At 47.6% G+C, this 57,671-nt stretch carries 58 protein-coding genes (1 of these 58 running past the window's edge); 54 read left to right on the top strand and 4 right to left on the bottom strand.

The genetic code is table 11. The annotated features are described in order from the left end of the window. The 13 genes from GRF59_RS13915 to GRF59_RS13855 all read left to right on the top strand — a co-directional run. Positions 1 to 240: the final stretch of a prephenate dehydrogenase gene (locus tag GRF59_RS13915; RefSeq protein ID WP_160498332.1), read on the top strand. The gene continues 855 nt to the left of window position 1, outside the view; only the last 240 of its 1,095 coding nucleotides appear in the window; its start codon lies off the left edge, out of view; it ends in the stop codon at positions 238 to 240. A gap of 493 nt (positions 241 to 733) precedes the next feature. Then, a complete protein-coding gene (locus tag GRF59_RS13910) occupies positions 734 to 1,327 on the top strand; it encodes an RNA polymerase sigma factor (protein WP_160498331.1) in 594 nt (197 codons plus the stop codon). Continuing rightward, entirely contained in the window at positions 1,324 to 1,926 is a 603-nt protein-coding gene (locus tag GRF59_RS13905) for an anti-sigma factor (protein ID WP_160498330.1), read from the top strand. Before GRF59_RS13910 ends, GRF59_RS13905 begins: the two co-directional genes overlap by 4 nt. Positions 1,927 to 1,965: 39 nt before the next feature. Then, positions 1,966 to 2,553, top strand: a complete 588-nt coding sequence (locus GRF59_RS13900; protein WP_160498329.1) for a histidine phosphatase family protein — start codon at positions 1,966 to 1,968, stop codon at positions 2,551 to 2,553. 90 nt (positions 2,554 to 2,643) lie between these two features. Beyond that, positions 2,644 to 3,777, top strand: a complete 1,134-nt coding sequence (locus GRF59_RS13895) for a hypothetical protein (protein WP_160498328.1) — start codon at positions 2,644 to 2,646, stop codon at positions 3,775 to 3,777. Between the two features lie 43 nt (positions 3,778 to 3,820). Next, positions 3,821 to 4,327 (top strand): gamma carbonic anhydrase family protein, encoded by a 507-nt coding sequence (locus tag GRF59_RS13890; protein WP_160498327.1) that lies wholly within the window; start codon positions 3,821 to 3,823, stop codon positions 4,325 to 4,327. A 22-nt stretch (positions 4,328 to 4,349) separates the two neighbouring features. Continuing rightward, positions 4,350 to 4,529 carry an IDEAL domain-containing protein gene (locus tag GRF59_RS13885; RefSeq protein WP_160498326.1) on the top strand — a complete coding sequence of 60 codons (180 nt, stop codon included), beginning with the start codon at positions 4,350 to 4,352 and terminating at the stop codon, positions 4,527 to 4,529. 201 nt (positions 4,530 to 4,730) lie between these two features. Next, positions 4,731 to 5,168 carry a DUF2487 family protein gene (locus GRF59_RS13880; protein ID WP_160498325.1) on the top strand — a complete coding sequence of 146 codons (438 nt, stop codon included), beginning with the start codon at positions 4,731 to 4,733 and terminating at the stop codon, positions 5,166 to 5,168. A 171-nt stretch (positions 5,169 to 5,339) separates the two neighbouring features. Then, complete coding sequence (locus GRF59_RS13875; protein WP_202128687.1) at positions 5,340 to 5,882, top strand: Rieske (2Fe-2S) protein; 543 nt, start codon at positions 5,340 to 5,342, stop codon at positions 5,880 to 5,882. Positions 5,883 to 5,897: 15 nt separating this feature from the next. After that, positions 5,898 to 6,569 carry a menaquinol-cytochrome c reductase cytochrome b subunit gene (gene qcrB, locus GRF59_RS13870; RefSeq protein WP_160498324.1) on the top strand — a complete coding sequence of 224 codons (672 nt, stop codon included), beginning with the start codon at positions 5,898 to 5,900 and terminating at the stop codon, positions 6,567 to 6,569. 19 nt (positions 6,570 to 6,588) lie between these two features. Next, on the top strand, positions 6,589 to 7,467 hold the full coding sequence (locus GRF59_RS13865) for a menaquinol-cytochrome c reductase cytochrome b/c subunit (protein WP_160498323.1): 879 nt from the start codon (positions 6,589 to 6,591) through the stop codon (positions 7,465 to 7,467). A 132-nt stretch (positions 7,468 to 7,599) separates the two neighbouring features. Beyond that, positions 7,600 to 8,232, top strand: a complete 633-nt coding sequence (locus tag GRF59_RS13860) for a DUF1405 domain-containing protein (RefSeq protein WP_160498322.1) — start codon at positions 7,600 to 7,602, stop codon at positions 8,230 to 8,232. A gap of 53 nt (positions 8,233 to 8,285) precedes the next feature. Further along, complete coding sequence (locus GRF59_RS13855) at positions 8,286 to 9,155, top strand: sporulation protein YpjB (protein WP_160498321.1); 870 nt, start codon at positions 8,286 to 8,288, stop codon at positions 9,153 to 9,155. Positions 9,156 to 9,321: 166 nt separating this feature from the next. Here the strand turns inward: GRF59_RS13855 and GRF59_RS13850 are convergent, their stop codons facing one another. Then, complete coding sequence (locus GRF59_RS13850; protein WP_160498320.1) at positions 9,322 to 10,191, bottom strand: YitT family protein; 870 nt, start codon at positions 10,189 to 10,191, stop codon at positions 9,322 to 9,324. Between the two features lie 186 nt (positions 10,192 to 10,377). Between GRF59_RS13850 and GRF59_RS13845 the strand changes: the two genes are divergently transcribed. The 32 genes from GRF59_RS13845 (at position 10,378) to GRF59_RS13690 (ending at position 40,959) form a co-directional block, all read left to right on the top strand. Continuing rightward, on the top strand, positions 10,378 to 10,707 hold the full coding sequence (locus GRF59_RS13845; protein WP_160498319.1) for a nucleotide pyrophosphohydrolase: 330 nt from the start codon (positions 10,378 to 10,380) through the stop codon (positions 10,705 to 10,707). Positions 10,708 to 10,761: 54 nt separating this feature from the next. Further along, a complete protein-coding gene (locus GRF59_RS13840; RefSeq protein WP_160498318.1) occupies positions 10,762 to 11,289 on the top strand; it encodes a tetratricopeptide repeat protein in 528 nt (175 codons plus the stop codon). Between the two features lie 35 nt (positions 11,290 to 11,324). Continuing rightward, the gene (gene dapB / locus GRF59_RS13835) at positions 11,325 to 12,128 is read left to right on the top strand and encodes a 4-hydroxy-tetrahydrodipicolinate reductase (protein ID WP_160498317.1); all 804 of its coding nucleotides are present in this window, start codon (positions 11,325 to 11,327) and stop codon (positions 12,126 to 12,128) included. An 18-nt stretch (positions 12,129 to 12,146) separates the two neighbouring features. After that, complete coding sequence (gene mgsA / locus GRF59_RS13830) at positions 12,147 to 12,569, top strand: methylglyoxal synthase (protein ID WP_341480100.1); 423 nt, start codon at positions 12,147 to 12,149, stop codon at positions 12,567 to 12,569. After that, the gene (bshB1, locus tag GRF59_RS13825; protein ID WP_160498316.1) at positions 12,566 to 13,267 is read left to right on the top strand and encodes a bacillithiol biosynthesis deacetylase BshB1; all 702 of its coding nucleotides are present in this window, start codon (positions 12,566 to 12,568) and stop codon (positions 13,265 to 13,267) included. Before mgsA ends, bshB1 begins: the two co-directional genes overlap by 4 nt. A 120-nt stretch (positions 13,268 to 13,387) precedes the next feature. Next, positions 13,388 to 14,551: an N-acetyl-alpha-D-glucosaminyl L-malate synthase BshA gene (gene bshA / locus GRF59_RS13820; RefSeq protein WP_202128686.1), complete on the top strand. Its 1,164-nt coding sequence runs from the start codon at positions 13,388 to 13,390 to the stop codon at positions 14,549 to 14,551. Positions 14,552 to 14,592: 41 nt separating this feature from the next. Next, positions 14,593 to 15,864 (top strand): CCA tRNA nucleotidyltransferase, encoded by a 1,272-nt coding sequence (locus GRF59_RS13815; RefSeq protein ID WP_237391827.1) that lies wholly within the window; start codon positions 14,593 to 14,595, stop codon positions 15,862 to 15,864. After that, positions 15,857 to 16,834, top strand: a complete 978-nt coding sequence (locus GRF59_RS13810; protein WP_160498314.1) for a biotin--[acetyl-CoA-carboxylase] ligase — start codon at positions 15,857 to 15,859, stop codon at positions 16,832 to 16,834. The genes GRF59_RS13815 and GRF59_RS13810 overlap by 8 nt, the downstream gene beginning before the upstream one ends. A gap of 368 nt (positions 16,835 to 17,202) precedes the next feature. Further along, the gene (gene panB / locus GRF59_RS13805) at positions 17,203 to 18,075 is read left to right on the top strand and encodes a 3-methyl-2-oxobutanoate hydroxymethyltransferase (protein WP_160498313.1); all 873 of its coding nucleotides are present in this window, start codon (positions 17,203 to 17,205) and stop codon (positions 18,073 to 18,075) included. Then, positions 18,072 to 18,953 carry a pantoate--beta-alanine ligase gene (gene panC / locus GRF59_RS13800; RefSeq protein ID WP_160498312.1) on the top strand — a complete coding sequence of 294 codons (882 nt, stop codon included), beginning with the start codon at positions 18,072 to 18,074 and terminating at the stop codon, positions 18,951 to 18,953. Before panB ends, panC begins: the two co-directional genes overlap by 4 nt. Before the next feature lie 4 nt (positions 18,954 to 18,957). Further along, a complete protein-coding gene (panD, locus tag GRF59_RS13795) occupies positions 18,958 to 19,341 on the top strand; it encodes an aspartate 1-decarboxylase (protein WP_160498311.1) in 384 nt (127 codons plus the stop codon). A 132-nt stretch (positions 19,342 to 19,473) separates the two neighbouring features. Continuing rightward, positions 19,474 to 20,103 carry a tetratricopeptide repeat protein gene (locus GRF59_RS13790; RefSeq protein WP_160498310.1) on the top strand — a complete coding sequence of 210 codons (630 nt, stop codon included), beginning with the start codon at positions 19,474 to 19,476 and terminating at the stop codon, positions 20,101 to 20,103. Between the two features lie 134 nt (positions 20,104 to 20,237). Beyond that, the gene (gene dinG / locus GRF59_RS13785) at positions 20,238 to 23,090 is read left to right on the top strand and encodes an ATP-dependent DNA helicase DinG (RefSeq protein WP_160498309.1); all 2,853 of its coding nucleotides are present in this window, start codon (positions 20,238 to 20,240) and stop codon (positions 23,088 to 23,090) included. Positions 23,091 to 23,155: 65 nt separating this feature from the next. Then, a complete protein-coding gene (locus GRF59_RS13780; RefSeq protein ID WP_160498308.1) occupies positions 23,156 to 23,821 on the top strand; it encodes a redox-sensing transcriptional repressor Rex in 666 nt (221 codons plus the stop codon). After that, positions 23,796 to 25,109: an amidohydrolase gene (locus GRF59_RS13775; protein ID WP_160498307.1), complete on the top strand. Its 1,314-nt coding sequence runs from the start codon at positions 23,796 to 23,798 to the stop codon at positions 25,107 to 25,109. Before GRF59_RS13780 ends, GRF59_RS13775 begins: the two co-directional genes overlap by 26 nt. A 26-nt stretch (positions 25,110 to 25,135) precedes the next feature. Continuing rightward, on the top strand, positions 25,136 to 25,651 hold the full coding sequence (locus GRF59_RS13770) for a cell wall elongation regulator TseB-like domain-containing protein (RefSeq protein WP_160498306.1): 516 nt from the start codon (positions 25,136 to 25,138) through the stop codon (positions 25,649 to 25,651). 281 nt (positions 25,652 to 25,932) lie between these two features. Further along, positions 25,933 to 26,457 (top strand): hypothetical protein, encoded by a 525-nt coding sequence (locus GRF59_RS13765; protein ID WP_160498305.1) that lies wholly within the window; start codon positions 25,933 to 25,935, stop codon positions 26,455 to 26,457. Beyond that, entirely contained in the window at positions 26,457 to 27,959 is a 1,503-nt protein-coding gene (locus GRF59_RS13760; protein WP_160498304.1) for an AAA family ATPase, read from the top strand. The genes GRF59_RS13765 and GRF59_RS13760 overlap by 1 nt, the downstream gene beginning before the upstream one ends. Before the next feature lie 145 nt (positions 27,960 to 28,104). Further along, entirely contained in the window at positions 28,105 to 28,977 is an 873-nt protein-coding gene (locus GRF59_RS13755; protein ID WP_160498303.1) for a 3-hydroxyacyl-CoA dehydrogenase family protein, read from the top strand. Next, entirely contained in the window at positions 28,974 to 30,182 is a 1,209-nt protein-coding gene (locus GRF59_RS13750; RefSeq protein ID WP_160498302.1) for an acetate/propionate family kinase, read from the top strand. The genes GRF59_RS13755 and GRF59_RS13750 overlap by 4 nt, the downstream gene beginning before the upstream one ends. Positions 30,183 to 30,233: 51 nt before the next feature. Further along, positions 30,234 to 31,529, top strand: coding sequence for an asparagine--tRNA ligase (gene asnS / locus GRF59_RS13745; RefSeq protein WP_160498301.1), 1,296 nt, complete (start codon positions 30,234 to 30,236; stop codon positions 31,527 to 31,529). Between the two features lie 22 nt (positions 31,530 to 31,551). After that, on the top strand, positions 31,552 to 32,244 hold the full coding sequence (locus GRF59_RS13740) for a DnaD domain-containing protein (RefSeq protein ID WP_160498300.1): 693 nt from the start codon (positions 31,552 to 31,554) through the stop codon (positions 32,242 to 32,244). Between the two features lie 115 nt (positions 32,245 to 32,359). Then, positions 32,360 to 33,244 carry an NAD-dependent epimerase/dehydratase family protein gene (locus GRF59_RS13735; RefSeq protein ID WP_160498299.1) on the top strand — a complete coding sequence of 295 codons (885 nt, stop codon included), beginning with the start codon at positions 32,360 to 32,362 and terminating at the stop codon, positions 33,242 to 33,244. 188 nt (positions 33,245 to 33,432) lie between these two features. Continuing rightward, on the top strand, positions 33,433 to 33,969 hold the full coding sequence (locus tag GRF59_RS13730) for an RNA polymerase sigma factor (protein ID WP_272914990.1): 537 nt from the start codon (positions 33,433 to 33,435) through the stop codon (positions 33,967 to 33,969). After that, positions 33,962 to 34,420, top strand: coding sequence for a hypothetical protein (locus GRF59_RS13725; protein WP_160498298.1), 459 nt, complete (start codon positions 33,962 to 33,964; stop codon positions 34,418 to 34,420). The genes GRF59_RS13730 and GRF59_RS13725 overlap by 8 nt, the downstream gene beginning before the upstream one ends. A gap of 84 nt (positions 34,421 to 34,504) precedes the next feature. Continuing rightward, positions 34,505 to 35,719, top strand: a complete 1,215-nt coding sequence (locus tag GRF59_RS13720; RefSeq protein WP_237391826.1) for a hypothetical protein — start codon at positions 34,505 to 34,507, stop codon at positions 35,717 to 35,719. A gap of 39 nt (positions 35,720 to 35,758) precedes the next feature. Continuing rightward, the gene (locus tag GRF59_RS13715; protein WP_160498296.1) at positions 35,759 to 35,935 is read left to right on the top strand and encodes a hypothetical protein; all 177 of its coding nucleotides are present in this window, start codon (positions 35,759 to 35,761) and stop codon (positions 35,933 to 35,935) included. Positions 35,936 to 36,012: 77 nt separating this feature from the next. Further along, on the top strand, positions 36,013 to 36,342 hold the full coding sequence (csaA, locus tag GRF59_RS13710) for a chaperone CsaA (RefSeq protein ID WP_160498295.1): 330 nt from the start codon (positions 36,013 to 36,015) through the stop codon (positions 36,340 to 36,342). An 85-nt stretch (positions 36,343 to 36,427) separates the two neighbouring features. Then, positions 36,428 to 37,996, top strand: coding sequence for a 23S rRNA (uracil(1939)-C(5))-methyltransferase RlmD (gene rlmD / locus GRF59_RS13705; RefSeq protein ID WP_202128685.1), 1,569 nt, complete (start codon positions 36,428 to 36,430; stop codon positions 37,994 to 37,996). A gap of 156 nt (positions 37,997 to 38,152) precedes the next feature. Then, the gene (locus GRF59_RS13700; RefSeq protein ID WP_160498293.1) at positions 38,153 to 38,920 is read left to right on the top strand and encodes a helix-turn-helix domain-containing protein; all 768 of its coding nucleotides are present in this window, start codon (positions 38,153 to 38,155) and stop codon (positions 38,918 to 38,920) included. A gap of 30 nt (positions 38,921 to 38,950) precedes the next feature. Further along, positions 38,951 to 39,649, top strand: coding sequence for a transglutaminase-like domain-containing protein (locus GRF59_RS13695; RefSeq protein WP_160498292.1), 699 nt, complete (start codon positions 38,951 to 38,953; stop codon positions 39,647 to 39,649). Between the two features lie 407 nt (positions 39,650 to 40,056). Further along, positions 40,057 to 40,959 (top strand): nicotianamine synthase family protein, encoded by a 903-nt coding sequence (locus GRF59_RS13690; protein ID WP_160498291.1) that lies wholly within the window; start codon positions 40,057 to 40,059, stop codon positions 40,957 to 40,959. A gap of 143 nt (positions 40,960 to 41,102) precedes the next feature. On the opposite strand, the gene GRF59_RS13685 is transcribed toward GRF59_RS13690, so the two are convergent. Together GRF59_RS13685 and guaD are read right to left on the bottom strand one after the other, a co-directional pair. Further along, positions 41,103 to 42,458, bottom strand: a complete 1,356-nt coding sequence (locus tag GRF59_RS13685; RefSeq protein ID WP_160498290.1) for a solute carrier family 23 protein — start codon at positions 42,456 to 42,458, stop codon at positions 41,103 to 41,105. 36 nt (positions 42,459 to 42,494) lie between these two features. After that, entirely contained in the window at positions 42,495 to 43,859 is a 1,365-nt protein-coding gene (gene guaD, locus GRF59_RS13680; RefSeq protein WP_160498289.1) for a guanine deaminase, read from the bottom strand. Between the two features lie 223 nt (positions 43,860 to 44,082). On the opposite strand from guaD, the gene GRF59_RS13675 reads away from it, so the two are divergent. Together GRF59_RS13675 and GRF59_RS30140 are read left to right on the top strand one after the other, a co-directional pair. Then, positions 44,083 to 44,472 (top strand): iron chaperone, encoded by a 390-nt coding sequence (locus tag GRF59_RS13675; protein WP_160498288.1) that lies wholly within the window; start codon positions 44,083 to 44,085, stop codon positions 44,470 to 44,472. A gap of 142 nt (positions 44,473 to 44,614) precedes the next feature. Further along, positions 44,615 to 45,304: a 4'-phosphopantetheinyl transferase superfamily protein gene (locus GRF59_RS30140; RefSeq protein ID WP_160498287.1), complete on the top strand. Its 690-nt coding sequence runs from the start codon at positions 44,615 to 44,617 to the stop codon at positions 45,302 to 45,304. A 37-nt stretch (positions 45,305 to 45,341) separates the two neighbouring features. On the opposite strand, the gene GRF59_RS13665 is transcribed toward GRF59_RS30140, so the two are convergent. Beyond that, on the bottom strand, positions 45,342 to 46,475 hold the full coding sequence (locus GRF59_RS13665) for an acyl-CoA dehydrogenase family protein (RefSeq protein WP_160498286.1): 1,134 nt from the start codon (positions 46,473 to 46,475) through the stop codon (positions 45,342 to 45,344). 262 nt (positions 46,476 to 46,737) lie between these two features. Between GRF59_RS13665 and GRF59_RS13660 the strand changes: the two genes are divergently transcribed. From GRF59_RS13660 to GRF59_RS13630, 7 genes are all read left to right on the top strand, one after another. Then, positions 46,738 to 47,598, top strand: coding sequence for a 3-hydroxyacyl-CoA dehydrogenase family protein (locus GRF59_RS13660; RefSeq protein ID WP_160498285.1), 861 nt, complete (start codon positions 46,738 to 46,740; stop codon positions 47,596 to 47,598). A 19-nt stretch (positions 47,599 to 47,617) separates the two neighbouring features. Further along, on the top strand, positions 47,618 to 47,854 hold the full coding sequence (locus GRF59_RS13655; RefSeq protein WP_160498284.1) for a phosphopantetheine-binding protein: 237 nt from the start codon (positions 47,618 to 47,620) through the stop codon (positions 47,852 to 47,854). 32 nt (positions 47,855 to 47,886) lie between these two features. Then, positions 47,887 to 48,963: an HAD-IIIC family phosphatase gene (locus GRF59_RS13650; protein WP_160498283.1), complete on the top strand. Its 1,077-nt coding sequence runs from the start codon at positions 47,887 to 47,889 to the stop codon at positions 48,961 to 48,963. Positions 48,964 to 48,973: 10 nt separating this feature from the next. Next, positions 48,974 to 49,927, top strand: coding sequence for an ACP S-malonyltransferase (gene fabD / locus GRF59_RS13645; RefSeq protein WP_160498282.1), 954 nt, complete (start codon positions 48,974 to 48,976; stop codon positions 49,925 to 49,927). A gap of 24 nt (positions 49,928 to 49,951) precedes the next feature. Next, on the top strand, positions 49,952 to 50,920 hold the full coding sequence (sbnB, locus tag GRF59_RS13640) for a 2,3-diaminopropionate biosynthesis protein SbnB (RefSeq protein WP_160498281.1): 969 nt from the start codon (positions 49,952 to 49,954) through the stop codon (positions 50,918 to 50,920). 16 nt (positions 50,921 to 50,936) lie between these two features. After that, positions 50,937 to 53,393 carry a penicillin acylase family protein gene (locus tag GRF59_RS13635; protein ID WP_160498280.1) on the top strand — a complete coding sequence of 819 codons (2,457 nt, stop codon included), beginning with the start codon at positions 50,937 to 50,939 and terminating at the stop codon, positions 53,391 to 53,393. 10 nt (positions 53,394 to 53,403) lie between these two features. Continuing rightward, positions 53,404 to 57,671, top strand: a 4,268-nt coding sequence (locus GRF59_RS13630) for an AMP-binding protein (protein WP_160498279.1), incomplete at its 3' end; no start/stop codon positions are given.

Raw genomic sequence — 57,671 nt, 5'->3', positions numbered from 1 at the left:
AGCCGTAAGGGCATAATCACATCCTCTTTTGATCTGTACATCGACGTACCGGATCATCCTGGTATCATCGGCAGAATTGCAACAGAGCTAGGGATGAATCATATCAACCTCAGCAATATGCAGATTATTGAGAGCAGGGAAGATGTGCCTGGTATCATGAGGTTGTCTTTCCGCCAGGAAACGGATATGGAGCGGGCTAAAGAGCTTCTGAACAATATGGACTACAGCATTTCGCTGTAGTCCATAAACCGTTTACAAATCAAGTTTGGATATGGGGTTGACAAAATGAAAACGTATACATATAATAAAAGTACAGTATGGTTTCTCTCCACTCCTATCCAAATAAATGGCACTATGTGCAGCCACCCTTTATAGGGTGGTTTTTTTTGTTCTCTTTTCAGACAAATGATCATAAAAAAATGATTATTATAGTAACATTTTAAGTTTTTGTTTCGTCTAATAGAATATTGATTATATCTTTATGATGGAAAAAATCGCTATTCTGACGCAAATTTCGGCAACATGTGCAAGGATTAACTGACTATCAATCGTTAATATGATACAATGAGAAAGGTATTTTAATAGAATCGTTGGGGAATATGCCAATACATAGGTTTGCGTGACGAAAGGCGCCAACGTGAAGATGGACCGCAACTTTTTATAACCTGTTCGGTACTAATATACAACCGAATCGAACGGGGACGCTTTGTACGGGCGAGGAGGTTACATAAAAATGACGGATTCCCAGATGATTAGGGAGATCAAGAAGGGCAATGTCGAGCTCTTCTCTGAATTAATGCGCCGTTATCAACGGAAAATTTTGGCTTTTGTTTATCATATGCTTAAAAGCTCACACATGGAGCTCATGGCCGAAGACTTATGCTCCGAGACATTCTATAAAGCTTTTCGCAGCTTGCACTCATTCCGGGAAGTAGATGCATCATTCTCGACTTGGTTGTATACGATTGCACGCAATACCGTGCTCAGCGAGCTGAGAAAGCAAAGAGGCGCTCATGTTCCCTTGGAGGAAAGCGGGGTTATCCCGGTCGCGCCGGCAGAGATTGCCCCGGAACAAGCCATTCTGCGTAGTGAGAAGGTGGAGCTTGTCCGCGAGGCCATCAACAATTTGCCGGAGAAACAGCGTTCTGCCTTGATTTTAAGGGAATATGACCAGCTGGATTATCAGGAAATAGCTGATATTTTGGGACAGAGTGTTAGTTCGGTCAAATCGTTGCTGTTTAGAGCCCGATCCAGTGTCAAGGTGCAACTGGAACCGTATTTTTATGAGAATAACTATGAACAATACGAAGGGATGAAAAGCAGATGACTTGCGATGAGGCTCAAGAAATATTCGGACTCGTACCGGATATGAAAGAGCATGATCCAAGACGGCGGCTGCTGGAGGAGCATTTGGCTACATGCAGCGACTGCACGGCCGATTTTGAGTTATGGATGGAAAGCCGCAGCTTCATGATGGATTTGCAGGAAGAGCCATCCGAAGAGCTCGCTGAAGAGATTAACCGGAATGTCATGGACCGGATTTATCGCGAATCTCCATGGCTAATCCCGGATCAAGGCAAGCCTTTTGATGTACCGGCAGTGGCCAGAAGACATCTCTCCCTGTGGATCGCAGGTTTTGTTATGGTTTTCCTTTGCAGCATACTCTATTTTATGGTTATGAACAGACCGCAGGTAAAAGAAACCGCCGAGGCGGCAACGGGCATATTGCCAACCGGAATCGCCGGTCATGCGACTTTGGTATCAGATCATTTCAGTTATGATATTCCTGCAGTGAACAGCGGAATAATCGAGCCTTTTGTTGTGGGTATGGGACCTTCCCATCCGCAGTATTGGATGATTCTATCGGTGCTAGGTGTTGCGATGGCTTTGTTTTCTCTGCGAAGATTGAGCCACATGCGAAAATAGAACGTTGTTCCCGGACATCAGACAGAAAGTGGGTCGCATATGAAAATCGGCTTAATCCGTCACGGCTTGACGGACTGGAACATGCTCGGCAAAATTCAGGGTCAAAGTGATATCCCTCTTAATGATGAAGGTCGAAAACAAGCCGAGCTTTTGGCTGAGCGCTTGCAGAATGAAGAATATGTTTGGGATTTTGTGATCAGCAGCAAACTCTCGCGGGCCGAAGAAACAGGGGAAATCATCGCTTCGAAACTCCGTATTCCTATGCTTGAACCGGATTCCAGACTGAATGAACGCTCTTTCGGACAGGTCGAAGGACTTACCCTTGCGGAAAGGGAGAGCAAATGGGGACGTGAGTGGAACCAGCAGGAGCTGGGTCAGGAGAAGGACGCTGAGATTCAGGCACGCGGCCTTGCATTTATGGAAGATATGTGGAATACGCATCCAGGGCAAAATATGCTGGTCATCACGCATGGCGGCTTTTTAGCTCAACTTTACCGTTCATTGTATAAGGATCGTTATACGGAGAGGATAGGTAATTTGTCCTTGACGATTCTGGAAAAGAACGATTTGGAGTGGGTCCCACTCCTTTATAACTGCACACGGCATCTCTTAGAAAACAAGGCATAACCCGAACTAGTTCGGGTTATTTTTTTTGTCTTTACCGAATAAAAATTGTAATAATTCCCATAATGGTATTAAAACGGCGAGGCGATCAGAATGAATTTAGCGGATATGCTGACATACGCGGATATCGGCCAGCTGACAACCATTGCGGAGCATTACGAATGCGAGTGCAAACGGAATTCAAAGCATGAACTGATCCAGAGCATTCTGGTTATGCTAGGCCGCAGGGAGTTCATTGAACAACAGGTCAGCAGTTGCTCGGCAAAGGATTTGCGGTTTTTGAACACCCTTTTGTTCGATACCCGTGATTCTTACAGTCTGGAAGAGCTGCAGGCATTGATTACTCAAACGGCATTTGAGCATGAAGAGAAGGACAAAGGGAAGACGGAAAGCCCGAGGGAAGCCATTGCGCGTTTCAAGCGAAGCGGTTGGCTATTTAACGGAATGACTCAAAACACTAAATTTTTGTTCCAAATGCCTAATGATCTGAAGGATAGGTTTAGACATCAGTTGGGAAAGAATCTTCGTGATCAAATCATACTGACGGGCGAACCCCAAGTTTACAGGGAAGAGCAGAACCTGTGCGCTGATGATTTGTTGTTGTTTCTGCGTTACTTAAAGGATCAGGACATTGAACTTAACCAGGAATCGGTGATGTATCGACGTCACCAGATGCAAATCATGGAGATGCTTCATGTGAGTGAACCATTGGTCTCGAAGGGCGGCTGGCGTTTTGGCTACGGCAGGACCTTCAGCTCTTATCCAAGCCGGTTTGCGTTACTATACGATTTTGCTTATTACCATGGATATATTGCGGAAGACGGGTTAAGACTTCGATTAACCGCTAAAGGATCTGAGATTCTAGATGGCGGAATGCAAGAGAGCATGGTACAAATTTTTCGTTTCTGGTTAAGACTTTATAAGCAAGCCGTGCCCAACCTATCCTCATTGGTTTATTGGACAAGCGAATGCGCAAAAGAGTGGGTAACGGTTTCATCCCTGCATGAGGCTATCGGATGGCTGATTAAGCCATACTACTACGATACGGCCGAGTCCATAATGAACGATCGAATCCTGGGGATGATGCTTCATTTGGGCCTGGTGCGAATCGGGCAAAGCCCGGAGCATGGCATGGTCATGCAGATGACGGCATGGGGCCAAAAGGTGGCAGGGAAAAGCTCAGTTTTGGGCGGGGGTACGCTGCATGCGTCCATTGACAAGACCTGAGCAGTGTTGTTAAAATCACTCCCAAAGTTAGGAGTGATGAACAATGCTAATACGATATGGCCAAAAAATGCCTAAACTTCATCCTTCGGTCTATGTGGGCGAGGGTGCAAAAATTATCGGTGATGTTCAGATGGGAATGGACTCGAGTGTTTGGTTCAACGCCGTACTGAGGGGCGATATGGCACCCATAGTCATCGGTGAACGATGCAATATCCAAGACGGAACCGTTGGGCATGTGAATACGGACGAGCCGCTGATCCTGGCCGATGATGTATCCGTGGGGCATTCGGCAATCATTCACGGATGTACGATAGGTAAGGGTACATTAATCGGCATGGGGGCCATTGTATTGAACGGCGCCGAAATTGGAGAATATGCTTTAATAGGAGCAGGTTCAATCGTTACTGAAAACAAAAAAATACCACCCTATACGCTTTCCTTAGGTTCTCCTGCGAGAGTGGTCCGTGAATTAACGGAAGCAGATTTGCAAAGAATGTATCGCACTACTCAAAATTACGTGGAGAAGGGGAAGGAGTATAGGATCTTCTAAACAAAGCTTGGAGGTGCATCCTATGGATAAAATGAAAGCTACGTATGAAGTCATGTTGGGGCTGGCGGCTGAAATGGTTTGGGACGAAGCGTTGCGCAAACACCGGAGTGAGGAGCTATACCGAGAAATTGATCGGGCGCTTGCCTCCGGAGACGAATCGACTTTCCGCAATCTTACGGATGAACTGAGGTTGCTGAACTGAACAACAGAAAGGGATGCAGGAAACTGCATCTCTTTTTTTATCAGAAAGATAGTATTCAAAGATGCACTTCGTGATCTGCAAAAAAATTTTCTCACTAAAATCCCCATCACCCCTGTGATAATACGGAGATTTTAGTTTTTTTACTTCAGTCTTGGCATAATATGAAATATAATGGAGAAAAATGATGGAAGGATGAAACAAATGAAGTTTAGTGAAGTGGATGAGGCTTCCTGGCAGGAACTGCAGCCCTATTTCGACACCTGTCTCATCCCCTACACCGGTCTAACCGGCATGGAGAATCCGATGCAGGCAACAGCTGCCCTAGAGCGGCTGCGTGATTTCATGGATCTGGTCGAAATTCCGTTTAAGGGAAGAATGATTACATATCCCGCATTCCAATATGGATTGCAGCAAGATCTATCGCTTTTCAATGAAATTTGCCGAAACGTGAAGGGTACCGGATTCAAGCATGTCGTGGTGATGTCGGCTGATTGTATGCTCAGGGAAGAGGAGCTTCCTGAAGCGGACCTGATTCTATCGCGGCTTGCAATGAATGAACAGGAGGGAAAAGAGCTGACGGCTGCCGTGCAGGCGAAAATCCAGAATTTATGGAATCCGGCACACCTTACGCAAATGTGACAGAATATCAACAATTTATTTGGGTAAATCTTCATCTATATAACAAAAAGATCTGGATATTCTTGACGGTCTTATAAGGCTAATATATTATTAGAATGTCCTAGTAAGTCGTGTGATAATAATCATTGAAAGCACTTAAAGAATTGGTTGACAAAGGGGGTTGAAGACATTATGAGCAACCAAAATGACCACCATGATCCATCTGGCAAACCACCCGGGCGTAAAGAAATGTCCCGTCGACAATTTCTGGCTTATACTTTAGGTGGTTCAACTGCATTCTTGGCAATGGGACCTGTCCTGCCAATGTTGCGGTTTGCCGTTGATCCGATTCTGCATAAAAAAGGTGAAGGCGAATTCATTAAGGTCGTAGAAACAAGTAAAATTACGGACGAGCCTCAAGAATTCACTTTTGAACTCCAACAGCAGGATGGATGGTATGCGAGCAAGGCGACATTAACAGCGTGGATTCGTAAGGATGAAAAAGGGAAAATCTATGCCCTGTCTCCGATCTGTAAGCACTTGGGCTGTACAGTCGGCTGGAACAATGATAAAAATTTCCCGGATGAGTATCACTGCCCATGTCACGGCGCACGTTACACCAAACTCGGCAAGAACTTGGCTGTAGCTCCTAAACCACTCGACACGTACAAATTGCAAGAAAAAGACGGTTGGGTATATTTGGGACAACTTGAGCCAAACACTGAAGTGAAATAGGAGGCGTAAATTCGGATGTTTAAGAATGTTTACAACTGGATTGATGAACGTCTTGATGTCACGCCGATTTGGAGAGACGTTGCTGACCATGAAGTGCCTGAGCATGTTAACCCGGCGCATCATTTCTCCGCATTCGTATACTGCTTTGGCGGATTGACGTTTTTTATCACGGTCATTCAAATCCTGTCAGGGATGTTCCTGACCATGTATTATGTACCGGACATCATCAACGCTTACAACAGTGTTGAATATCTGCAAACGCAAGTGGCCTTCGGCCAAATCGTTCGCGGTATGCACCACTGGGGCGCGAGCTTAGTTATCGTCATGATGTTCCTGCACACCATGCGCGTGTTCTTCACAGGTTCGTATAAAGCACCTCGTGAAATGAACTGGGTTGTTGGTATGCTTCTTTTCTTTGTTATGCTGGGTCTTGGCCTTACAGGCTACCTGCTCCCTTGGGATAACAAAGCTTACTTTGCTACAAAGGTTACCCTGGAAATTGCGAATTCCGTGCCTTGGCTAGGACCAATTATCAAGGAATTCCTGCAGGGCGGTACCATTGTAGGTGCTGAAACGCTGACGCGCTTCTTCGCACTGCACGTGTTTTTCCTCCCGGCCGTATTGCTCGTACTGATGGTGGGACACTTTATCATGATCCGCAGACAGGGCATTTCCGGTCCACTATAATAAGAAGGGAGGAATATCGATGGCACACGGAAAAGATTCGAAAGAAAAAGTTGTGTATGTGGGTGATTCCCGCGTTAAAAGAGGCGGCGGATTTATTACTCCTCCGGACTACACGGCGTTTCCTGGCAAATCGGAAGCGTTCATCCCTAACTTTCTGTTGAAAGAATGGATGGTAGGTGTCGTTGTACTCGTAGGTTTCCTGGTACTGACGATCGCTGAGCCTGCTCCATTATGGTTCCCGGCGAATCCAAGTGCGTCCATTATTCCGATGCCGGACTGGTACTTCTTGTTCTTGTATCAATACTTGAAGCTTCCATACGCATCAGGCAGTTATATCGTGCTTGGAACCATCGGTGTAAGTGGCGTGGCATTCGGCTCCTTGCTGCTCGCTCCATTCCTGGACACCGGCAAAGAACGCCGTTTCTATCGCAGACCGATTGCTTCTTCATTAATGCTCCTTTCTTTGGTTGCTGTCGTGTACTTGACCAATAGTGCATGGCATCATTACAAAGTGGAAATGGCTGAATCCGGTCAAGTTCAAGAGAACATTCAACGTGAAGAAAAAGCGGCTGAGAACCGGGCTAAGGGTCTTCCTACCACAAGCGGCAATCAACAAAAGGAAATTGCGATTGTGGATAAAGATAATCCGGCTATGGAATCCTTCAAGAAAGCTGGCTGCATTTCCTGCCACGCTGCTGATATGAAGGGTGCCAGCGGTCCATCGCTTCGCGGTGTCGGCGACAAACATGATAAGGACGCTATTATGAAAATTATCAAAGAAGGTTACGAAGGCAAAATGCCTGCGATGTATGACAGTGCAATCGCTGCTGGCCTGACTGACAAAGACATAGATAATTTGGCAGATTGGCTTTCCAAACAAAAGGCTGAAGCAAAATAAGCCGAATATACTTACCAAAAACCTGATCGTGAAAGCGATCAGGTTTTTTTGGAAATATTAGACGATACACTGTTCAGAATAACGAGGTTATGATCGGGATTCATCTCAAGACCGTCAGGAGGAGGGACGAACATGTCCATTTCTTTTTTCTGGAGCCGTGCATTCTTGACAAACCGGTTCATGTTATGGCTTTTTTTCTGGTGCAACTTGGTCGGAACCATCTACGGTTATATGTGGTATGGAGAACAAATGGAATATACCATTGCCAATTATGCGATTTGGCAGGTTATCTTTGTTCCGGATAGCCCGACGGCAAGTTTATTTTTTACCATTGCGATTCTCTTTCTGTTATACCCTCCTAAATCGCAAGCGCTTAAGGGTTTCAGTCTCTTGATGGAGTCACTCGCCGTAGTTACATCCGTGAAGTATGGGATATGGGCGGTAAGCATCATTTTTGCCGGTGCTGCGCAAGGTGATCATCTCGTGTGGCAAGATTGGATGCTGGTCGCATCGCATCTTACGATGGCTATTGAAGCCTTATTGTTTGTACGTTTCTTCCGTTTCGGGGCTATTATGGTAATTCCGGCTGCGGCATGGACGTTTTTAAATGACATAGTGGATTATACATATGGTGTTTATCCTTGGCTACCGGACGAGCTTCGGGATGATATCCTGAATGTCCAGAATTTCACACTAGGTTTAACGGCGTTTAGCGTATTGCTGGCATGGCTTGTCCTCCGGATGACCAAACGCAAAACCATTTAGCTTGTTCTACATGCATCCCTTCTGCCATACATTTACGGTAGGAGGGATGTCCTATGCGGCGGAGTTATTCGATATTTAAACCTAATCTCTGGCTGTTTCCTTTGTTGGTAGCGATATGCATCACCATTCAGCCTGTTAAGATTCATGCTTATGGTGCGAATCTGGATTCCGGAAAATCAGCAGAAGCAGTGGAGCAAGCCAAAGTACTGAGCTCGACCGTGGAGCAATTATATCAGCATGTGCTTGCAGGGAACACGAATCTCGTCCATCAGGATCTTCAACAGATCGATTCTATTTTCGAGAATTCATCCTTGCAAAAGTTGACCACAGTGGAGGGGATGCACGCGTTATCAGAGAGTATCATTGAAATGAAGGAAGCTTTTGCGCGAGTACGGATCGATCCGCAGCAATGGATTACGGCATCCGCCAAGCTGAGAATAGCTGCCGACAGTCTGAGCAATCCGAAACAATCACTGTGGATGCAGTATTACAAGCTGATTCGTGAGGAACTCAGTCAGATGAAAGCAAACTTGGACAAAGGTGATATCCTGGCTGTAAAAGAGGCGTATGAACGTCTGCAGAATCATTATGAGATCATCCGGCCGGCCGTGATTATTCAACGTAAGCCTGCAGATGTCACGATGGTGGATTCATGGCTTTCCTATGCGGGAGGGCTGGTAAACGCAGTGACTCCCAAACCGGGAGAGATCGAGAAAATGATCGGGCAGGGCGAGGAGATGTTTAATGGCCTGTTCGGCAAGAAAAAGGATTATCCTGCGCTTGCTCCGCTGGATCAGGTGGATGGGTCCTGGCCATGGGTATTATGGGCGGGCGCTTTTATCATCATCATACTGGCATACACGGCTTACCGGAAATATCGGGGAGAACGGGACAGCTTCAAGAAGATATCACCGAAATGGTAGCAGGAACATCGGATGATGTTTATAGAAGCGAGATCTCATGCTGATGCATCTTCATTCATGAGATTCGTAAGCAGCGACGAGGATATGGCAACCAAGATCCGGTTTACAAAATACAAAAGCTCCCTGAACGTTTCGTTCAGCGGAGCTTTTCATGTGCATGGAGACATTAGGTTTCCTTAAAACCTTCGCCCAGTACGTCGTGAACATCATTAATAATGACAAACGCTCGTGGATCTATGGATTTGACAATCTCATTCAATCGTCGTATTTCATGTCTGGCGACTACGCAGTATGCCATGTGTTTGGCCTGTTTGGAGTAGGCACCTATCGCAGGAATTAGGGTTACACCGCGTTCCATCTCCACCGTAATCAGGTCGGCAATTTCAGGTGCGTGATCACTTATAATGGTAAACGCTTTGGCAGCGTACGCTCCCTCCTGAATGAAATCAATGACTTTCGATGATATGAACACGGCAACAAAGGTATAAAGTATCCTTTCTCTAGGGATAAAGAAAAGGGAGGCCCCGATGATAATGATATCAATGCCCAGGATAACCTGTCCCATGCTCCAGCCGAATTTACGGTTGCAGATTCGCGCAATGATATCCGAACCGCCTGTCGTTCCGCCGAAACGAAATACGATGCCGAGCCCTGCCCCCAGCGTTACGCCTGCGTAAAGGGAAGCAAGTATGTAGTCACGTTCCGTTTGGAAAGGGGTAATCCAACCGGCATGGATCATTTTTTCGAATAACCACAGAAAAAGGGTCAATGATGCGATGCCTACACCCGTATATATCATTTGCTTCCCGCCAAGAATTTTCCATCCGATCAGAAAGAGCGGAATGTTAAGCAGTAGTGTCGAAAGAGCTGGCGGTATGGCAAACGCATAGTTCAGAAGCACGGTAATACCGGTAACGCCGCCTTCCATCAATTGATTGGGTATTATGAAATACAGCAGTCCAAAAGCATAAATCGCAGCTCCGAGAATAATCGGCAAAACCATTTTCATTGGCGCAAACCATTTAGTTGAACTCATGAAACCCCTCGCATTGCTAAAAGTAGCAAGAATTTGTTCTTCGCTCCATCCTTAGTATACCTTTTTCCTTATGGATTTAAAAAAGATTTGTTTTCAATTGTGCTTTGCGATAACATATGGAGTAAACTAATACCCGGTTTGACCGGTATATAGATCAAGATTAAAAAGGGGGGATAGGTCATCAAGATGGAAAAGTCTTTGGCTGAAATGCAGAGGGAAGTTGACCAGTATATCTCCCAGTTTAAAGAAGGATATTTCAGTCCTCTGTCCATGCTGGCACGGATGTCAGAAGAGGTTGGCGAACTGGCGAGAGAGGTTAATCATAGCTTTGGAGAAAAGCCGAAAAAAGCATCCGAAGATGAAAACTCAATCGAGCTGGAGCTTGGGGATATTTTGTTCATCACCATCTGCTTTGCCAATTCGCTTGGGATTGATCTGGCCGACGCCCATGATAAGGTCATGCATAAATTCAATACGCGTGACGCGAATCGGTGGACCAAAAAGGACACCGAATAAGTCCGTCATACATATGCTGTACAATAGCCCGTAATAACAAGGGGGTACAGCAGAATGAAATCCGAACAGTTTGTCCGGAATGCTTATCACTGCATTTTGCAAAATGATTTTGAGGGAGCTCTCCAATGGTTCGAAGCGGCAGTTCTGGAAGACCCGGATTCAGCAGAAATTCATTACCGCTGCTCTGTCACCTATGCCAGAAGCAGCAGGCTGGAGAAGGCGCTTGAACATGCGCAGAAAGCCTTCGAGCTGGCCCCTGAAAAATCAGAATATTTGCTATATCTGCAGCATTTGCAGTCCATGCGTTTGGTGCAAGATGCCAAAAAAATCATTGATTCCGGAAAAGTGGCTCCCGCCAGCGAGTTATATCAAACGGTATCCAAGCTGAAGGAAGCGGTGAAGCTTGATCCTCTATACGGAGAGGCGTATATCTGGCTGGCACTTACGTACAGTCAACTGAACGAGCATGCGCTCGCTATCGCCTCGCTCAAGGAGGTTATCGCTCTTCAACCACACGATCATGGACTTCATGAAATGCTCGATCAGCTTAAACACCGATTGAGCAGTTACTTGCATGATTGATGAACATAGAACAGGAAAGCGGGGAGAGGAACCAGATGTCAAATCAGATAAAAGTAGCAATTGCCGGTGCTGCCGGCAGAATGGGGAAAGAGGTAGTCAAGCTGGTGCTTGAAGATTCTGACCTGGAACTGGTGGCAGCAGTGAATCGGTCTCAGGAGGGTACGGACGCGGGAACGCTTGTAGGCCTGCCTGCATGCGGAATCAAGCTGACAAATGATCTTGAGCTTGCCTTAGTCGAGACGAAGCCAGACGTCCTGGTTGATTTTACGACGCCTCAATTCGCATATCCCAACACGGCTTTGGCTGTTTCCCATGGCGTACGGCCGGTTGTAGGAACCACCGGGTTCACTCCCGAACAAATCGAAGAGTTGGACAAGCAGTGCCAAAGCAAGGGGCTGGGCGGTTTGATCGCACCGAATTTTTCCATTGGCGCTATTCTGATGATGAAATTTGCAGCCCAGGCAGCCAAATATTTTCCGCATTTGGAGATCATGGAGTTTCACGGCGACCAAAAGCTGGATGCACCATCCGGAACCGCAATTAAGACCGCTGAGTTGATTGCACAGAACCGTGAAGAGATCCGTCAAGGCAATCCCAAGGAAGAAGAGACTATCGAGGGTGCGCGTGGCGGCTATTACAATGGTTTCCGCATTCACAGCGTTAGGCTTCCGGGCGTATTTGCCCAGCAGGAGGTTATTTTCGGAGGCTTCGGCCAAACCTTGAAAATCCGCCATGACTCATACGAGCGGGCCGGCTATATGCCTGGCGTAAAAATGGCTATCGAAAAGGTTATGAATTACACCGGAATGGTTTATGGATTCGATCACTTTATAGAGTAGCTTCTAAAGGAGTGGGACATAATGAAAATCGCATTTATCGCACATGACCGCAAAAAAGACGAGATGGTCAATTTTGTAACGGCTTATGAAAAAGTTTTTGAAGGACATGAACTGTATTCTACAGGAACCACCGGTAAACGAATCATGGAAAATACGGATTTGAAAATCCATCGATTTATGTCGGGTCCGCTTGGTGGCGATCAACAGATCGGCGCTCTTGTCGCGGAAAACGAAATGGATTTGATCATATTCTTGCGTGATCCGCTTATGGCGCAGCCTCATGAACCGGATATCAATGCGCTGCTCAGACTTTGTGACGTGCAGGGGATTCCGCTAGGAACCAATATAGCAACAGCTGAAATCTTAGTGAAAGCACTTGACCGCGGCGATTTTGCATGGCGTGAGTTGGTGCATAAATATAAGCCTGGTGCTGAAATATGAGTGAAGGTCTGGATATTCTGGTATTCGGGGCACATGCGGATGATGCCGAAATTGGCATGGGTGGAACGATCATCAAGCATGTGGAATCGGGGTATCGCGTAGGAATTTGTGATTTAACGTTTGCCGAAATGTCTTCGAACGGTACGGTTGACCGCCGACGGCAGGAGGCTGAAGCAGCAGCTGGTGTTCTTGGGCTCACGATGCGCAGCAACCTGGGGCTTTCTGACCGGGGACTGTTCATCACTCCTGAACACATTGAGGTCATTACGGCAGAAATTCGCCGACATGCGCCGCGAATTGTATTTGCTCCCTATTGGGAGGATCGTCATCCGGATCATGTGGCCTGCAGCAAGCTTGTTGAAGAAGCGGTATTTAACGCGAAGCTTCGGCGCTATATGCCGGACAAGCCTGCCGTTCTCGTGGATCAGCTGTATTTTTACTTCATTAACGATATGGGCAGGGCTGACCTGATGGTCGATATTACCGCTCAACAGGAACAGAAGGAACAAGCGCTCTTGTGCTATCGTTCGCAGTTCGAAAACACATTAAACGAAGAGGATGCCGTTTCGACGCCGCTGAATCAAGGGTATATTGAGCGTGTGCGGTCTCGGGACAAGCTTACCGGTCAGCGCAGGCTGGTTCCGTATGCGGAAGGTTTTGCATCTAAGTCACCTTTTCTTGTGGATAAATTCATGTAGGATTGCCATTCAAAAAGTCAGGGCTGATCTTTGGATTCATTTGAGATCAGTTCTGGCTATTTAATACTTTGGGAACGATAATATGATGTATAGGGAATTAGGGTAAGGAGGATGGTCACGTTGAGCCAATCATTAAAAATCGGAATAACATGCTACCCGTCGCTCGGCGGTTCTGGCGTTGTGGCTACCGAGCTTGGGAAATTGCTGGCAGAAAAAGGACACCAGGTTCATTTTATTGCCCACAGCATACCATTCCGCTTAGGTGGAACATTCCATAAAAATATTTTCTATCACGAGGTGGAAGTGAGCGATTACTATGTATTCCGCTATCCGCCATATGATATGTCATTAGCAACGAAAATGGCCCAGGTTGCCAAATTGCAGCAGCTGGATGTTTTGCATGTCCATTATGCGGTTCCGCATGCGGTTTGTGCATTTCTAGCCAAGCAAATGGTGGGCGATAATTTAAAAGTCGTCACGACGTTGCACGGGACCGATATTACAGTGTTAGCCCAGGACGAATCGTTAAAAGATCTGATCCGGCTGGCTATCAATGAAAGCGATGCGGTAACAGCCGTATCCCAGGATTTGATCCAGGAGACCCGTGACGTGCTGGACATCAGCCGAGACATTGATCTGACATACAACTTTGTAGATAAGCGTATCTATTATCCGCGCGATACAACCTCGCTGCGAAACGATTTTGCCGAGCCCAATGAGAAAATCTTGATGCATATTTCCAATTTCCGCCCTGTAAAGCGGGTTCAGGATGTTGTTGAGATATTTTCAAGGGTGAATGAGAAGGTCCCTTCCAAGCTGCTGTTCGTCGGAGAAGGTCCGGATCTGCCTAAGGTGCAATGCAAGATCAAGGAGCTGGGGCTTGAAGATAAAGTGTTCTTCCTTGGAAAGCAGGATGAAATAGCACAGGTGATATCCCTTGCAGACGTACTGCTGCTGCCTTCCGAGAAAGAAAGTTTCGGACTTGTTGCGCTTGAAGCCATGGCCTGCGGAGTCCCAACTGTGGGATCCCTGGCTGGAGGCATCCCTGAGCTCGTTCAACATGGGGAAACGGGATTTTTGGCTCCTATAGGGGATACGAAGAGAATGGCAGATTATACGGTTCAGCTTTTGTCGAATGAGGCACTTGCTGCGAATTTTAGGGAAGCATGTTTGAAGAGAGCTTGCCGAGAATTTTCCGATGGACTGATTACACAGCAGTACGAGCAAATATACTACCGCGTTTTAGGCCGCGAGGTTCCTGACCTGAATCCGGTTTGCGGCTAGTTTTTTAAGCGGCAGCAGCTGCGAGCGGGAGGTTATGCGTTTTGGTACATTGGAATCAGGCTGACGCGGAAATGGCATTTCATAGCGAAGAGGTCGTTTCCAGACTTCTGGAGCAAGGCCATGAAGCTTACTGGGTAGGCGGCTGCGTTAGAGATGAACTCATGGGCAGACCGGTACATGATATGGATATTACAACCTCCGCCCTACCGGAAGCCGTTGAATCCGTTTTTGAACGAACTGTGCCCACAGGCATTAAGCATGGCACGGTTACGGTGTTATGCGGCTCTTACGCATACGAGGTGACGACCTACCGGGTGGAGGGAGCCTATGAGAATCACAGAAGACCTTCTGAGGTTGAGTTCGTCAGCGATTTGAAAGAAGATCTCAAACGGAGAGATTTTACGTTTAACGCGATGGCGAGGTCTATCGATGGCACAATCGTGGACCCATATCAGGGCATGGCTGATTTGAAGAACGGAGTCGTCCGCTGCGTAGGCAATGCGAGAACCCGTTTTCAGGAGGATGCCTTGCGGATGGTCCGCTGTATCCGGTTTGCCTCGGTATTTGGGTTCAGCATTGCGTACCGCACTTGGAAAGGGCTTGTAGAAGAGCGGACGAACATCCAGTATGTGGCGATGGAGCGGTTCCGGGTAGAGCTTGAGAAACTCATGGAAGGCAGACGACCGTCCAGAGGACTTTATCTGCTTTACCGGAGCGGTTTGCTGTCAGACGCGAAAATTCCTTTTACATATGAACCGGATATCGATCTGGTTCCGATTCTGGATGAAATCCCTTCAGAGGAGGCAATCATCCGTTGGGCGTTCCTACTACGTGCCTGCGGTTTGAATGCTGAAGAAGCACATCGAGTGCTACGGCATTGGACATTCGCCAATTCAACGCGGAAACAGATCGCGGATATTCTAAGCGTCGGTGAGGAAACGGCAGCTTTTAACACCACGGGCAAGAATTCCTCATGCAAGGAATATTGGATCTCGATCGTGTTAAAATATGGCAGGGAGGCGGCTGAGCGTTGGCTGCTTATGATTGATTTCATAGGTTTGAACGCATCTGCTGCATACCCTGTCGAACTGATTAGCGATTTCAAGGCCTGGACGAAAGAGATGGGGATTTATCGTTTGTCCGAGCTGGCGATCTCAGGAAAAGATTTATTGGAAGTGTCTGGCCTCAAAGGAGGGCCGTGGGTCAGCGAAATCATGAGTAAACTTCTTGTGATGGTTGCTTCCCAAGCTCTGCCTAATAATAGAGAGCAATTAATCGATGAAGTGAAACGGGTGATATCTTCAAATGAGTGAAAAAGAAACCCTTCTGGATCTGCTTATGGCGAATCCACAGGAATTCGTCTCCGGTGAAGAGATCAGCCGTAGGCTGGCTGTCAGCCGGACGGCGGTATGGAAGCAGATTAACAAATTACGGGAGGCCGGTTATGAATTCGAGGCCGTTCCGCATAAAGGCTACCGGATTCTTCGCAAGCCGGAACGCCTTGATACGCTCTCGCTGGTCAAAGCTTTGAAAACAACGGCCATGGGCCAAAAGATAAAAATCCTTGAGACTGTATCTTCTACACAAGAGGAAGCCAGGATGATGGCTGAGACGGGCTCACCTGAAGGCTCTCTCGTGATTGCAGAGGAACAGACCGGCGGGAAAGGAAGAATGGGCCGTAAATGGTACTCGCCAAAAGGTAAAGGGGTATGGATGAGTCTGGTCCTCAGACCTAAGCAGCCGATGCACTATATGCCGCAACTCACGCTCATGACAGGAGTCGCTGTATGCCGGGCGGTTCGCAAGGTGGCGGGTGTAATGGCAGGGCTTAAATGGCCCAACGATTTGCTTGTCAATGGTCGTAAAATTAGCGGGATTCTGCTCGAATCTGCAGCCGAAGATGAGTATGTCCGTTACTGTATCGCCGGGATCGGGATCAGTGTAAACCTGGATGCTGAGGATTATCCGGAAGAACTTGCCGGGATTGCTACCTCACTCAAAATCGAATCGGGCGAATCGATTGACCGTACCGCTCTTATCGCGGCTGTGCTTGAGGAATTCGAGATACTGTATCAATTGTATCAGCAGGAAGGATTCGGACCCATTGCAACGCTTTGGGAGGCTTTGTCTGTCACGCTTGGAAAGCCTGTGACGGTGAATACGGCCCGTGGCACCGTGATGGGAATAGCAGAGAAGCTTGATGACAGCGGCGCCCTGCTGGTTGCTACAGGCGAGGGGACGCATGTGCCGATTTTTTCCGGAGATGTCGAACTCAAACGCTGAAATTCTGCGAAGGTAATTTAGACACAAAATGAACATCGAAGCATCCGGGCCCTTGTCTCGGAACAACCACTTTCGTTAGAAGCGGTCTGGAAGCTTTGGATGTACATCGGTAAATCTTTTTGATATACTGACATGTAGAGGCGGTATCGGCGTTGGACCGAACTGCACTCTGCTTGTGCAATTACAATTCACGTAGCATTCATCACAGCTAATGCCGCATACGTTGGATTCTGCTCTGAGCCGAAGGGACCGAGACAGAAGGGACGATCGCAAGTGACTCTTTTTTGCCCTTTCGGAACTTTTTAGTGAAACACTAAAAGGTTTTTTTGTTTTTCAAAAATAATCCGAAATGGAAGGAGCTGCTAAAAATGGCAGTTAAACATCCGCTAAACATCGTAAAAATGAAAAAAATGAAACAAGAGGGCAACGCGCTCAGCATGGTAACCGCTTATGATTACCCGACCGCACAACTAGCCGAAGAAGCAGGCGTGGATATGATTCTCGTTGGCGATTCACTGGGAAATGTCGTACTTGGATATGATTCGACACTTCCGGTCACAATTGAGGACATGGTGTATCATACGCGCTCCGTAGTTCGCGGGGCAGGTAATACTTTCGTTGTCGCGGACATGCCGTTCATGACATATCACGGAAGCATCGATGAAACGCTTCGCAATGTGCGCAAGCTGATGCAGGAAGGTCATGCCCATGCCGTCAAAATGGAAGGCGGAAGAGAGATTTGTTCAGCCGTTGAGACAATCACCGGAGCTGGCGTTCCGGTACTCGGACATATTGGTTTGACACCGCAATCGGTTAATCAGATCGGGGGCTACCGCATCCAAGGTAAGGACGAGAAGGATGCACAACGTCTGTTAGAGGATGCCAAAGCGCTTGAACAAGCAGGTGCATTCGGCATCGTCCTGGAGCTTGTAACCGAACAGGTCGCAGAGTATATCACTTCCCAACTGTCCATTCCAACGATCGGAATCGGTGCAGGCCGCGGCGTTGATGGCCAAGTGTTGGTGTTCCACGATATTTTTCAATATGCTTCCCCATATCGGAACAAAAAATTTGTGAAGAACTTCGGCGATGCCGGAACGTTGATCCGCGAAGGGTTTGTTCAATACGTCAAAGAAGTGAAGGAACGTTCGTTCCCGGACGAGAGCCATGTATTTACGGCAGAAGATCAGGTAGTTGAGAATCTATACGGCCGGGGCCGGGAAAAGGTGAACAACGCATGAAAGCTGTAAGAACCATCGCAGAACTTAGAGACTCTATTGAGGAATTGAAATCCTCTTCCAATAAAAGAACGGTCGGCTTGGTACCTACCATGGGATATCTCCATCAAGGTCATGCCAGTTTGATTCGCGCAGCGAAAGATCAATCGGATATCGTAGTGGTCAGCATTTTTGTGAATCCTATCCAGTTTGGACCTGGGGAGGATTTTGAGACTTACCCGCGCGATGAAGAACGGGATCTGGACGCGGCAGAAGGAGCCGGAGCTGATCTGGTGTTTCTTCCGTCCGTAGAGACGATGTATCCCAAACCGACGAAAACGAAGATCACGGTCGCCGACGTAACATCCGGTCTTTGCGGTGCTTCGCGTCCGGGGCATTTTGACGGGGTAACGACTGTGGTCAGCAAGCTCTTTAATATCGTTCAACCGGATTATGCTTTTTTCGGAATGAAGGATGCACAGCAGGTGGCTGTTATCGAGCAAATGGTGTCTGACCTGAATTTCAACGTCAAAATCATGCCATGTCCCATAATTCGCGAAGAGGATGGACTTGCGCTCAGCTCCCGTAATGTATATTTGAGCCCGGAAGAACGTACCCAGGCACTTGTGCTGTCCCGTTCATTAAGGGATGCCGAGGAGGCGCTGGAGAAAGATCAGATTCGGACTGCAGCTGAAGCAAGAGACCTGCTGGTGAGCACCATTCAGAAGTCTCAACTGGCGGTCATTGATTATGTCGAAGTGGCAGCTTTTCCTGATCTTTCGCCATTGGACGATGATGCCCTCATTTCGGAGCTGGATGAGCCGGTCCTTCTGGCACTTGCCGTGAAATTTGGAAAAACACGTTTGATTGATAATCGTCTGTTACATCCGAAGGGAGAATAAGATCATGTTTAGAACGATGATGAAGTCCAAAATACACCGTGCTACCGTAACGGAAGCAAATCTGAATTATGTTGGGAGCATTACCATTGACGAAGATTTGATGGAAGCTGCGGATCTCTTGGAGAACGAAAAAGTGCAAATTGTGGACAATAACAACGGTGCCCGCCTTGAAACATATGTTATTCCGGGTCCCCGCGGCAGCGGCGTGATTTGCCTGAATGGGGCAGCGGCACGCATGGTGCAGCCTGGAGATACCGTCATTATCATTTCATATGCCATGATGTCCAACGAAGAAATCAAAAATCACAAGCCTACCGTCGTGTTCGTCAATGAGACCAATCAGCCGATGACGACCATGAACAAGGAAGTACATGCAACCATAATCTAACATTATGGCTCTCGTGCAAGGCTTTAGACAAGGAATGGCAGGCGTTTCGAAGAATGAAAAAGGCTGTATCAACAAAAAATGAATGCAGGTGACCGCACTGATTTCATTTTTGTTTAAGGGTGGGATGCAGCCATGTTCCAGCATGTATTCGCGGAAATGAACCACATGTTAGATGAAATCATGAAACATTACCCGGCAGCGCAGGAGTCCCAAAAGCAACAACTGATACAAAAGTGGAATATGCTTAAAACCATGAGTGACGGAATTATTGACGAATGGTTGTCATTTGAAGAAAAAATGGGGGAATTCCGGCAACATACGGAAGTGCCGTCCACCTTATTTTCCGAACAGACACCCGAGATGGAGATGAATGATTTTGTTCGCGGGCAGGGTTACTTCCGGCTGCTGATGTACCGTCAGGCCGCTCAGCAATTTTCTCAAGTTATCCGTTATTATCCGGACAGCCTTTTGTCCCGGATGTATCTGGCCATGGCACATTTGTATCTGGAAGAGACCCAAGAGGCGAATAAGCATTTCGAGTGGATACTCCCGCTCGCCAAAAGCCAGAAGCTGAAGGCGATGATTTACAATGCGTTAGGATGTATTGCTGTCAAAAACGGGAACCCGGGCAAGGCACAGGAGTTTTTTGCTTTAGCTATTCAGTGTGACCCCACACTTCCTGATCCCCTGATGAATCTGAAGGTTTGCCAGCAAAAGCGCGGTCAGCTTCAATATGGCAGCCAGTTGATTTCGTTGATGTAAAGCAAGCGAAAGGGCGATGCATCATGCGCAAAAAAAGCGCCTTGAGCATCGCCTTTTTGTTGTCACTTAATTTTCAAATGTGAAATCTTCTGTTATGCTGGTAAAGAGACTGGAATGAAAGGATTAGCATAATCATGAAATTTGCCGTACTGGACTTTGAAACGACAGGCAACCAGTCCGCCGATGAAATTATTCAAGTTGGACTTGCCATTATAGAAGAAGATTTGACAATCTCCCGTGTATACGGTTCCTATGTGAAGCCTGGTGTTCCCATTCCGCCTTTTATTTCCCAATTGACAGGCATTACGGAAGCGGATGTAGCGGATGCTCCTTCAGTTGAGGACATGCTGATGGAACTTGTTCCCATGTTGGATGATGTTGTCCTGGTGGGACATAACGTCGCGTTTGACTTTAATTTTCTGCAAAACGCGCTGGATCGGAGCGGTTATTTGCCGTTTTCGGGCCGAATTCTGGACACATTGGATTTCCTTAAAATATGTTTTCCGTCACTGACTTCTTATCAATTGAGCCAGGTGACAGCCCATTTCGATATCAAGCATGACCATCCGCACCAGGCAGACAGCGATGCTTTGGCGACTGCTTATGTATTGTTGCAATGCCTGGAAGAATTAAACGATCTTCCGCTGATCACCCTCCAGCGTCTTAGCGAACTTTTCGCAGAGGAAGACAGTGATCTGGGATGGTTCTTCGATGGACTTTGTCAGCGGAAGGAACAGGAACCGATTCAGGATCTGAACAGCCATACTTTCTATCGTCAGTTGGCCCTTGCGGTTGAAGACTGGACTGAAATGAAGCCTCCCAGAGACGAATCGGACGATAATCCGCTGACTGGAGTGGATTTTAAAGAATACTTGGGCGAAATTCAAAAGCGTCTCAAAGCGATCATGCCTCAATATGAGGAACGTGAGCCACAGTCGATTATGTTCGACGAAGTGATGAATGCCCTGGAACAAGATAAGCATTTGCTCATCGAAGCAGGTACAGGCACAGGTAAGTCTTTGGGCTATCTGATTCCTTCCATATATCAAAGCGTGAAGCAGCAGCAAAAAGTCATGGTCAGCACGCATACGATCAACCTACAGGAACAGCTGCGGGAGCGGGATGTCCCCCTGTTAACCCAGGTCGTTCCGTTTCCCTTCAAGGCAGCCGTCTTTAAGGGCAGACAGCATTATTTGTGTTTGAGAAAATTTGAACATAAAATAAACAGAAGAGACTTTTATAACCCGAAGGAAGATACGATCATTGCAGCGCAGATGATTGTCTGGCTGGCCCAAACGGAAAATGGGGATGATGAAGAGCTGAATCTCGGCGGACGCGGCGGCGATTTCTGGGAAACCGTAAGCAGTGATTCGGACTCTTGTCTTGGACGCGGCTGTCCTTGGTTCCGCAAATGCTATTACCACCGTGCCAAGCATGAAGCAGGCATAGCGGATGTCGTCGTTACCAATCATTCCAAGCTTTTCACGGATGTCAAGGCTGGCCATCAGCTTTTGCCCGCTTATGAGCGTCTGGTGATTGATGAAGCGCATCACTTGGAGGACGTGGCTGGAAAGCATCTTGGACTGCATATGAAGTACTTCAGTGTGGTTCATACGCTAACAAGGCTATATAAGGATGGCCGCAATGGCCAGCTTCCTGTTCTTCGTCAGCAGCTGCAATCTTCGGGCCAAGAACGTGCAGGGGACTGGATTGCATCTATTGACCGAATCAGTGAAGATCTGGTTGACGTGAAGGAAGACTGGGATAAGCTGAGCGATTCGCTCTTTAATCTTCTTCCCGAGCGAAATGATGCTTCACCGGGAGACTCTGGGCAGTATGTGCTTCGCTTGCAGCCGTCTAAGTGGCCGGAGGAGTGGGAGGCACTTAAAGCGATAGAGAACCGAATTCATGTGAAAATCAGTGAATCCGTTCGGCGCGGAGAGAAAATGCTTGCGGAGTACAAGGAAGATGAGGATGATTACAGCGCGGATAGTCTGATCACGGATCTTAGCGGGCTTTTTAAAGATATGGCTTCCGAAAGAGATGATTTGAGGACCTTCATGAATCTGAATGACGAGACGGTCGTGTATTGGATGGAGGCCAGCGGCCATTACCGCAGCAAGTCACTCCAGCTGTACGCCGTCCCCGTCGATGTGAGCAAGCAGTTGAAAGACCTGTTTTTTGATAAGAAAAAGAGCGTTATTTTGACGTCTGCCACATTATCTGTAGATAAATCTTTCCAGTATATGATCGATAATCTCGGATTGCAGGAAGATCAGGAAAGCGGACGGCTGATCACTGTGCAGCTTCCGTCTCCGTTTAATTACCGCGATCAGGCATTGCTTGTGATTCCGCGGGATTTTCCCAGCGTCAAAGGCAGCGTTGGAGACGCGGTATTCGTCAACACATTGGTTCAGTCGCTTGCCGATGCTGCGGTTGCGACGCATGGGCGGATGCTGGTGCTGTTTACTTCTTACCGGATGCTGCGTCAAGTACACGAGCCGCTTAAAAACGCACTTGCCAGCAGCGATATTACCGTGCTCGGACAAGGGGTGGACAGCGGCAGCCGTACCAAGCTGATCCGCAGATTCCAAGACAGCAGCGCTTCCGTTTTACTGGGTACAAGTAGCTTCTGGGAAGGTGTAGACATTCCGGGAGATGCGCTGACATGTTTAGCGATTGTAAGATTGCCGTTCCAACCGCCGAACCATCCGATGGTTGAAGCCAAAAGCGAATTGCTGCAGCGGCAGAAAAAAAATCCGTTTATGAAGCTTTCCGTGCCGCAGGCCGTTATCCGCTTCAAGCAGGGTTTTGGCCGGCTGGTTCGTACGGCAAATGACCGCGGAATCGTTATTGTCTACGATACGCGCGTCATCGAATCCTATTACGGGAAGTACTTTCTGTATTCTCTGCCAGGACCAAAAATGGAGCATATGAACACCGAAAAAATGGTTCCTCGCATATCCGAATGGCTGCATGAGGGCTAATGCCCCGCAGCCGTCCGGATTGTAATTAGTTATATAAATTAAGCTGTTAAATAGGGGGAGCATGCATGAAGTCGGAGAAGATATCCGAAGCAGTTGTCCGCAGATTGCCTGTGTATTTAAGATATTTAAATGATTTGAACAAGAGAGAAGTGTCCACGGTATCTTCGCAGGAGCTTGGACTCAAGCTTGATCTGAATCCTGCGCAGATCCGCAAGGATCTAGCTTATTTCGGAGATTTCGGACGTAAAGGGATCGGTTATGATGTTTCGTACCTCATCGAGAAAATTCGTCATATCCTGAATCTGGACCAACAGATTAATGCCGTGCTCGTCGGAGCCGGTAATCTGGGACAAGCGCTTTCGAACTATAACCTATATCTTCGGGAAAACATTAAAATAGTCGCGGTATTTGATGAAAATCCTACAAAAGTGGGATCGCGCATCAGCACATTGACGGTCCAACCGATGGATGAAATCAGCGATACAATCAAAAGCCGGAATATCCGTATCGGCATTATCACCGTTCCTGATGTGGAAGCGCAAAATGTGGCGGACCGCTTGATTGCGGCAGGCATCGAAGCTATTCTCAACTTCGCGCCGACCATTCTGAAGGCGCCGGCCAACATCCGGATTCATGCGGCCGATTTCACAACAGACCTGCTAAGTCTGGCATATTATTTGGATAATGGAAAGGACGGTTCTGCTGATGACGGAGCACAAGAAGACAAATAAATGGGTGATTAAAAATGGCAGCTTCGCGGTTCCAAATGCGGACAAGCCAGTCATTCAGGGCTACATGGTCATTGAAGATGATCGGATTACCTATATAGGTGAAGAGATCCCTGAGATGGAGAGCGATATTCCAGTCGTGGACGGGACGCATTTGTTCTTTTTGCCTGGTTTGGTTAATACTCACGGCCATGCAGCGATGTCGCTGCTTCGGGGCTACGGGGATGATCTCGCCCTGCAAATTTGGCTGGAAGAAAAGATGTGGCCGATGGAGGCGAAATTCACTTCTTCCGATGTCTACTGGGGAACCTCCCTTTCCGTATTGGAGATGCTAAAAGGCGGAACAACAACATTCCTTGACATGTATGATCATATGGACCAGGTCGGGGCGGTTGTTAAAGAGTCCGGAATTCGTGCTTCGCTCATGCGAGGCGTCATTGGCCTTTGCCCGGAAGATGTTCAGCGTCACAAACTGAACGAAGCGATTCAATTTGCCCGTGAATGGAATGGAGAAGCGGATGGCCGAATCACGACGATGATCTCACCGCATGCTCCTTATACATGTCCTCCGGACTTTATTGAGAAGTTTGTGCAGGCAGCGCATGATCTGGACTTGCCGATGCATACCCATATGTCTGAGACAAAAGCCGAGGTAGAGCAAAATCTTCGTGACTATGGCCTCCGTCCGGTTGCTCATCTGGAGAAACTTGGCATGTTCTCCCGTCCTTCCCTTGTGGCCCATGCGGTTCATTTGACGGATGAGGAAATTGAGATTCTGGCAAAAAATAAAGTTGCGGTTTCCCACAATCCGGGAAGCAACCTGAAACTGGCCAGCGGGGTGGCTCGCGTGACCGATTTGCTCAAATTCGGAGTAACGGTTTCGCTTGGAACGGACGGTGCAGCCAGCAATAATAACTTGGATATGTTCGAAGAGATGCGTCTTGCGGCCTTGATTCATAAAGGAGTTTCCGGTGATCCCACTGCTGTTCCGGCTTCGGAGGCTCTTAAAATGGGTACGATCTATGGAGCACAGTCCCTCTTTCTGGACAATATAGGCACATTGGCTCCAGGAATGAAGGCTGATTTCATCGCCCTGAACACGGATCAGGCACATTTTCTGCCTCATACCGATCTGGTTTCACATGCTGTATATTCAGCTTGTGGTAAGGACGTAGAGCATGTCTGGGTAGACGGCAAACAAGTTGTGAAGCATGGCATTTGCCTGACGCTTGACGAGGAGCGGATCCGCAGAGAAGCACAGGCCGCTTTTGACGGTCTTCTGTCCCGCTAGGGACGGAAGCCTCGGAAAGGGTGCTTATGCTGAAGAATAAAAAATTATGGATTACTTTGGTTATCGTGATTCTCATCTTGCTCGGTTTCGGTTCGTACCGCTACTACATATACGTGACGCAGGATATGCGGGCCGATGAAACGGCAGCTATTCTCAAAGCCAAGCAGGAGACCAGCCTGGTCAAGGTAACCGATACGCAAAAATCAGTCTGGGATACCATCTGCTGGACGATAGAAGGTCTGGATAAAGAAAATCGGCCGGTGATGGTGTGGGTGATCATGGACCAAAACGGAAAGATTAAGTCAGGAGACGGAGCCGTTCACGAGGAAATGCTGGCGAATGGTATTTCTGAAGGAAAGATCAAGGAAAAGATCAAAAAGGAAGTACCGGATTTGGACAAGCTGAGATTACAGCCGGGAATGTACAACGGCGAATATGCATGGCAGTTATATTACCGCTCCAATGATCATTATTATTATCAATTCTATCGTTTCAGCGACGGACAAAGTATCGGAGGACCATTTACACTTCCGAATAGATAGATGAAGTCCCTTTATATGGAAGAACCTCATTGAAAAATGGGGTTCTTTGGCGTGAGCAGGATAAAATTTTAAATATTTTCACACTTTACCTTCGAATAAATATATACGATGTGATATACTTTTATTTGTATTCAAGAGATATATGACTTAGCTGTCTTTATGATAGAAAGAATGCCAGAAAACCGTGACGAGAAGCTTTTGGATGAGCTCCTTTGCCGCGGTTGTCTATTTTTCGTATGATATAAGTAACCTGGTTTTTATTTTGAGAGGAGGACTAACGTTTGAAACTGCGTCCAATACCCATTGTGCTTACTGTTGTCGTATCTGCCACGGTGCTGTTTGGCGGCTGGTTCTTTTACCGACAGACCACCATGCAGGGGCCGCTTCAAAAAATCGTCCAAGATTATAACGGCGTCAATAACGCCCAATTTAATATTAACCGCAATCAGATCAATTTGAAACTTGATTTGAAGCCTGATACCAATTTATCAGGTCTTGTCGACCAAATCACTACCAAAGGGAAATCCGTCGTGGGAAACCGTACCTTGAAATTTGATTTCGTGGATCATTCCTCGGACAAGTTGAACCGTTATTGGGACTCCGCTATGTTTACGGTCGCGGAAGCTATGGATAATAAGAAGTATACTGATATCCCGGCCAAGCTGCAGATACTGGCAAAGGATTCGGGAATTAAGACCCAAACGGAAATGGACAATAAAAACGTGTATATCAGTTTAAGTGACGGGGCGGCTAGCAAGTTTATCGTCTTGCCTCGGGATCCCGGCAAGATGGGAGTGTGGGAATAATGCCAAGATTCCTAAAAGAAATACTCATTGGTTTTGTGCCTGTATTATTTATTTTTCTTGCTTATATTGGTGTTAATATCATTCCTCTTGTGATTGCAGGCCTCATGATCGGTGGATTGCTGTTCGTGGCAAATATGCGCGGTGGGCTGGCCGTTGGAGCCGGCGCTGAGCGCAAGCGCAAGAAGAGCGGCCCGCAAAAACTGACGTTTGAGCAGATTGGCGGGCAGGATAACGCCAAGCAGGAGCTGATGGAAGCCCTCGATTTTCTGATAAAGCATGAAGAAATCCGCAAGCTTGGTATTCGTCCTTTAAAAGGGATTTTGCTGACGGGCCCTCCGGGTACCGGCAAAACACTCATGGCCAAGGCGGCGGCCCATTATACCGATTCGGTGTTCGTTGCTTCGTCAGGCAGTGAGTTCGTAGAGATGTATGTCGGTGTTGGTGCCGGGCGCGTACGTGAGCTGTTTCGTGACGCACGCAACCGCGCAGCGAAGGAAAATAAGCAAAGCGCCATTATTTTTATAGATGAGATCGATGTTATCGGCGGTAAACGCGAAGGTGGACAGCAGCGTGAATATGATCAGACCTTGAATCAGCTGCTGACGGAAATGGATGGTATTTATTCTTCCGACAGTCCGCGAATCCTGCTGATTGCAGCGACCAACCGGAAAGAAATGCTGGACAGCGCTCTGCTGCGTCCGGGACGATTCGACCGGCACATTCAAGTGGATCTGCCCGATAAAAAAGGCCGCAAGCATATCCTTGAGCTTCATGCCAAGAATAAACCGCTAAAAGATGAAGCCAATCTCGAAAAAATCGCCGAGGAATCCTACGGATTCTCAGGAGCACAGCTTGAAAGTGTCATGAATGAAGCAGCCATTTATGCGATGCGTGAAGGGTTAAAAGAAATAGAACAGAGACATCTGTCTATGTCCATTGATAAAGTGATGATGGGTGAACGCACCGATCGCGAATCGACACTCGAAGAGAAAAAACGTGTGGCGATTCACGAACTCGGACATGCGATCATGGCAGAGCTCGTACGTCCTGGCAGCGTGAGCCAGGTTGCACTTAGCCCTCGGGGCAAAGCACTTGGATATGTTCGCCATAATCCGCAGCAGGAACAATATTTATATACCAAAGCGTTCCTGGAAGAGCAGATTATGATTGCCCTCGGCGGTGCCGCTTCGGAAGAGATATTCTACGGCGGAAGAAGCACGGGGTCGAGCAATGACTTTGAGCAAGCGCTGAATATTGTGCAAACCATGATGAAATCCGGATTAACCACTCTTGGCATAGTAGATCTGGACATGGTTACGAAAGAAGAGCTTATGAAAGAGAACCATATCATACTAGAAGACTTAATGAAACGGACACGGACCATGCTCGAAGAGCGCCGAACGATCTATGAGCAATCACTTGATATATTGCTTAAAGAGGAGACGTTGTCGGGCGATCAATTTCGTTGTCTATTTCATGAACATTCCCTGTTACCAGCATAGATTGTGATGCTGGTACTTTTTTTTTACTTTTTTTCTGTGCTAAGTTATTATTATAGCTTGGGTCACTATGTACTCTCTCACAGACAAATAGAATCGGGTACATTATAAATATAGTAATAGTGACCATAGGAAGGTGGACAGAAATATGTACTTTAAAAAAATTGGTGTAATCGGCGGAGGGACGATGGGTCAAGGAATCGCAGAGATGCTGGCTGCGCGTGGCCTGGATGTGCTTTTAGTTGAGATAACGCCAGAGAAACTGGAATATTCCTATTCTATGATCGAATTGAGTCTGGACAAACAGCTCGAAAAATGGGCAATTACCCAGGCTGAAAAAAAATTAATTTTGGGCAGAATTCATAAAGTGGTTCATCTTGCGGAGCTGGGCACTTGCGATATGGTCATTGAGACCATTTCCGAAGATTTGGATGCGAAGAAGCAGGTGTTCTCACAGCTGGATCAAGTTTGTCCTAATCATATTATCCTTGCCAGCAACACCTCTTCACTCAGCTTGACCGAGCTTGCCAGCACTACGATGTATCCCGAACGCGTTATCGGCATGCACTTTATTCATCCGGTAAGCAAAGTGGATCTTGTGGAGATCATTCGTGGACTGAAAACCTCGGATACGACCTTTTCCGAAACCAAACGATTTGTGGAAGAAGTAGTCCATAAAAAAGGCATTATGGTGTTCGAATCTCCCGGCTTCGTTTCGAGCCGTATGATTTGCTTAATGATTAACGAAGCGTTACATATTCTTCAGGAAGGTGTGGCATCTCCCGAGGACATCGATGATGCTATGCGTATTGGCTATCAATTCCAATACGGACCTTTGGAGATGGCTGACCGCTTCGGTCTTGATTCCGTTTTAGCTGCTCTGGACCGTATGTTCCGTGAGTTCGGCGAACTCAAATACCGTCCTTCCATTATATTGAAGAAAATGGTGCGTGCAGGACATTTGGGCGTGAAAACGGGCGAAGGCTTCTTTAAGTATGACAAGGATGGTGACCGGGTATGAAAGTTTTAGTCATAAATGCAGGAAGTTCCTCATTGAAATACCAGCTTTACGATATGAAGGATGAGTCTGTTCTGGCAAAAGGCCTGGTTGAACGGATTGGCATGGATTCTTCGATTGTAACCCATAAACCTGCCGGCTTAGCTGAAGTGAGCGAAGTCAGCGAAATTCTGGAGCACACGACAGCGGTCCGCAAGGTACTGTCTCTTCTGACGGATAAGGAACATGGCGTCATTGGCTCCGTGGATGAAATTGAAGCGGTAGGACATCGTGTGGTTCACGGCGGGGAATACTTTGGAGAATCCGCGCTGGTTGATGGAGACGTGAAAACAAAGATCCGGCAGCTGTTCGATCTTGCGCCGCTTCATAACCCTGCATCCATGATGGGGATCAAGGCAGCGGAGTCTAATATGCCTCATGTCCCTCAGGTTGTGGTATTTGACACGGCCTTCCACCAATCCATGCCTGAGAACGCCTATCTGTATGCTATCCCAAGAGTACTTTACAAGAAGCATAAGGTACGTCGGTACGGCGCACATGGTACTTCTCATGAATTCGTAAGCAAGGCTGCAGCGGAATTCCTGGATCGTCCGATTGAGGAGTTGAAGATCATCTCCTGTCATATCGGCAACGGAGCCAGTCTTACGGCAGTACAAGAAGGCCGTTCGATTGACACCTCCATGGGGATGACCCCGCTAGAAGGATTGATGATGGGTACCCGCAGCGGTGACTTGGATCCGGCGATTGTGCCTTACGTTATGAACAAGGAAGAACTGACGGTGAATGAAGTGAACTCGATGCTGAACAAACACAGCGGACTTCTCGCCATTTCCGGAATCAGCAGCGATATGCGTGAAATTACCGAGGGCATGCAAAAGGGCGATGCCAATTCAAAGCTTGCCTTCGAGATGTACGAATACCGTCTCCGTAAATATATTGGATCTTACGCAGCCGTCATGAATGGCGTTGATGTGATTGTATTCACAGCAGGCGTTGGAGAGAATTCGGTTGTTTTACGGAAAAAAGTATGCGAAAATTTGACTTATCTAGGCGTTGAGCTGGACGAGGAATTGAATGAGATTCGTTCCGGCGAACCGCGCCGCATTTCTACGGCCAATTCCAAGGTGCAGGTTCTCGTGGTTCCGACCAATGAAGAACTTGTCATTGCCCGGGATACGAACCGCATCGTTCAGGGATTGAAGTCGTAGAGACTTTGGTAACTGAAATTAAGCAAGCATAGCAAAGGGAGAGATTTAGGCATGGCCACCAAAAGTATGATTCGTGATGTGAATCAGCATGTAGGAGAAACCGTAACCATCGGCAGCTGGATTAATAACAAGCGTTCAAGCGGGAAAATCCAGTTTCTGCAGCTGCGTGACGGCAGCGGATATATTCAGGGCGTCGTCGTGAAAAGCGAAGTGCCCGAGCAGGTATGGAACGATGCGAAGAGCTTGACCCAGGAGAGCTCCGTGTATGTTACCGGCATCATTCGGGAGGAGCCTCGCAGTCAATCCGGTTACGAGATGACCGTAACAGGTCTTGAGATCATCCATTTGACCGAGAACTACCCGATTACTCCGAAGGAGCATGGCGTAGATTTCCTGATGGACCACCGTCACCTATGGCTGCGTTCGCCGAAGCAGCGTGCCATTCTCGTAATTCGCGGCGAAATTATCCGTGCCGTTCAGGAGTTTTTTGATCAAAACGGATTTACGCTGGTCGATCCACCGATTTTGACTCCGACTTCTGCGGAGGGAACGACGAATTTGTTCCATACGAAGTATTTTGAAGAGGACGCCTATTTGACGCAAAGCGGACAGCTGTACATGGAAGCCGCAGCCATGGCGCTCGGAAAAGTATATTCGTTCGGGCCGACATTCCGCGCGGAAAAATCAAAAACGCGCCGCCACCTGATTGAATTCTGGATGATCGAGCCGGAAATGGCGTTTACTGATCATGAAGAGAGCCTTCAGGTTCAGGAGCAATTTATCAGCTATGTGGTTCAATCCGTCGTGAAGAACTGCAAGACCGAACTGGAAGCGGTAGGACGCGATATTACCAAATTGGAAAATATCAAGGCTCCGTTCCCGCGCATTTCTTATGACGATGCCATCGAATTCCTTCAAGGGGAAGGGTTCGACATTCCTTGGGGCGAGGACTTCGGTGCGCCGCATGAAACGGCTATTGCCGAGAAATACGACAAGCCGGTGTTCATCACGCATTATCCTGCAGGAATTAAGGCATTCTATATGAAACCAGATCCAAACCGTCCGGAAGTCGTGTTGTGTGCCGACATGATCGCACCGGAAGGTTACGGGGAAATCATTGGCGGCTCGCAGCGTATCGACGATCCGGCTCTGCTGGAGCAGCGCTTCAAGGAACATGATCTTTCCATGGAAACGTATCAATGGTATATGGATCTGCGTACCTACGGAACCGTTCCGCATTCCGGCTTCGGCTTGGGACTGGAACGTACGGTAGCGTGGATTTGCGGCCTGGATCACGTTCGCGAGACCATTCCATTCCCTCGTACCTTGTATCGTCTTTACCCATAAGAGATAAGGAGAGGTGAAGCTCATGGACAGCGCAGGATGGAAGACATGGGCTGAGGGGGCTTCATCCGGTTTGGGAGCGGGCATGGCGGTTATTCCGTATGTCCTGCTCCAACATTACCGTAAGCTGAAGCTCAGCGATCAAGAGACGCTTCTGCTGATTCATCTGATTTCTTTCAAACAGGTGGAGCAGAAGGACTTTCCCACACTGGAAGAACTGCAGGAGGTCACGGGCACTTCGACCCAGACGATCGCGCATAATCTTCAGAAATTGTTAAAAGCAGGTTTGATCAGCATCGACGAAGAGCTTGACGAACTGCGGAACATTCAATATGAGCGTTATAATTTGTCTGGTCTATACGAAATGCTGGGACGCTGCTTGGCTGCTCAGGAGAAAAACAAACCTGTCCAGAAGTTACGCCAGGAACCTGATGAAACATCTGATCAGGAAGAAGGACATAATCTGTTTATCGTTTTCGAAAAAGAGTTCGGACGGCCACTGTCGCCGATGGAATGCGAGACGATCTCCGGCTGGATTGACCAGGACCGCTACCCGGAAGAATTAATCCGGATGGCGCTAAAGGAAGCGGTATTCGCCGGTAAGGTGCATTTCAGGTATATTGACCGTATTCTGCTTGAATGGAGCCGAAATCGCGTGAAGACGGTGAATGACGCGAAAGCCTATACGCAAAAATTCCGCAGCAGCGGACGATCATAAATGACACGGGAGCGTGTCTTTCGGAGAACATCCGGAAGACACGTTTTTTGTGGTAAAATACAAAGAGTATGAAATGATGATATATGAACATGACGAGAGACGAGGAGGACCATAGATGAAGAACATATTAATTTTGGGCGGAACGCGTTTTTTCGGCAAAAGGCTTGTCCAGCTTCTTCTGGACGAAGGACATAAGGTTACGATTGCCACGCGCGGCAATACGGAGGACGGCTTCGGTGATCGAGTGGGACGGATTCAGTTGGACCGCGAGAATAAAGAATCGCTGGCAAAAGCGGTGGAGGAAGGCCGGGAGTGGGACACCGTCTACGATAATATCTGCTATTCTCCTCAGGCTGCGCAGGATGCATGTGATGTATTCAAAGGAAAAGTCAAAAGATACATACTAACGTCCACCTTGTCAGTTTACGAGCCTGCTTCCCGTGTGCATGAGGAGAAGGATGTGAACCCATACATTTATCCGATCACCATGGGCGGGAGAAATGATTTCTCGTACGGAGAAGGCAAACGTCTGGCGGAGGCGGTGTTATTCCAAAATGCTGATTTTCCGGTCGCCGCAGTGCGCATTCCAATCGTACTTGGAGAAGACGACTATACGGGACGTTTGGAGTTTCATATCGATCATGTGAAAAAAGAGCAGCCGATCGGAATTCCGAACCTACAGGCGAAAATGTGCTTTATCTCCTCAAGCGAGGCGGCAGCCTTCCTCAGTTGGATGAAAAACCAGCGCGTCGAAGGTCCGATTAACGCACGCTCCCAGGGAGATGTCAAACTGTCCGAGCTGATCGGCTGGATCGAGAAGGAAACCGGCAAGAAAGCGCTGATCTCCAAACAGGCAGGCGATAAGGATCAATCTCCGTTCGGTGTACCTGACTCTTGGGTAATGGATACGAATAAAGCCGAACGCTTGGGATTCCAGTTCCAGCCTTTGCGTTCTTGGCTCCCGGCGTTGATTCGCCAGCTGGCGGTTCAGGAAAGATAATTCAGTAGCATTGTAATAAGAACAACACAGCCCATTTCCCCTGAAGTGTGACTCTCGGCAGGTCGCAGTTCAGCAGGAATATGTGGCTGTTTTCTTTTGAAATATTTTTTTGGAAAAGATGCAGGGGTAACAAAATCCATGTCGTCTATTGATACGGGAAGGGGGAGAGAAAGATTGACGAAGAACGATTGATCGATCAAATCAGGCGCGGAGACCAGGCTGCATTCCGGATGCTCGTGGAGCAGTACGGGCAGCATGTGTTCCAAACCGCCTATTCTGTGCTTAGAGAACAGAAAGACGCGGAAGACGCGGCGCAGGAAGTTTTTTTGCAAGTCTATAAATCTCTCCCGGATTACCGTTCCCAAGGGTTCAAAACATGGATTACCCGCATCGCGGTACATAAAGCCATCGATGCCAAACGCAGGCTGAACAGGCGGCGGGAAGATCAAATGGCTGATGGCGAGCTGATCGAGCATTTGCCGTCAGCGGAAGAAGATGTGCTAGGGCAGCTGGTCCGCCATGAGAAAAAGATGCTTTTAGAGAAAAAAATGGACCAATTGCCTGCCCAGCACCGGGATATTCTGAATCAATTTTATATACAGGAAAAGAGTTATGATCAAATCGCCAGAGAGCAGGATATTGCGGTGAAAACGGTGGAGTCGAGGTTATACCGGGCAAGAAGCTGGATTCGTACCCATTGGAAGGAGGAAGAGTGGAATGAGTGAGAACAAGCAGGCATTACCGCTGCCCGAAGAGTGGGCTGCATACATCCGAGGTGAAGTCTCGCCTAGGCGTGCCGAGTGGATGGAATCGCTTCTTCTTGCGGATGAGCAGGCTTTTACGCTTTATATGCAGGCCATGGACTTGGAGGCGCAGGCGCTTCCCGCGTTGGAAGAGCCGGAGCATTTTGCGAACAAAGTCATGGACCAGCTCGGATCATCCGGAGAGAAAATCAATCCTTTACCTGCGGAACCGAAAGACAGAAACCGCCGCTGGTATGAACACCGAATGTTCCATTACGCGATTGCTGCCTGCCTGACGCTGATCTTCCTCTCGGCAGGATGGTTCGACAAGCTTACGCTGGATCCGCAGCAAGCTGGACATGCGGGCAGGGTTTCTTACAGCGAGGAGCTGGTCAGAGTGACGACGGGCTGGCTTGACCGGATGAAGCCTTAAGCTGAATTAGGTTGGATATTGGATATTTGCAGGATATTAATTAATTTGAAAGGATAGATGAATGTGGAACCGTACCGCAATAAAATGACAGCCTTCATCCTCAATTTCATTCCGGGGCTGGGACACTATTATATGGGGAGAAAGGGAAGAGGATTCATATATCCGCTGCTGTTCTTTGGGGGAATCCTGCTCGGATTCATGCTGTTTGTGGCCAGTAATGGGGAAGGGGCGGTCTTTGCACTTACGGCATTCTGCGCCGCCTTGCTGTGGATCATCTGCATGCTGGATCTGATCGTATACCTGCTGCGGATCCCGCCCATGCAGCAACCATACGGACCGGGGAGCTATGCACCGAACGGATATCCGCATTACGCTGGCCCGGGCAACCCCCACGCAGGCATGGGCGGATATCCGGATCAGGAAACTTTCGAAGGCATGGAGCAGCCTGGCATGAACGGCTTTCAGCCCCCTTACCCTCCGCCTTCAGGCTCGGTACGGAGCTACGAGAGCGAACGCTTTTACACGATATTGCTCTCCTTCGTCCCGGGGCTGGGCCATCTGCACATGGGTCTAATGCAGCGCGGATTGTCGTTCCTGATAGCCTTTTTCGGACTTGGGACAATTATGTTTTTCCTGACGGGCCTGACCAGTCACACGATTTTCCTTCTCTTTCTGGGCGTTCTTCCGATCATATGGCTGTATTGCATGTTTGATGCCGTTCAGCTCATTCACCGCCGGCAGGCAGGAGAAGTCATACAAGACCGAAGCCTGTTCGATGATATGGAAGCGGGACGCGAGGACGGGAAGCGAAGCAAGGTCATTGCTACGCTGCTGTCCGCTTTTCCGGGTGCGGGTCATATGTACCTTGGACTGCAGAAGAGAGGGCTTCAGCTGATGGTCATCTTCCTGGGCAGCGTGTACGTGCTGGATGTGCTGCATTTATCGCTTTTTCTCTTTTTGATTCCGCTGATCTGGTTCTTCTCGTTCTTTGACGGATTACAGCAAACGAGCCGGTATGGCAGGGAGCCGCTGGTTGACCGCCCGATCGTGGAAGGCATTTCGAATCACCAGCGCTGGCTGGGTGTGGGGCTTATGCTGCTTGGAATCTATTATGTGGCAACCAGCATTCTGTTCCCAGCCATTAGCAACTGGTTCCCGAATTTATATATTGACTACAGAGTCGATCATTACTTGAAGCCGGCGATCATCTCAATACTCCTGATTGCGGGTGGCATCAAGTTGATGGTGGGAACAGACAAGAAGCGTGAGGGCAGAGAGGAGAAGTTCCGTGGAAAATGATGTGCCCACCAAGACGCCGGGCTAAGCTCGCTAGGCGTCGTGGACGGCGTACGAGAGTCGCTGAAGGAAGTGGAACACACGATCACACTACCGGAATGGATGGAGAGCGTACCGGAAGACGTTCATCATCTGGTGATCTGGGAAATATATATTTCATTTGGGAAGGAGCAGATGCTGCTCCTTTTTTGTTGGGGGAGGGAACTTATGGATTCGTAAAAGGTTTGTACCCTTGGCGGCAGTTTGTTAAGATGATACGAGACTTAAAATATTCGAATACTGTGAGCGTGATACATATGGCAACGATAGAGGATTTATTGAAATTGGATATTCGCATCGGGACGATTACGAAGGCGGAAGTTTTCACGAAAGCACGGAAGCCTGCGATCAAGCTGGAGATTGATTTTGGCGAGCTCGGGATCAAGAAGTCTTCGGCGCAAATCACCAACAGGTATGCTCCTGATCAGCTTATTGGCAGACAAGTGGCAGCAGTGGTGAACTTTCCGCCGAGAAGGATTGCCGGGTTTGATTCGGAAGTGCTTGTCTTGGGAGGTGTGCCGGAGGAAGGCGATGTGGTGCTACTGAAACCGGATATGGTTGTACCAAATGGAACGCCGATTGCTTAAAAAAGTGGAAGTTCGTTGGGGAAAAATCCCCACTATGATATAGTGAAAGAATGAATTCATGAAGGAAACGGAGCGATTACGGAGGATGGCTGAGAGAACACACAACAAGGCGGAGGGGCGCGAGGCAGGCGGCGGCCAGGACAAGCGGGCTGGTAAGCCCGCAATGGCTCCACCGACCCGGAAAAAGGCTGCCCATCCCAAACAACAGCAGCAGGGGAAACCTCATTCAGCAACAAGAAGTAAGCAGGCGACATATCGCCAGAAGCATCCCATGAATCAGCAGTCTGCTTCAGCGGAGACCGTGAAGACCGGGGATCGGATCATCGTGACCATTAAACGGATCGGGATCAACGGAGAAGGTGTCGGATATTACCGCCGCAAGGCTGTTTTTATCGATGGAGCGCTGCCGGATGAAGTCGTCAAAGCAAAAGTGACCCGGGTCGAATCGGGTTATTTGAACGGAGAAATCATTGAAATTGAGAAGCGCTCAGCCCAGCGGCAAGAGCCGCCGTGCCCCGTATACGGTATCTGCGGCGGCTGCCAGCTTCAGCATATGACCTATGCGTCCCAGCTGCAGGCCAAGGAAGAAATCGTACGGGAATCCTTTCAGCGTTATGCCAAACTGCAGGAGATCCCTCTTCGGCCGATCTTTGGAATGGACAATCCATGGGGGTACCGAAATAAGGCACAGCTTCAAGCAGGACGTGAAGGTGAAGATATCATCGCAGGGCTGTATGCAGCGGGCTCGCACCGTCTGATCGACATCAGCGGCTGTCCGATTCAGCATCCCGTGGTGAACCGCGTCATGGAGCAGGTCAAGGAAGTGATGGAAGAGCTTCAGATTCCGGTCTACAATGAGCGAAACCGCGATGGCGCGGTCCGCACCATCGTGGCTCGCGTAGGTCAGGCTACAGGTAAGGTGCAGCTGACGTTTATTACATCCACAGACCGCTTGCCGGACTCGAAACGGCTGGTTGAGCTGATCCGCGAGCGACTGCCGATGGTGATTACGGTTGCGCAGAATATTCACAAAGGCAAATCACCGCTTGTCTTTGGCAATAAAACAGTCATCCTGTGGGGATCAGAGCAGCTGGAGGAGTCGCTTGGCGACGTTCGTTTTGCCTTGTCCCCGCGCGCATTCTTCCAGCTGAATCCGGAGCAAACGGTCAAGCTGTATAATGCCGTGCAGGAAGCTGCCGATCTTAGCGGCTCGGAGCTTGTGGTCGATGCATACTGCGGTACAGGTACAATCGGCCTGTGGCTGGCACCATTCGCGCAGGAGGTCCGCGGGATTGAGCTGATCCCCGAGGCCGTGCTGGATGCCCGCGATAACGCCAAATCCACGGGCGTAGATAACGCCCATTTCTATGAGGGACGTGCCGAACAACTGCTGCCCGATTGGGTGAGCCGTGGCATTCGCCCCGACGTTGTGGTGGTCGACCCGCCGCGCACCGGCTGTGAACGACCGCTTCTGGACGCGATCGTGAAATCCAAGCCGAAGCGGCTGGTGTACGTATCATGTAATCCGGCTACCTTGGCAAAAGACTGCCAGGTACTCCTCAGCGGGGGTTATAAGATCGAATGGGTACAGCCGGTGGATATGTTTCCGCAGACGAGTCATGTGGAGTGCTGTGCGTTGCTCATAAGGAAGTAGCATTTTAAGAGCCGCATTTACCTGCAAGTTGAGGCCCTACCCTCACACGGTACGGGCTTTTGTTGTATCAATAGACATATGGGGGACATTAGTAAGCTGTCATTTTTGTAGACATCTTTGTGCCGGGCCATATGGAGTAGAGCATGGAGTGATTGGATGATGATGATTTTGTATGGGGCGGAGCATCACTTGCTGGTAATATCCAATACCATTGATGCGGAAAAGCATGGGCATTCTTTTTTACAGGTGACCATTTCTTTGGAGGACGAATTTGAAATTGAAATAGAGGGACAAAGCATGACTTGCTCCGGCGTCGTTATCAATTCCAACGTAGTTCATCGACTAAAAGGAGCGGGACATCCCTTGTTGCTTCTTCTGATGGACAGCACATCTGAGATGGCGGGAAGCTTTAAGCGATATACAGAGAATCGGAAATATCATGCATTTCCGCCGGGGATGATGAAGACCATTCGCGAATTTGTGCAAATAGAGTATCCTGGTGTTAAGGACGCGGACAGTTATCTTTCATTTCTGGGACAACTTATGAAACTATTGGGCGTGGAGCATGTAAATACAACTATTGTTGATCCGAGAATAAGAGAGTTTATACAGCTTATTAAAGATTGCACCAACTCCGAACACTCCGTAAGTCTGTTCGCTAGGCAAATAGGTTTGTCCAACAGCAGATTGTCTCATCTCTTTAAAGAAAATACAGGCATATCGCTTAGCGGCTACATGCTGCTGCACAAACTTCAGAAGGCAACTTATTTTATTTTTAAAGGGCTCAGCATTACGGATGCGGCTATGGCGGCGGGATTTGACAGTCCGTCGCATTTAGCCGTCACCAGCAAGCGGCTGCTGGGAATGACGGCGAAGGATATTCGCAAAGATAGCGTCTTTTTAGAAGTTTCCTGCCTGCATTGACCATACAATTGGTGCAAGGGGGTGTTTCCAATGAAATCATACTTGGAGGAAACTGAATTGCTGAACTATTCTCATCCACTGATCCGGCAAGTCATTCACAGTCGACAGTGGAATCATATGCACAGGAAGGAACAAATTCTTGGCATTTATAACTACGTCCGTGACGAAATCCTGTTCGGCTATAACAGGGCGGATAATATTCCGGCATCCGTAGTCTTGCAGAATGGCTATGGTCAGTGTAATACAAAGGGTGTGCTTTTTATGGCGTTGCTAAGGGCTGTGGGAGTGCCTTGTCGTGTGCATGGATTTGCCATTGATAAAAAACTGCAAAAGGGAGCGATGAAAGGGTGGTATTACCAACTGTCGCCCCGGGAGATCGTTCACAGCTGGGTTGAAGTGCTTTATGAAGGCAAGTGGTTGAATATCGAAGGGTTTATACTGGATATTCCCTACTTGACCAAGCTTCAGCAAAAATTCAGACAGTGTACGGGTTCATTTTGCGGCTACGGTGTTGCTACAGAAAATTTTCAAAATCCGGATATTTATTGGAATGGAAACGATACCTACGTGCAAAAAGAAGGAATCGTTCGGGATTTTGGGATTTACAACAGTCCGGATGTATTTTTCTTCACTCATCAACAAGGGCTCAGCCCGCTCAGGAAAACGATTTATAGCCGGGTTGTTCGGCATCTGATGAATCGGAATGTCAATCGCATAAGGCAAGGATAATGGGGGATTAGCACACCCCTAAAACACTCACCTCTTTCTGACCTTCTGCACTCAGCACGACACATGTGGAGTGCTTGCTGCTCACTTTTTTCTTGCTGCCTAAATTAATGCTCATTCCAAATATCAACAATGGGAATGCCTTATTCAATTCTTATTTTGGCTTCAATAAAATTCATGGAACCGCTAATACTAGTCAGTTCCTCTTTGGATATACCATATAAAGATGCTCCTGCAATGACGAAGAGGAGCAAAGGGAACAGGTCTATTGACTTTGCCTTCAATTATCAGGACAACGGAAATCGCGACTCATAAAGACAGCGTGCAGTTACGTTTCCCGGTTTCCTTCTACATCCTTGACCACATGAATATATTTCGTAGTAACAAATCGAATGTGGTGTGATGGAGGAATGGGGAAAATGAAGGCTTCTTCTACGGGTTCTATAATACATACAGGTAACGAGTCAGGGATGCAAAGGGTCGACAGCTTTATCGCTTTTATTCGTGAAGCCAATGAACTTCTTCAGAAGGAAACAGATATTTCTCCTGCTAACCCATTGGTAACGGACATCATCAGCCATCTGTTACTTCAATTGCGGTCCCGCTATGTACCGGAGGAGGTACAAGTCGTTCTAAACAACGAGTATATTCGAATGAACCAACAAAGGTTGCAGGATAAGTTGTCGGAAGCCGAATTTCTAGTCGAGCTGCGTGATTCTCGTCACTTTTGCAATTTGGAGGGTCCGGCCTTAGATATCGTAACAAGTTTACCTAACTGGAACAGTTACATATCCCTCGTTAGTCAGGAACTGCACATACTTCGTCAATTCATTCGGCAGGATGGTCACGCAAAAAAGTCTCCCATTATCTTCGTAGGTAGCGGGCCGATGCCGATAAGTCCAATTATTTTACATCTAATCGGTGGTGAGGAGGTCGTCTGCTTGGAAATGGATTCGGTGGCCTATGACGCGTCATGCAAACTGCTGGAACACTTGAGCTTAGAGGATAAAGTTACTGTCGTAATGGGAAATGGATCTGAGTTCGACTACAGCTCTTACAGCAGGATCTTTGTGGCTAGTCTCGTTCGAAATAAACAGGCAGTCCTTGAACAAATTAGTCGAACTTCCGGAGACCCTTTAGTAGCTGTCCGTACCGCAGAGGGGATGAAGAGAATCATGTATGAAGCGATTGATGAATCGCAGTTGAATAAGCAGGGATGGCGGATTCTGGGACGAACTTGTCCTGAAGAAAATCTGGTCATCAATTCGACGTTATTTCTCGAACATGTGACTCATCCTACCCTAACGAACTGACATGAAGTCGTATTCATAGATCTTTGAAGAAAATTAGCGTGGATTCAAGCAGACAATCAAACAAGATGAGAAGAGGCTGCCCCCAGATCGGAGACAGCCTCTTTCATTTGCGTTGCGAGGATCAAGAAAACAGGAACATATCTTTACTTCGCTCTCGGCAATAATTTATTCAAAACAATCGCTGCCAGCGAAGCAGCTAGAAGAGGTGACCCGAGCAAATACTGTACGAAGGTTGGCAGGGAATACAGGAAGTCCTTCGGAATGAGCACCAACGCCAGGGTCAGAATCATCGGTATGGCAATAACGTACATTTCTTTTTCGCCGATTTTCTCGTTCTTCATAACCTGAATGCCGTTTATCGCGATAATACCGCAAACGATGGTGAATACGCCGCCAATGACCGCGGTTGGAATGGATGAGATCAGTGCCGCCAGTTTGCCCGAACATCCGAAGAGGACAAACCATCCTCCGACGGCAAGAAAGACGCGACGGCTCGCAATGCCTGTGATGGAAATGATGCCTGCATTGGTGGAGTAGCCCGTAACCGGAGTCGAACCGAGCACAGAAGCGATCAGACAGCTAATCCCTTCCCCAATGACACCCCGGTTAATGTTCTTCTCTGTTAACGGTTTATCGATGACGTTGCTGACGGCAAACCATGTGCCTGTCGTTTCAGCCAATAGTACGAGATAAATAATGATCATGGTGATGATCGCAGAGAAGTTGAACGAAAAGCCGAAATCGGCAAACGGGATCTGAGGCATGCTGAACCATTTAGCCTTGGACACAGCCGAGAAATCCAGAACGCCCATGAAATCGGCCACAATGCATCCGACAACGAGCGCGATCATGACGGACATAATCCGAAAAATTGATCCTTTGCGAGGGATCAGGGAACCGAGAATGACGAAGACGATAAGCACTGCGCCCGAGATCAGGGCTAAGAGTACGTTTTGATTCATCGAAGCGTCAGCAGCGCCGTAAATGTTGTCTCGAATGGCAACCGGCAATAAAGAAAGCCCAACAATGAAAATGATCGTACCACCGACAATCGGCGGTATAAATGATTTAACGATTTTATTGAAAATGCCGGTAAAGCCCAAGATGATGACCAAGACTGCACCTATAAGGCTGGCGCCCAGCACGGAATTCCAACCTAACTGCCCGCCGCCGCTAGCGGCATAAATACTCACAATCGCACCCAGCGGTACATACGAAGGCCCTTGGGCGATCGGCAGTTTCATGCAGAAATAGGTTTGTACGATCGTTGCAAGCCCGGCTGCTATAAACGTCGATTGGATCAACGCGCTGGACTGGTCCGATTGCAGACCGATTAGCATCGCAACCAGGAACGGCACGACATAGACGTCCATGGCTAGTACATGCTGTATGCCGAGAAGAATGGACTTGCTGACCGATACTTTTTCATCGGGTAATACCGTTAAATGCTGAGTTTCGGACTTCACTGGAATTTCCTGCTTGTCTGCTTGCGTAATCACTCGGATGCACACCTCTGATCGTATATTTTTCTAATCTTAACGAGAATGAACTTTTTCGCCCTGAACCCAGACTTCACGGATATGTTCCGGTTGAACGAGATACAGAATTTTTTGGAAAACGTCTTGCAAATCCTCATGCTCATCAAAGATCGGCAATTTGGCGGAAGGAAGCTTCGTGTCAATGATTTGAACATCCCATACGAAATTTTGTTCAATACGTCCGATCGGAAGACTCAAGCTCTCGCCGCCGCCGGCCGTCGCAAGATAGAATGCTTCATGGACGGTGATGCGTGATCCGGGTACGCCTCGTTCTTGAGCGGGGAGGGAGGCATTAACGCCGTCTTCCAGCATTCTGGAAGAGATGACCGCTTGTCTGATGTTATCGAATAGGCTAGGCGAGAAACCTCCGGATACATCCGTGCCTAACCCAATTTCGAGCCCTTTGGCATGGAAATGAGCGATTGGAATAACGCTATTGGCAAAATAAGCATTCGAAATAGGACAATGAGCAATAGCCGTTCCCGTCTCGGCAAATAGATCCGCATCTGGCTCATCCAAAAAGTTACAATGCGCCATGACAGATTTATCACGAAGCAGACCGAAATCATGCAGCGCAAAGGCATCGTTTTTACGGAAACGATCTTGTACATAGCCATGTGCCCAATCACTTTCGCTGCAGTGCGATTGTACATACGTATCATATTTTGCTGCCAGATCTCCCAGGCCTTTCAAAGATTCATCCGTGCAGCTTGGAATGAACCGCGGCGTGACAACCGGGTAAACGCCTTGTTTGGTGGTCTGCGCTAATTCCCGTACAGCTAGAATGAACTCTTCCGTATCCGCGAGTGCTGCGCGAGTGTCCGCGTCGCGGTAGTATTCAGGATTTTGCTCCGGATCATCCATAACCACTTTTCCGACAAGGCCGCGTTGGCCTTTTTGTGCGCATATTTCAGCTAGTAATAAACTCGCTTCTTTATGGACTGTTGCAAAATAAAGTACGGTTGTTGTTCCGTTCGCAAGCAGAGTGCTAACTAGATCGTCATAGACTTTCTTTGCAAAATCCAGATCCGAGAATTTGGATTCGAGCGGGAAGGTATACGTATTTAGCCAATCATGGAGTGGAATGTCTAATGCCGTTCCGGATTGGGCCCATTGCGGCGCATGAACATGCAAATCGACAAAACCAGGCAAGAAATACTGACCCTCAGCTAATTGATGAAAGTTGCTTTGGCCTTGATAGGCATCAAGCAAGGGTTGGTATTCGGAATCGTCCGGTGCAATGATTTTTTCAATCAACCCGTCCGCATTGATACCAAAAAGATGATCTTTTAAGATATGGATTTCTTTTGGGGATTTGCTGGAAAATGCTGTGCCTCGAAATAATTGCATATAATTTTTCATTGTTACCGCCTTAATGTTCGTCTTTTGAGATGTATTTGTTATTATAATTGTTCGAAAATGATATGTCCATAACAAAAGGCGAATAAATGCGGTCATCGCAGATGTAAAAAACAAACAAAAAATGTATGAGGTGAAAAATATCTCCTATGAATTAGGGGGACGTTTTATTATAGTAGTGGTAGGGAATCATATTAGAAAACAAGTGTGGGAAGGAGCCCAGCAGATGAACGAGAACAAAGTGACGGTTGGTTCAATTGATGAGTATATTTCCATGTTTTCGCCCGAGGTTCAGGTTATGCTACAGTCCATCAGGCAGGTCATACATGAATCTGCGCCGGACGCCACAGAAAAGATCAGCTACCAGATGCCAACGTTTGAGCTTCATGGGAATCTCGTGCATTTTGCGGCTTTCAAAAATCATATCGGTTTCTATCCGACTCCGAGCGGCATTGAGGCTTTTCAAGAGGAACTTAATGAGTATCACAAATCAAAAGGGACGCTGCAGTTCCCGTATGATAAACCGTTGCCCTATGATTTAATAAGCAGGATCGTGAAGTACAGGGTTAACAGCAATATGGAAAAAGCGGATCGTAAAGCGAAAAAAAATAAATAAAACAAGCCGATTACGCATAGAAGGAATTAGCGCTTATCGGCTTGTTTTAACGGGGAATAGAACAGTGTAATGTTTTTTGCTCAGTGTCAACATGTTTCTAACAAAATAAACTTATAGATTATAAGTTACATAGGTGATAACAGTGACTGATTTAATTTGTTTGAATCTGGACAGGGATCTTAACCCAACCGAATTTTCGTGTCTTCTTGCTCTAGTATCTGACGAAAAAAAAGAGCAGGTGCTAAGCTATCATTTTCCTATAGATGCGATGAGGTCTCTCGTAGGTAATATATTAGTCCGGTATATGATTTGCCGAAAATTAGAGGAAAGGAACGCGGTGTTGCGTTTTGGGAAAAATAGTTTTGGAAAGCCTCTCCTGTTCAATGATCCTGACATGCATTTTAATATTTCCCATTCAGGAGAGTGGGTAGTATGTGCATTAGACAGCCTTCCTGTGGGCGTTGATGTTGAAGAGATCAAAGAGGCCCCTTTTGAGATTTCCAAGCGCTTTTTCTCACGAGAAGAACGAACATTTTTATTTAACGAAGCTGAGGAAGTAAGAAATGAATCCTTCTATTACATATGGACCTTAAAAGAAAGTTACATCAAAGCCATCGGCCAAGGACTTTCGTATGGGCTTGAATCATTTACGGTCCTGCCGGGGTCCAACTGGGTAAAACACGAACATGGGAACGAGGAAAAAACGCTCTGGAACGAAAAGTTGGACGCCCGGCATGTAGTTGCTTTATGTACTGCTCCGAAACGAAGCAGGAATGTTGAAAAAATGGCGTTGAGCGCATTTATCAAGATAGCTTTAGAAGCTTTAGCTTAACATGGACACGCTTCTTATATCATGCTTGTTTAAGCTGTCAAATCGTGCGAAAACCATGCGTAGATATTAATATTTCGTGCATTTGCGTCGTTCCTTCTATGATTTCGTTGATTCTCGCGTCCCTGAAGTATCGTTCGACGGGGTAGTCGCTACTACAACCGTTGGCACCATGAATTTGAACTGCGTCGCTTGCGACTTTATTCACCATAATAGACGAAAAGTACTTGGCGGTCCATGTATCCATAATCGAATCGGGGTCACCCTCATCCTTTAAATATCCGGCCTTTAAGCATAGCAGTCTAGATGCCTTGATATTTACAATCATCTCTGTGATCATTTTTTGGATTAACTGATAATCGCGAAGGGGTCTTCCAAACTGCTTTCTCTTTCTGACATAATCAACACTGGATTCAAGACAAGCTTGCGCCGTTCCAATCGCTCCCCAGGATACAGTATATCGTCCGTAATCCAAACATGATAAAGCGACATGCGATAGACCTGTCCCTGGGGAACCTATGATGTTATCAACAGGGATACGGCAATTTTCCATATTTAATTCAGCAATCATCGAAGCTCTGGCGCCTAACAATCCTCTCATGGGCTTGATGGTCAGGCCAGGACAATTTCGCTCCATTAAAAATGCCGTTGGTTTCCCATCCAGTTGAGCCATAATGAGAAAAACATCCGCAATTTGCCCCATCGTTATCCACTTTTTTACTCCATTCAAGATGTATGTATCGTCTTCTACGGATGCTGTTGTACTTACACTCTTTGCATCACTTCCTACATTCGGTTCGGTTAGACCAAAAGCACCAATAGTATCACCTTTGGCTAGTCTTGGAAGCCAGTATGCCCTTTGTGTTTCGGTGCCCCATCTCATAATCCCTAGCGCTACCATTCCGTGAACGGTTAATAAGCTTCTCACTGAAGCACAGCCCCTACCAATCTCTTCGTTAAGTAATCCGATGGTAATCGTATCGAGCTCCATTCCTCCGTATTGCTTTGGAATCATTGAACCGAGATAATCGGATTCCCTCATGGATTGAAGAACCTGGTCACATAATTGTTCTTCTTCGTCGTGCTGCTGCGCATATGGTGCAATCTTCTCATCAGAGAATAATTTGAATTGTGTTTGAGCGGTGATTTGCCCCTCTGTGAAATGGAAGTTCATTGTATCATCATTTCCTTTTTAATGGTATTTTGTTGAATTGAAACTAATATATTACATATGGTGTTTGAATAACAGGGGAAATTTGTCGAATATTTATGCTTGTTTTTGGAATCTAAATACTAGACAAATGGATTTTTTTACCTTATTATCATCCTGAGAAAATAAGTATTTTTTTATCATATAAGGATTTTATTATTTAATAAACTAAAAACTAGCAAAAAAGTTATTCGCACTAAAAATTGGGTTTGGGGTGTGACGAACAATGGACAAAGTAGGCGTCATAGGTGCAGGGGTTATGGGAATTGGTGTCGCTCAGAATCTAGCCCAATCTGGTTTTTATGTGAAATTGGTGGATTTGAATGAAGAAATTTTGGAGAAAGCGAAAAGAGAGATTTACGACCATGTGAGGTTTCACCAATTCTATTCGCAGGACAAGGAATCTTTCGATCCGAGTGAAGTATTAAGTCGAATTGAAACCGATGTGGATTTGGAAGTAGTCAGCGATTGCGAATTTATCGTCGAAAATGCAACAGAGAAATGGGATGTAAAGGAGAAAATCTATCCTCGTCTGGACAACATTTGTTCGGAATCCGCCATATTCGCTGTGAATACTTCTTGTATTTCGATTACCAAGATTGGTGCACTAACCAATCGTCCCGACCGCATACTAGGCATCCATTTCATGAATCCTGTCCCGCTGAAACCTACGGTGGAAGCGATCAGAGGGGTCTATACTTCCGATGAGACCATCGAACAGGCAGGCAGCATCCTTTCAAGAATGGGGAAAAAGTACATATTGGTAAACGATATGCCTGGATTTGTCTCCAACCGAGTTTTGATGCTGACCATTAATGAGGCCATTTGGCTTGTTCAGGATCAAGTCGCAAAACCGGAAGATGTGGATGCTATCTTCAAAGAATGCTTCGGCCATGCAAGCGGTCCGCTTGAAACTGGCGACCTCATAGGGCTGGATACGATTCTTTACTCGCTTGAGGTACTCTATGAATCTTATCAGGACCCTAAATTCAGAGCCTGCCCGCTTCTTCGACAAATGGTGGCGGCGGGGAAGAATGGACGCAAGTCGGGTCAGGGCTTTTACACGTATTATTCTCATAATTCGTAAAAATAAAGGAGAATGAAACATGGCAGATATGAAGACAGATATCCGTCAATTTTTGTCTCGTTACGTAAAAAATCAAGACATTCAGGATGATGAGGATATTTTCTCCTCAGGAATTGTGAACTCTTTGTTCGCTATGCAGCTCGTGATGTTCTTGGAGACTCGTTTCAATATCCGGATTACCAATCAAGAAATGAATCTAGACAATTTCAAATCGATAAATTCCATTGCAACAACAGTCGACCGTCTGCTTGCGTAAGACAATAGCATATCGGAAAGGACGATGTTTCGTTGGACTTAAATCCTGATCGTCGCGGAGATGCCGCTGAGCTGATTCGTGAGGAAACCAAAGTGAAATGTGTGGTTTGGGATCTTGATCAAACCATATGGGACGGTATTTTGCTCGAAGACAAGCGGGTAACATTAAGGGGAGAGGTCCTGGAAGTTATTCGGAAACTGGATGAGCGAGGAATTCTGCAGTCGATAGCCAGCAAGAACGACGCTGACGCAGCCATGGCGAAGTTAGAGGAATTGGGTATCCAAGAATACTTCCTGTATCCACAAATTTCATGGGGCTCCAAGTCAGAAGCCATTAAGAATATCGCTTCTTTGATCAATATCAACCCTAATACCATTGCCTTTATTGATGACCAACCTTTCGAAAGGGAGGAAGTTGAATTTTCGCTTCCGCAAGTGAGATGCATTGCGGCAGAAGATATGAATCTAATATTGGAAAGAGCGGACATGACCCCCCGGTTTATTACCGAGGACTCCCAGCTGCGCCGAAGCATGTATATGACCGATAGGGTACGTAAGGAAGAGGAGCAGCATTTTTCCGGCACAAAGGAAGAATTCTTGGCCACACTCAATATGGTTTTTGGAATTTATCCTGCTGGCGAAGGCGATTTGCAGCGGGCCGAGGAACTAACGTTACGAACGCATCAACTCAATGCGACGGGCTATACCTACTCTTATCAAGAGCTTGATGAGTTCCGGAAGTCTGATAGGCACCGGCTTTGGGTATCTGAGTTGGAAGACAAATATGGTACCTACGGAAAGATCGGAATCGCCCTCGTCGAGTGTTCGGAGGAAGTATGGACGCTTAAGCTGCTGCTAATGTCATGTAGGGTTATGTCCCGCGGTGTTGGCTCGATCATGCTGAACTTTATTATGAACGAGGCTCATAAGTCGGGCTGTAAGCTTTGGGCGGAATTTGTTGAAAATTCTGTAAACCGCATGATGTACATCACCTATAAGTTTGCGGGCTTTCAGGAGGTCGGCAAAAACGGGGATATTTTGATCCTTGAGAACGATTTAACTTCGATTCAGCCTTTTCCGGATTACGTGAAGGTTACATGCAGCGAATAGGGGGTGCCTTATGGAAAAGATTGCGTTTTTGTTTCCCGGACAGGGTTCTCAATATTTAGGCATGGGTAAAGCTCTTGCTGATGAATATGCCGTTGTTCGGCATACGTTTGAAGAGGCGAGCGATCTTTTGGGATATGATCTTGCCGAAATCTGCTTTGAAGGCAGCTATAGCGATCTGGCGGATTCCGCCATCGCACAACCGGCTCTCTTAACAACGAGCATTAGTGCTTTCCGGGCGTACATGCAGGAAATTGGGGTCAAGCCCGATTTCGCAGCAGGGCATAGTTTGGGAGAGTATGCTGCTTTGACGGCTAGCGGAGCCTTGACGTTTAAAGATGCGCTTTTGCTCGTCAAGCTGCGCGGGGAGCTAACGCAGCAATTGATCAATAACGGTAACGGAAGAATGACTATTGTGGATGGAGTTCACGAGTCGATTGTTGAACAGGAATGCCTATCCGTTGATCCTTCGGGTACACATGTCAGCGTGAGCTGCCGAAATGGACCAGAACAAACAGCTATATCCGGCGAGGAAGATGCGATTTCCCGTGTTGAATTGAATTTGCAGGAATTAGGCTCGCTGACGCCTTTATTTAAGAGCGCTCCGTTTCATAGTTCGCTGATGACCGAAGTCGCGGATCAGTTTACTGAATCTCTTCATTCCGTAAACTATTCCCGGCTTGGTTGGCCTGTCATCTCTAACGTCACAGGGCTTCCGTATCCCGATGAACATTCGGTAGCAGACCTGTTAATACGCCAGATCACTCATCCGGTCAGATGGAGTGACACTATGTCGTTCTTAAGCAAGCAAAGGGTTAGCCTCACCGTAGAATCGGGCCCGAAAAATGTGCTAACCGCGTTGGTTGAAGCAAATGTTCCCAAGGGGATAAACGTATTCTGTTTCGATTCACGTTTTGACCGCCAGAACCTGGCACAGCATTTAAACCTTCAGGGAGACTTTATCTAATCCGTTCATACAAAGGAGGTTCACATGTTATACCTTAACACTGATGACTTGAACCACATTGGGATTCGATGGAACAATACTGTGAACGTGATAGAAAGAGCTGCGGCGTGTTTAGATACAGGGGACTTTTCCCAGCCGGTTAAGCCTTATGTACGATTTAAAGATCCGGCAAATCGCATTATCGCAATGCCAGCTTATGTCGGCGAGACCTTTTCAATGGCGGGATTGAAATGGATTGCAAGTTTCCCCCATAACATTGACCAAGGCATTCAACGTGCCCATTCAGTTACCGTCCTGAATGATTCCTCAACGGGGGTACCTCTCTCTGTGATCAACAGCGGTCTAATTAGTGGGATTCGAACAGCTTCGGTGTCAGGTTTAGTTATTCAAAAGTTTTTGCAGGCGAAAAAGGCCAGTGGCCTGACCGCAGGCATTATTGGATTTGGTCCGATCGGCCAACTGCATCTTAGAATGATGATGGAACTCTTTCCGGAATCTATCCAGAAGGTGCTTCTCTATGATATCCGGCAGGTGGATGAAAATGATATACCCGACTCCATCAAAGAACGCGTACAGATCTGCAGGAGCTGGGAAGAAGTGTACCTGCAGTCAGATATTTTAATGACGTGTACGGTTTCATCCCATCGATATATCGATAAAAAACCAAAGGACGGTTCCTTACTGCTCAACGTTTCTTTGCGGGACTTTAAATCTGACATTTACGATTACACCCAAACGATCGCGGTAGACGACTGGGAAGAAGTGTGCCGAGAAAATACGGATATCGAGATGATGCACCAGGTTAAAGGTCTTCGAAAAGAAGATACATTCTCCATTGTGGATATCGTTACAGGTGGTGTGCTGGAACGTCTAACTTCCAGTGAAGCCGTTATGTTTAATCCGATGGGAATGGCAGTCTTTGATATTGCGATCGGCTCCTACTACTATCATCAAGCTGCTGCGTCGGGAATCGGAACAGAGTTGAAAGGATAATCGAAGGAGGCTCCATATGTTTTTCCAGAATCGAATCAACAACATTATGGCTGCTTCGTTTACTCGGGCAACAATCGGATATCTCACGCGGTCGCAGACCAAGACTACAGGAAATCTGGTGCTGCCCGGGTTATCTCATGAAGTCAAAGTTTATAGAGATCAAAGAGGCGTTCCTCATATTGAAGCGGCAGATAACCATGACTTATACAAGGCACAAGGTTTTGTAACGGCACAAGACCGTTTGTGGCAAATGGATATGATGCGGCGTCTGGCCGGCGGTGAGCTGGCTGAAGTGCTGGGCAATACGCAATTAAACAGCGATAAGCTATTTCGAACGTTACAGCTGCGGCAGTCAGCTGAGCGGTCATATCAGATCTACTCCGAGCAAACCATAACTTATTTGAAAAGTTACTGCTCGGGAGTCAATGGCTTTATTCAACAGGCTGTCGAAAAGGGCAGGTTACCATTAGAGTTCAAACTGCTGAAGTATCAACCAGCCCCTTGGAAACCGGTTGACTGCTTAATGATCCTAAAACTGATGTCTTATGATATGAGCGAGAATTGGCGGGCCGAAACCTACCGGTACCAACTTGCAAAAAAAGCAGGTCTCCAGTTATGTTCACAACTATTTCCCGTATATCCTCCCGAAGGTTTTGTTACGGTGAAATCCGAAGGAAAAGCAAAGGTTCCTTTCAGGAAACCGGCGTATCCATATATGACTCCTTCGCTCGATCTTGAGGCGCTTCTTTCTGCGACAAAGCAAATACCTGATGAAACGGCGGGCTCGAACGCATGGGTCTTATCGGGAAAACGCACCAAGTCCGGCAGCCCCATTTTGGCTAATGATCCCCATATCAATCATAGCAATCCTTCATTGTGGTATCAGGCTCATCTGGTTGTGTCAGCCGGGGACAAATCGAAGACCAATGTCATTGGTGCAAGCATTCCAGGAGTTCCGGGGATAGCTCTTGGCCATAACGATCATATAGCCTGGGGAGTCACCAATACGAAGATTGATACGCAGGATCTATACATCGAAAAAAAAGACCCCAATAACAAATACAAGTATGAGCAAGAAGGTCTGTGGTTTGATGCGGAAGTTTATCATGAAACGATCAAAGTCAAGGGGCAGCCGGATACGGAACTGGAGGTTCTAGTTACAAGGCATGGCCCGGTCTTAAGTGGCGTGCTGGGAATGGACAAAGAGCTTGAAGATGATAAAGAGGCACTTGCTTTGTCATGGACGGCCCATCAACCCACCACGGAGCTGGAAGCGTTACTGTCAATGAATAAAGCAACCGACTGGAAAGAGTTCCGGGACGCCTTAAAGAGTTACCAGACGCCGGTATTAACTTTTGTGTTCGCTTCTCAGGACGATATTGCAGCAAAGGTAGCGGGCTTAGTACCCATTCGGGGTAATCATGACGGGTTGCTACCAGTTCCGGGGTGGAAGAAGGAGTATGAACTTTCCGGTTATATCCCTTTTGATGAGTTACCCGAGTTGGTTAATCCGGACGAGGGAATCATCGTTAGCGCGAACAACAAAATTATGGATGACCGCTATCCCTATTTTCTTTCTCACGCCTGGGCTCCTTCCTATAGGGCAGACCGAATATACGAGGTGCTTACCGGGATATCAAAAGCAAGCGTCGAGGATATGTTGAAACTTCAGGTTGACTACGCTAACCCGCAGGCTGAACTGCTTTTGCCCTTTCTGCTGCCCATACTTCGAGGAAAACACGCTCTAGGTCTCATGGAGCTGTCAGGTCTAGATATTCTGGAGAAATGGGACCGGGTGGACGAAGCGAAGCAGTCGGGACCATTCGTTTTTTATATATGGATGAATGCTTTAGGACGAATCGTTTTCGAGCCAATGATGGGAAAAGTGCTATATGCCCGAATGTTCGATAAGGTTAACGTGCTCGATCGAATGATTATAGATGCAAATGAAGGACTGGAGAATGATTGGATCAAACGAGCTGGCGGATTGCAGGAGGCCGCTGTAAAGAGTTATCAAGTAGCCATAATGGAATGCGCCCAACTGCAAGGAAGAGACCCGATGAAATGGGAATGGGGCAATTATCACCGAATTGGTCCAGCCCATCCATTAGGAGCAGGATTAAAGGCATTAGGATTCCTAATGAATACCCAAGAACGGCCAGTGGGTGGCAGTAATATTTCAGTCGGGGCGATGGTTCCTAATAGGGATGGATCCGTGTATTGGTCCGCTTCGTGGAGAACCGTGGTCGATTTATCGGATATACGGCAATGTTCCTATGATATTCTTGCGCCCGGTCAATCGGGACACTTTGGTAGTCGTCATTACCAGGATCAAGCGCATGACCATGCTCAAGGGACGTTGTTCAAACAGACAATTGCCCGTGAGGAATACCAACAGGGACGTCTGTTAAGGCTGCTGCCGGGGGGAGTGAAAAAATGCGAAGAGGTGAGAGACAGTGTCCCATTATGCTAGTTTAGTGGAAATGGTCCGACGCAGAGCAACTGACCAGCCTCAACGGCAGGCTCTGGGCTTCATGGTGAATGGCTTGGAACAAGAACTGACATACTCCGAATTGGACAGCAGAGCACGCTCGATGGCCTCAGTACTTCAGGAAATGAAGCTGGAAGGAGAGCGTGCTCTGTTGATGTATCCGCCAGGTTTGGAATATATAACGGCATTTTTCGGCTGCCTGTATGCAGGAATCATCGCGGTTCCCGTGTACCCGCCCAGACTGAACCGTTCATTGTCGCGGATCGAATCCATTGTCTGCAATGCGCAGGCTACATTGGCTCTGACGAATGATCGGATTTATCAGAGCCTTCAATCTCAATTAACCGATTCACCTGAACTTCGCCAATTGAAATGGATGACCTCGGAAGATTTCATAAGCGGCAGTAACCCGGATAATTGGAAAGAAATGAGTGTTGGCCCTGATTCTCTGGTCTTTCTGCAATATACATCCGGATCGACATCACAGCCAAAGGGAGTTCGTCTAACGAATCGCAATCTGCTGCATAACGCTAGTCGGATTAAGGAAAGCTTTGGCTTGACAGATGAAACAAAGCTCGTATTGTGGCTTCCACCGTATCATGACATGGGATTAATCGGCGGAATTATCGCTCCGATCTTTGCTGGATTCCCTTCAACCTTAATGGCGCCTGTTGATTTCCTGCAGAGTCCTTACCAATGGCTAAAGGCCATTTCAGATAAACAGGCAACCGTAAGCGGAGGGCCTAATTTTGCATATGATCTTTGCGTAGAGTCGATTACCGACCAGCAGATGGAGAGTCTGGATCTGACAAGCTGGAGTCTCGCTTTTAATGGAGCAGAACCGATCAGGACGGGTACGCTGAAACGGTTCAGCGACAAGTTTTCGGCTTGCGGCTTTAAGCAATCCACATATTATCCTTGCTACGGGCTTGCTGAGTCGGTTCTGCTGGTCACCGGAGGAGAAGTAGGTAAGGGAGCCGTGATGGGTCAGTTCTCCAAAAAAGCATTAGGCGACCATAGGGTGCAGGTACCAGAAAACCCGGAGGACTGTTCCGTGTTAGTCAGTTCAGGCAAGAACATGGCGGGTCAGGAACTTCGAATTGTACATCCACAGTCATCGGCTATTTGTGGTGAGGATGAGATCGGAGAAGTTTGGGTTGCAAGCTCCAGCGTTGCAGACGGGTATTGGAACAACCAAGAAGCAAGCGAACAATCCTTTGGAAGAACACTTCCTAATGATCCTTGCTCCTATTTGGCGACAGGAGATTTGGGATTTATTTGCGATGGTGAACTCTACATTACAGGCCGAAAAAAGGATCTGCTCATTATTCATGGCATCAATTATTACCCTCAAGATATCGAAGCCGCGGCTGAGCAATCGCATCCCTCGTTGCGCCTGGGGCACAGCGCGGCTTTTTCGGTGGATGTTAACCATCAAGAGCAGCTGGTCATTGTACATGAGGTTGAGCGCAGATTCCGCAAATCTCTGGAAGTTTCTGAGGTTGCTGATGCGATTCGTACAAGAATAGCGGGAGATTTCAGCCTGCAGACATATGCAGTCATCTTGCTGAATCCCGGCAGAATACCTAAAACCTCAAGCGGCAAAATTCAGCGTCATCTGTGCAAAAAAGAGTTTCTGGAAGGAACGCTGGATGCGATTGGGGATAGCTATATATCTAATGAAACAACCGATTGGACAGTACCGGATAAAGAAGAGCTTTTGAATCTGCCCATTGAGAAACGCGTAATTCTAATGGAGAGCTACGTCGGAGAGCTGCTCGCAAATGCACTGAAAATCGATAAAGCAAGAATTCCGAAAGAAGAATCCATCTCTAATTGGGGACTGGATTCCTTGGCAGCTCTTGAAATGGTTAACCAGGTGTATACAGATTTGGGCGCTTCGCTATCGGTAGTCAACCTGCTAAACGGAATGAGTCTGCCTGATCTGGCACTAGAGATCAGCCGAAGCTTGGATGAGCAGACGGATCCGGTTCTCCCAACGATCCAGCGGGAAATTTCGGTATATCGTCCTCTATCCTATGGTCAAAAAGCGCTGTGGTTCCTGCAGCAGTATGAGCCCGAAAACACGGCATACAATATCTCTTTTGCATTCAAGGCCTCCGAAGGATTGAACGAGGATGTTTTGCGCCAAGCTTTTCAGTATCTAGTCGACCGTCATGAGGTGCTTCGGACGGTTTACCCTGTAGAAGGAAAACTACCGGTTGCCTATGTACATCCGGAGAGAGCAGCTGACTTTTGCATGATTGAGGTAAGTGAAAATGACAGATTCGTGCTCCGGAAGCTCGTTACGGAAGCTGCAAACGAGCCATTCCATCTTCAGGACCAGGATGTGCTTCGTATTCGTCTCTATCGCACACCGGACGAAGGCGATATTCTTCTTATCAGCGTTCATCATATCGCTACGGACCTCTGGTCTCTGGTGCAATTGATGGATGAGCTCGATCAGATCTATCCGGCTTTGTGCAGGGGCGAGCATGCCAAACTGCCAGTCCTGGTTGGCCGGTATGGAGATTATGTTACTCAGCATGAGGAAATGCTGAATAGCTCTCGGGGGGAAGAATTGGCTGCATACTGGGAACAACAATTCACCTCCCAGCCCCATCAGCTTACGCTTCCTCTGGATAAATCCAGACCCAAGCATACGACATATAAAGGTTCCAGTTACGATTTCGAAATCGGTAAGACATTGACTCACTCGCTCAAAGACATGTCAAGAACCCATGGGGTAACCCTATATTCATTATTAATGGCTTCTTTTCAAGTTCTCTTGCACCATTACAGCGGGCAAGCGGATATTCAAGTCGGCACTCCGACTGCGGAGCGTTATGATCCGAAAATGAAAGAAACCGTCGGGTATTTCGTAAATCCCGTCGTTATTCGTGGCCGCTTCGAAGACAATCCGGCCTTCGCCCAATTCCTCAAGACGATCCAAGAACAGACGTTAGGCGCACTTGAGAATCAAGGGTTTCCATTTGCGTTGTTGCTTGAACGATTGCAAGTGGCAAGAGAGCCTGGTGTTAATCCATTGTTCCAAGTGATGTTCGTATTAGAGAAACCGCAAAAAATGGACCATTTATCGAAAATCATTCTTGGACAATCCGAGGTGAACTTTAAACTGTGCGGACTCGAATTGGAGTCCTTTGGTCTGGAAATGCAAACTTCACAATTCGATTTGACTCTGATCATCGCTGAAACCGAAGGAACGCTCGGAGCGAGAATGGAGTACAATACGGATCTATTTGAACCTGAAACGATATGCACGATGGCAGAGTCGTTTCAAGCTCTGCTCGGCGAGGTTGTTGCTCATCCGGAATGCCCGGTTTCCCATTTATCTGTTCTTTCGGATAAGATACGCCATCAAACCGTAACGGAATGGAACAAAACCGGACGCGATTATCGGCTGGACAAGCCGCTTATTCAGTGGATTGAGGAGCAGGCGGAGCGTACGCCGGATGCCATGGCGATCCGCTTTGAAGACCTTCAGCTGACCTATCGCGAGCTGGATCAAGAAGCCGAACGACTAGCCCGCAGACTGCGCCGGCTAGGGGCGGGTCCGGACGGCTTCGTCGGGATCAGCGCGGAGCGTTCACTGGACATGATGGTTGGGCTGCTTGGGATATTGAAGTCCGGCGCGGCTTATGTGCCATTAGACCCGGCGTACCCTCGGGAGCGGCTGGCCTTTATGCTGGAGGACGCCGGGGTGCCGATTCTGCTGACACAATCCCATTTGGCACCAGAGTTACCCGAGCATTCCGCGCATGTGGTGCTGCTTGACGGGCCGGGCGAGATGCTGGAGGACGGGGAAGAGGAAGCGGCGAAACGTGCCGCCGGCCGTAAGGACGCGATCTATATGATCTATACCTCGGGCTCGACCGGCAAACCCAAAGGGGTCATCAATATCCAGGAGGCCGTGGTCAACCGCCTGCTCTGGATGCAGGAGACATTTGGACTCACTCCGGAAGACCGGGTGATGCAGAAGACGCCGATCAGTTTCGACGTATCCGTATGGGAGCTGTTCTGGCCGCTGATGACGGGTGCGGGCCTGGTTCTTGCCGCTCCCGAAGGGCACAAAGATCCCGATTACCTGCTGAAGTTGATCCAAAAGGAAAAGATCACGACGCTTCACTTCGTGCCGTCGATGCTGCACATGTTCGTGGAACAGCCGGGGGTGGAGGACCTACCGAGCCTGAAGCGGATCATTTGCAGCGGCGAGGCGCTGCCGTATGCGCTGCAAGAACG

The sequence above is a fragment of the Paenibacillus dendrobii genome (genome assembly GCF_009807035.1).
Lineage (GTDB): Bacteria > Bacillota > Bacilli > Paenibacillales > Paenibacillaceae > Paenibacillus_AQ > Paenibacillus_AQ dendrobii.
The sequence above is the reverse complement of the archived record's forward strand: the minus strand, read 5'-3'. Positions and strand labels throughout refer to the sequence as shown.

What these genes read in the sequence shown, in the direction of transcription:
- GRF59_RS13790 (WP_160498310.1), top strand. Translation starts at nt 19,474, where the DNA reads ATGTTCCAGCATGTATTCGCGGAAATGAACCACATGTTAGATGAAATC.
- GRF59_RS13900 (WP_160498329.1), top strand. Translation starts at nt 1,966, where the DNA reads ATGAAAATCGGCTTAATCCGTCACGGCTTGACGGACTGGAACATGCTC.
- csaA (WP_160498295.1), top strand. Translation starts at nt 36,013, where the DNA reads ATGGCAACGATAGAGGATTTATTGAAATTGGATATTCGCATCGGGACG.
- panC (WP_160498312.1), top strand. Translation starts at nt 18,072, where the DNA reads ATGAAAGCTGTAAGAACCATCGCAGAACTTAGAGACTCTATTGAGGAA.
- GRF59_RS13740 (WP_160498300.1), top strand. Translation starts at nt 31,552, where the DNA reads ATGGACAGCGCAGGATGGAAGACATGGGCTGAGGGGGCTTCATCCGGT.
- bshB1 (WP_160498316.1), top strand. Translation starts at nt 12,566, where the DNA reads ATGAGTGAAGGTCTGGATATTCTGGTATTCGGGGCACATGCGGATGAT.
- sbnB (WP_160498281.1), top strand. Translation starts at nt 49,952, where the DNA reads ATGTTATACCTTAACACTGATGACTTGAACCACATTGGGATTCGATGG.
- GRF59_RS13665 (WP_160498286.1), bottom strand. Translation starts at nt 46,475, where the DNA reads ATGAACTTCCATTTCACAGAGGGGCAAATCACCGCTCAAACACAATTC.
- GRF59_RS13850 (WP_160498320.1), bottom strand. Translation starts at nt 10,191, where the DNA reads ATGAGTTCAACTAAATGGTTTGCGCCAATGAAAATGGTTTTGCCGATT.
- qcrB (WP_160498324.1), top strand. Translation starts at nt 5,898, where the DNA reads ATGTTTAAGAATGTTTACAACTGGATTGATGAACGTCTTGATGTCACG.
- panD (WP_160498311.1), top strand. Translation starts at nt 18,958, where the DNA reads ATGTTTAGAACGATGATGAAGTCCAAAATACACCGTGCTACCGTAACG.
- GRF59_RS13895 (WP_160498328.1), top strand. Translation starts at nt 2,644, where the DNA reads ATGAATTTAGCGGATATGCTGACATACGCGGATATCGGCCAGCTGACA.
- GRF59_RS13875 (WP_202128687.1), top strand. Translation starts at nt 5,340, where the DNA reads ATGAGCAACCAAAATGACCACCATGATCCATCTGGCAAACCACCCGGG.
- GRF59_RS13760 (WP_160498304.1), top strand. Translation starts at nt 26,457, where the DNA reads ATGCCAAGATTCCTAAAAGAAATACTCATTGGTTTTGTGCCTGTATTA.
- GRF59_RS13775 (WP_160498307.1), top strand. Translation starts at nt 23,796, where the DNA reads ATGACGGAGCACAAGAAGACAAATAAATGGGTGATTAAAAATGGCAGC.
- dinG (WP_160498309.1), top strand. Translation starts at nt 20,238, where the DNA reads ATGAAATTTGCCGTACTGGACTTTGAAACGACAGGCAACCAGTCCGCC.
- GRF59_RS13695 (WP_160498292.1), top strand. Translation starts at nt 38,951, where the DNA reads ATGAAATCATACTTGGAGGAAACTGAATTGCTGAACTATTCTCATCCA.
- GRF59_RS13780 (WP_160498308.1), top strand. Translation starts at nt 23,156, where the DNA reads ATGAAGTCGGAGAAGATATCCGAAGCAGTTGTCCGCAGATTGCCTGTG.
- GRF59_RS13885 (WP_160498326.1), top strand. Translation starts at nt 4,350, where the DNA reads ATGGATAAAATGAAAGCTACGTATGAAGTCATGTTGGGGCTGGCGGCT.
- dapB (WP_160498317.1), top strand. Translation starts at nt 11,325, where the DNA reads ATGTCAAATCAGATAAAAGTAGCAATTGCCGGTGCTGCCGGCAGAATG.
- GRF59_RS13880 (WP_160498325.1), top strand. Translation starts at nt 4,731, where the DNA reads ATGAAGTTTAGTGAAGTGGATGAGGCTTCCTGGCAGGAACTGCAGCCC.
- GRF59_RS13725 (WP_160498298.1), top strand. Translation starts at nt 33,962, where the DNA reads ATGAGTGAGAACAAGCAGGCATTACCGCTGCCCGAAGAGTGGGCTGCA.
- GRF59_RS13860 (WP_160498322.1), top strand. Translation starts at nt 7,600, where the DNA reads ATGTCCATTTCTTTTTTCTGGAGCCGTGCATTCTTGACAAACCGGTTC.
- GRF59_RS13840 (WP_160498318.1), top strand. Translation starts at nt 10,762, where the DNA reads ATGAAATCCGAACAGTTTGTCCGGAATGCTTATCACTGCATTTTGCAA.
- GRF59_RS13865 (WP_160498323.1), top strand. Translation starts at nt 6,589, where the DNA reads ATGGCACACGGAAAAGATTCGAAAGAAAAAGTTGTGTATGTGGGTGAT.
- guaD (WP_160498289.1), bottom strand. Translation starts at nt 43,859, where the DNA reads ATGAAAAATTATATGCAATTATTTCGAGGCACAGCATTTTCCAGCAAA.
- GRF59_RS13890 (WP_160498327.1), top strand. Translation starts at nt 3,821, where the DNA reads ATGCTAATACGATATGGCCAAAAAATGCCTAAACTTCATCCTTCGGTC.
- asnS (WP_160498301.1), top strand. Translation starts at nt 30,234, where the DNA reads ATGGCCACCAAAAGTATGATTCGTGATGTGAATCAGCATGTAGGAGAA.
- GRF59_RS13675 (WP_160498288.1), top strand. Translation starts at nt 44,083, where the DNA reads ATGAACGAGAACAAAGTGACGGTTGGTTCAATTGATGAGTATATTTCC.
- GRF59_RS13905 (WP_160498330.1), top strand. Translation starts at nt 1,324, where the DNA reads ATGACTTGCGATGAGGCTCAAGAAATATTCGGACTCGTACCGGATATG.
- GRF59_RS13845 (WP_160498319.1), top strand. Translation starts at nt 10,378, where the DNA reads ATGGAAAAGTCTTTGGCTGAAATGCAGAGGGAAGTTGACCAGTATATC.
- panB (WP_160498313.1), top strand. Translation starts at nt 17,203, where the DNA reads ATGGCAGTTAAACATCCGCTAAACATCGTAAAAATGAAAAAAATGAAA.
- GRF59_RS13635 (WP_160498280.1), top strand. Translation starts at nt 50,937, where the DNA reads ATGTTTTTCCAGAATCGAATCAACAACATTATGGCTGCTTCGTTTACT.
- GRF59_RS13910 (WP_160498331.1), top strand. Translation starts at nt 734, where the DNA reads ATGACGGATTCCCAGATGATTAGGGAGATCAAGAAGGGCAATGTCGAG.
- GRF59_RS13660 (WP_160498285.1), top strand. Translation starts at nt 46,738, where the DNA reads ATGGACAAAGTAGGCGTCATAGGTGCAGGGGTTATGGGAATTGGTGTC.
- GRF59_RS13810 (WP_160498314.1), top strand. Translation starts at nt 15,857, where the DNA reads ATGAGTGAAAAAGAAACCCTTCTGGATCTGCTTATGGCGAATCCACAG.
- GRF59_RS13720 (WP_237391826.1), top strand. Translation starts at nt 34,505, where the DNA reads ATGACAGCCTTCATCCTCAATTTCATTCCGGGGCTGGGACACTATTAT.
- GRF59_RS13700 (WP_160498293.1), top strand. Translation starts at nt 38,153, where the DNA reads ATGATGATGATTTTGTATGGGGCGGAGCATCACTTGCTGGTAATATCC.
- GRF59_RS13690 (WP_160498291.1), top strand. Translation starts at nt 40,057, where the DNA reads ATGGGGAAAATGAAGGCTTCTTCTACGGGTTCTATAATACATACAGGT.
- GRF59_RS13735 (WP_160498299.1), top strand. Translation starts at nt 32,360, where the DNA reads ATGAAGAACATATTAATTTTGGGCGGAACGCGTTTTTTCGGCAAAAGG.
- fabD (WP_160498282.1), top strand. Translation starts at nt 48,974, where the DNA reads ATGGAAAAGATTGCGTTTTTGTTTCCCGGACAGGGTTCTCAATATTTA.
- GRF59_RS13655 (WP_160498284.1), top strand. Translation starts at nt 47,618, where the DNA reads ATGGCAGATATGAAGACAGATATCCGTCAATTTTTGTCTCGTTACGTA.
- GRF59_RS13770 (WP_160498306.1), top strand. Translation starts at nt 25,136, where the DNA reads ATGCTGAAGAATAAAAAATTATGGATTACTTTGGTTATCGTGATTCTC.
- GRF59_RS13855 (WP_160498321.1), top strand. Translation starts at nt 8,286, where the DNA reads ATGCGGCGGAGTTATTCGATATTTAAACCTAATCTCTGGCTGTTTCCT.
- GRF59_RS13755 (WP_160498303.1), top strand. Translation starts at nt 28,105, where the DNA reads ATGTACTTTAAAAAAATTGGTGTAATCGGCGGAGGGACGATGGGTCAA.
- rlmD (WP_202128685.1), top strand. Translation starts at nt 36,428, where the DNA reads ATGGCTGAGAGAACACACAACAAGGCGGAGGGGCGCGAGGCAGGCGGC.
- GRF59_RS13750 (WP_160498302.1), top strand. Translation starts at nt 28,974, where the DNA reads ATGAAAGTTTTAGTCATAAATGCAGGAAGTTCCTCATTGAAATACCAG.